The organism is Halorussus sp. AFM4 (assembly GCF_051194995.1).
GTDB lineage: Archaea > Halobacteriota > Halobacteria > Halobacteriales > Haladaptataceae > Halorussus.
The window spans coordinates 1-56,608 of the sequence record NZ_JBNTJT010000001.1; the positions used below are offsets into that span (position 1 = coordinate 1).

At 70.1% G+C, this 56,608-nt stretch carries 50 protein-coding genes and 1 tRNA gene (1 of these 51 cut by a window edge); 26 read left to right on the top strand and 25 right to left on the bottom strand.

The genetic code is table 11. From position 1 onward, the window contains the following. Positions 1-614: 614 nt before the first annotated feature. The 3 genes from ACQUQF_RS00005 to ACQUQF_RS00015 all read right to left on the bottom strand — a co-directional run bounded on the left by ACQUQF_RS00005 (position 615) and on the right by ACQUQF_RS00015 (position 3,714). Entirely contained in the window at positions 615-1,409 is a 795-nt protein-coding gene (locus ACQUQF_RS00005) for a helix-turn-helix transcriptional regulator (RefSeq protein ID WP_435174295.1), read from the bottom strand. Between the two features lie 422 nt (positions 1,410-1,831). Further along, a complete protein-coding gene (locus ACQUQF_RS00010; RefSeq protein ID WP_435174298.1) occupies positions 1,832-2,698 on the bottom strand; it encodes an ABC transporter permease in 867 nt (288 codons plus the stop codon). Next, complete coding sequence (locus tag ACQUQF_RS00015) at positions 2,695-3,714, bottom strand: ABC transporter ATP-binding protein (RefSeq protein ID WP_435174301.1); 1,020 nt, start codon at positions 3,712-3,714, stop codon at positions 2,695-2,697. The genes ACQUQF_RS00010 and ACQUQF_RS00015 overlap by 4 nt, the downstream gene beginning before the upstream one ends. A gap of 485 nt (positions 3,715-4,199) precedes the next feature. Between ACQUQF_RS00015 and ACQUQF_RS00020 the strand changes: the two genes are divergently transcribed. Then, the gene (locus ACQUQF_RS00020; protein WP_435174304.1) at positions 4,200-4,577 is read left to right on the top strand and encodes a DUF7344 domain-containing protein; all 378 of its coding nucleotides are present in this window, start codon (positions 4,200-4,202) and stop codon (positions 4,575-4,577) included. 187 nt (positions 4,578-4,764) lie between these two features. On the opposite strand, the gene ACQUQF_RS00025 is transcribed toward ACQUQF_RS00020, so the two are convergent. The 3 genes from ACQUQF_RS00025 to ACQUQF_RS00035 all read right to left on the bottom strand — a co-directional run bounded on the left by ACQUQF_RS00025 (position 4,765) and on the right by ACQUQF_RS00035 (position 7,459). Beyond that, complete coding sequence (locus ACQUQF_RS00025; protein ID WP_435174307.1) at positions 4,765-5,376, bottom strand: DNA-3-methyladenine glycosylase family protein; 612 nt, start codon at positions 5,374-5,376, stop codon at positions 4,765-4,767. Between the two features lie 156 nt (positions 5,377-5,532). Then, positions 5,533-6,042, bottom strand: coding sequence for a hypothetical protein (locus tag ACQUQF_RS00030; protein WP_435174310.1), 510 nt, complete (start codon positions 6,040-6,042; stop codon positions 5,533-5,535). Positions 6,043-6,115: 73 nt separating this feature from the next. Next, positions 6,116-7,459, bottom strand: coding sequence for a RimK/LysX family protein (locus ACQUQF_RS00035; RefSeq protein WP_435174312.1), 1,344 nt, complete (start codon positions 7,457-7,459; stop codon positions 6,116-6,118). Between the two features lie 166 nt (positions 7,460-7,625). Between ACQUQF_RS00035 and ACQUQF_RS00040 the strand changes: the two genes are divergently transcribed. The 5 genes from ACQUQF_RS00040 to ACQUQF_RS00060 all read left to right on the top strand — a co-directional run bounded on the left by ACQUQF_RS00040 (position 7,626) and on the right by ACQUQF_RS00060 (position 12,566). Continuing rightward, the gene (locus ACQUQF_RS00040) at positions 7,626-8,696 is read left to right on the top strand and encodes a succinylglutamate desuccinylase/aspartoacylase family protein (RefSeq protein WP_435174314.1); all 1,071 of its coding nucleotides are present in this window, start codon (positions 7,626-7,628) and stop codon (positions 8,694-8,696) included. Positions 8,697-8,990: 294 nt separating this feature from the next. Beyond that, a complete protein-coding gene (gene sdhC, locus ACQUQF_RS00045) occupies positions 8,991-9,383 on the top strand; it encodes a succinate dehydrogenase, cytochrome b556 subunit (RefSeq protein ID WP_435174316.1) in 393 nt (130 codons plus the stop codon). A gap of 1 nt (position 9,384) precedes the next feature. Then, complete coding sequence (locus ACQUQF_RS00050) at positions 9,385-9,750, top strand: succinate dehydrogenase (protein ID WP_435174318.1); 366 nt, start codon at positions 9,385-9,387, stop codon at positions 9,748-9,750. Between the two features lie 4 nt (positions 9,751-9,754). Then, positions 9,755-10,648, top strand: coding sequence for a succinate dehydrogenase/fumarate reductase iron-sulfur subunit (locus ACQUQF_RS00055; protein ID WP_435174320.1), 894 nt, complete (start codon positions 9,755-9,757; stop codon positions 10,646-10,648). 28 nt (positions 10,649-10,676) lie between these two features. After that, on the top strand, positions 10,677-12,566 hold the full coding sequence (locus ACQUQF_RS00060) for an FAD-binding protein (protein ID WP_435174322.1): 1,890 nt from the start codon (positions 10,677-10,679) through the stop codon (positions 12,564-12,566). A 135-nt stretch (positions 12,567-12,701) separates the two neighbouring features. Here ACQUQF_RS00060 and ACQUQF_RS00065 read toward each other — a convergent pair whose 3' ends face one another. The 4 genes from ACQUQF_RS00065 to ACQUQF_RS00080 form a co-directional block, all read right to left on the bottom strand. Next, positions 12,702-13,145 carry an RDD family protein gene (locus ACQUQF_RS00065; protein ID WP_435174325.1) on the bottom strand — a complete coding sequence of 148 codons (444 nt, stop codon included), beginning with the start codon at positions 13,143-13,145 and terminating at the stop codon, positions 12,702-12,704. A 103-nt stretch (positions 13,146-13,248) separates the two neighbouring features. Further along, positions 13,249-13,449: a XapX domain-containing protein gene (locus ACQUQF_RS00070; protein WP_435174328.1), complete on the bottom strand. Its 201-nt coding sequence runs from the start codon at positions 13,447-13,449 to the stop codon at positions 13,249-13,251. Between the two features lie 143 nt (positions 13,450-13,592). Then, complete coding sequence (locus tag ACQUQF_RS00075) at positions 13,593-13,769, bottom strand: DUF7556 family protein (protein ID WP_435177570.1); 177 nt, start codon at positions 13,767-13,769, stop codon at positions 13,593-13,595. 143 nt (positions 13,770-13,912) lie between these two features. Beyond that, positions 13,913-16,138, bottom strand: a complete 2,226-nt coding sequence (locus ACQUQF_RS00080) for a PKD domain-containing protein (protein ID WP_435174331.1) — start codon at positions 16,136-16,138, stop codon at positions 13,913-13,915. A 390-nt stretch (positions 16,139-16,528) separates the two neighbouring features. Between ACQUQF_RS00080 and ACQUQF_RS00085 the strand changes: the two genes are divergently transcribed. The 3 genes from ACQUQF_RS00085 to ACQUQF_RS00095 all read left to right on the top strand — a co-directional run bounded on the left by ACQUQF_RS00085 (position 16,529) and on the right by ACQUQF_RS00095 (position 19,899). Next, positions 16,529-17,545 (top strand): DUF1616 domain-containing protein, encoded by a 1,017-nt coding sequence (locus ACQUQF_RS00085; RefSeq protein ID WP_435174334.1) that lies wholly within the window; start codon positions 16,529-16,531, stop codon positions 17,543-17,545. 107 nt (positions 17,546-17,652) lie between these two features. Beyond that, the gene (locus tag ACQUQF_RS00090; protein WP_435174337.1) at positions 17,653-18,246 is read left to right on the top strand and encodes a metal-dependent hydrolase; all 594 of its coding nucleotides are present in this window, start codon (positions 17,653-17,655) and stop codon (positions 18,244-18,246) included. Between the two features lie 234 nt (positions 18,247-18,480). Further along, positions 18,481-19,899 (top strand): hypothetical protein, encoded by a 1,419-nt coding sequence (locus tag ACQUQF_RS00095; protein WP_435174340.1) that lies wholly within the window; start codon positions 18,481-18,483, stop codon positions 19,897-19,899. A gap of 314 nt (positions 19,900-20,213) precedes the next feature. On the opposite strand, the gene ACQUQF_RS00100 is transcribed toward ACQUQF_RS00095, so the two are convergent. Continuing rightward, the gene (locus ACQUQF_RS00100; protein ID WP_435174343.1) at positions 20,214-21,236 is read right to left on the bottom strand and encodes a lipid II:glycine glycyltransferase FemX; all 1,023 of its coding nucleotides are present in this window, start codon (positions 21,234-21,236) and stop codon (positions 20,214-20,216) included. Next, complete coding sequence (locus ACQUQF_RS00105) at positions 21,236-22,870, bottom strand: alkaline phosphatase family protein (protein ID WP_435174347.1); 1,635 nt, start codon at positions 22,868-22,870, stop codon at positions 21,236-21,238. The genes ACQUQF_RS00100 and ACQUQF_RS00105 overlap by 1 nt, the downstream gene beginning before the upstream one ends. A gap of 1,000 nt (positions 22,871-23,870) precedes the next feature. Here ACQUQF_RS00105 and ACQUQF_RS00110 point away from each other — a divergent pair. After that, positions 23,871-24,074: a hypothetical protein gene (locus ACQUQF_RS00110; RefSeq protein ID WP_435174350.1), complete on the top strand. Its 204-nt coding sequence runs from the start codon at positions 23,871-23,873 to the stop codon at positions 24,072-24,074. Then, on the top strand, positions 24,064-24,291 hold the full coding sequence (locus ACQUQF_RS00115) for a hypothetical protein (RefSeq protein WP_435174353.1): 228 nt from the start codon (positions 24,064-24,066) through the stop codon (positions 24,289-24,291). Before ACQUQF_RS00110 ends, ACQUQF_RS00115 begins: the two co-directional genes overlap by 11 nt. Here ACQUQF_RS00115 and glmM read toward each other — a convergent pair. Beyond that, the gene (gene glmM, locus ACQUQF_RS00120) at positions 24,288-25,625 is read right to left on the bottom strand and encodes a phosphoglucosamine mutase (protein WP_435174356.1); all 1,338 of its coding nucleotides are present in this window, start codon (positions 25,623-25,625) and stop codon (positions 24,288-24,290) included. The genes ACQUQF_RS00115 and glmM overlap by 4 nt on opposite strands. Position 25,626: 1 nt before the next feature. After that, positions 25,627-26,187, bottom strand: a complete 561-nt coding sequence (locus ACQUQF_RS00125; protein ID WP_435174359.1) for a DUF7344 domain-containing protein — start codon at positions 26,185-26,187, stop codon at positions 25,627-25,629. A gap of 442 nt (positions 26,188-26,629) precedes the next feature. Between ACQUQF_RS00125 and ACQUQF_RS00130 the strand changes: the two genes are divergently transcribed. The 7 genes from ACQUQF_RS00130 (at position 26,630) to ACQUQF_RS00160 (ending at position 33,997) form a co-directional block, all read left to right on the top strand. Beyond that, the gene (locus ACQUQF_RS00130; RefSeq protein ID WP_435174362.1) at positions 26,630-27,250 is read left to right on the top strand and encodes an acyltransferase; all 621 of its coding nucleotides are present in this window, start codon (positions 26,630-26,632) and stop codon (positions 27,248-27,250) included. Then, a complete protein-coding gene (locus ACQUQF_RS00135) occupies positions 27,247-28,335 on the top strand; it encodes a DegT/DnrJ/EryC1/StrS family aminotransferase (protein ID WP_435174364.1) in 1,089 nt (362 codons plus the stop codon). The genes ACQUQF_RS00130 and ACQUQF_RS00135 overlap by 4 nt, the downstream gene beginning before the upstream one ends. Further along, positions 28,325-29,317 carry a Gfo/Idh/MocA family oxidoreductase gene (locus tag ACQUQF_RS00140; protein WP_435174366.1) on the top strand — a complete coding sequence of 331 codons (993 nt, stop codon included), beginning with the start codon at positions 28,325-28,327 and terminating at the stop codon, positions 29,315-29,317. The genes ACQUQF_RS00135 and ACQUQF_RS00140 overlap by 11 nt, the downstream gene beginning before the upstream one ends. Further along, positions 29,314-30,663 carry a nucleotide sugar dehydrogenase gene (locus ACQUQF_RS00145; RefSeq protein WP_435174368.1) on the top strand — a complete coding sequence of 450 codons (1,350 nt, stop codon included), beginning with the start codon at positions 29,314-29,316 and terminating at the stop codon, positions 30,661-30,663. Before ACQUQF_RS00140 ends, ACQUQF_RS00145 begins: the two co-directional genes overlap by 4 nt. 86 nt (positions 30,664-30,749) lie before the next feature. Next, on the top strand, positions 30,750-31,811 hold the full coding sequence (gene wecB / locus ACQUQF_RS00150; RefSeq protein WP_435174371.1) for a non-hydrolyzing UDP-N-acetylglucosamine 2-epimerase: 1,062 nt from the start codon (positions 30,750-30,752) through the stop codon (positions 31,809-31,811). After that, positions 31,804-32,904, top strand: a complete 1,101-nt coding sequence (locus ACQUQF_RS00155) for a polysaccharide deacetylase family protein (protein WP_435174378.1) — start codon at positions 31,804-31,806, stop codon at positions 32,902-32,904. The genes wecB and ACQUQF_RS00155 overlap by 8 nt, the downstream gene beginning before the upstream one ends. 4 nt (positions 32,905-32,908) lie before the next feature. Then, complete coding sequence (locus ACQUQF_RS00160) at positions 32,909-33,997, top strand: lipid II:glycine glycyltransferase FemX (protein WP_435174381.1); 1,089 nt, start codon at positions 32,909-32,911, stop codon at positions 33,995-33,997. A 168-nt stretch (positions 33,998-34,165) separates the two neighbouring features. Here ACQUQF_RS00160 and ACQUQF_RS00165 read toward each other — a convergent pair whose 3' ends face one another. Next, entirely contained in the window at positions 34,166-34,333 is a 168-nt protein-coding gene (locus ACQUQF_RS00165; RefSeq protein WP_435174384.1) for a DUF7331 family protein, read from the bottom strand. 297 nt (positions 34,334-34,630) lie between these two features. Here ACQUQF_RS00165 and ACQUQF_RS00170 point away from each other — a divergent pair, with 297 nt between their 5' ends. From ACQUQF_RS00170 to ACQUQF_RS00185, 4 genes are all read left to right on the top strand, one after another. After that, positions 34,631-36,433 carry a hypothetical protein gene (locus tag ACQUQF_RS00170; RefSeq protein ID WP_435174386.1) on the top strand — a complete coding sequence of 601 codons (1,803 nt, stop codon included), beginning with the start codon at positions 34,631-34,633 and terminating at the stop codon, positions 36,431-36,433. A 67-nt stretch (positions 36,434-36,500) separates the two neighbouring features. After that, on the top strand, positions 36,501-37,967 hold the full coding sequence (locus ACQUQF_RS00175; protein WP_435174389.1) for an oligosaccharide flippase family protein: 1,467 nt from the start codon (positions 36,501-36,503) through the stop codon (positions 37,965-37,967). A 110-nt stretch (positions 37,968-38,077) separates the two neighbouring features. After that, the gene (locus ACQUQF_RS00180) at positions 38,078-39,088 is read left to right on the top strand and encodes an NAD-dependent epimerase/dehydratase family protein (protein ID WP_435174392.1); all 1,011 of its coding nucleotides are present in this window, start codon (positions 38,078-38,080) and stop codon (positions 39,086-39,088) included. A 144-nt stretch (positions 39,089-39,232) separates the two neighbouring features. Continuing rightward, positions 39,233-40,657 (top strand): S8 family peptidase, encoded by a 1,425-nt coding sequence (locus tag ACQUQF_RS00185; protein WP_435174394.1) that lies wholly within the window; start codon positions 39,233-39,235, stop codon positions 40,655-40,657. 102 nt (positions 40,658-40,759) lie between these two features. On the opposite strand, the gene ACQUQF_RS00190 is transcribed toward ACQUQF_RS00185, so the two are convergent. From ACQUQF_RS00190 to ACQUQF_RS00215, 6 genes are all read right to left on the bottom strand, one after another. After that, the gene (locus ACQUQF_RS00190) at positions 40,760-41,629 is read right to left on the bottom strand and encodes a CheF family chemotaxis protein (protein ID WP_435174397.1); all 870 of its coding nucleotides are present in this window, start codon (positions 41,627-41,629) and stop codon (positions 40,760-40,762) included. 123 nt (positions 41,630-41,752) lie between these two features. After that, positions 41,753-43,714, bottom strand: a complete 1,962-nt coding sequence (locus tag ACQUQF_RS00195; protein WP_435174400.1) for a methyl-accepting chemotaxis protein — start codon at positions 43,712-43,714, stop codon at positions 41,753-41,755. 164 nt (positions 43,715-43,878) lie between these two features. Continuing rightward, positions 43,879-45,099 carry a HEAT repeat domain-containing protein gene (locus ACQUQF_RS00200; RefSeq protein ID WP_435174403.1) on the bottom strand — a complete coding sequence of 407 codons (1,221 nt, stop codon included), beginning with the start codon at positions 45,097-45,099 and terminating at the stop codon, positions 43,879-43,881. An 85-nt stretch (positions 45,100-45,184) separates the two neighbouring features. Then, on the bottom strand, positions 45,185-45,817 hold the full coding sequence (locus tag ACQUQF_RS00205) for an archaellin/type IV pilin N-terminal domain-containing protein (protein ID WP_435174406.1): 633 nt from the start codon (positions 45,815-45,817) through the stop codon (positions 45,185-45,187). A 192-nt stretch (positions 45,818-46,009) separates the two neighbouring features. Continuing rightward, on the bottom strand, positions 46,010-46,291 hold the full coding sequence (locus ACQUQF_RS00210) for a DUF7521 family protein (protein WP_435174408.1): 282 nt from the start codon (positions 46,289-46,291) through the stop codon (positions 46,010-46,012). A gap of 103 nt (positions 46,292-46,394) precedes the next feature. Continuing rightward, positions 46,395-46,733: an ArsR/SmtB family transcription factor gene (locus ACQUQF_RS00215; protein WP_435174411.1), complete on the bottom strand. Its 339-nt coding sequence runs from the start codon at positions 46,731-46,733 to the stop codon at positions 46,395-46,397. A 111-nt stretch (positions 46,734-46,844) separates the two neighbouring features. Between ACQUQF_RS00215 and ACQUQF_RS00220 the strand changes: the two genes are divergently transcribed. Further along, positions 46,845-47,255: a chemotaxis protein CheW gene (locus ACQUQF_RS00220; protein ID WP_435174413.1), complete on the top strand. Its 411-nt coding sequence runs from the start codon at positions 46,845-46,847 to the stop codon at positions 47,253-47,255. A 43-nt stretch (positions 47,256-47,298) separates the two neighbouring features. Here the strand turns inward: ACQUQF_RS00220 and glmU are convergent, their stop codons facing one another. Next, a complete protein-coding gene (gene glmU, locus ACQUQF_RS00225; protein ID WP_435177572.1) occupies positions 47,299-48,480 on the bottom strand; it encodes a bifunctional sugar-1-phosphate nucleotidylyltransferase/acetyltransferase in 1,182 nt (393 codons plus the stop codon). 452 nt (positions 48,481-48,932) lie between these two features. On the opposite strand from glmU, the gene glmS reads away from it, so the two are divergent. Together glmS and ACQUQF_RS00235 are read left to right on the top strand one after the other, a co-directional pair. After that, positions 48,933-50,756, top strand: coding sequence for a glutamine--fructose-6-phosphate transaminase (isomerizing) (gene glmS, locus ACQUQF_RS00230; RefSeq protein WP_435174415.1), 1,824 nt, complete (start codon positions 48,933-48,935; stop codon positions 50,754-50,756). A 78-nt stretch (positions 50,757-50,834) separates the two neighbouring features. After that, positions 50,835-51,782: a polysaccharide deacetylase family protein gene (locus tag ACQUQF_RS00235; RefSeq protein ID WP_435174417.1), complete on the top strand. Its 948-nt coding sequence runs from the start codon at positions 50,835-50,837 to the stop codon at positions 51,780-51,782. A gap of 342 nt (positions 51,783-52,124) precedes the next feature. On the opposite strand, the gene ACQUQF_RS00240 is transcribed toward ACQUQF_RS00235, so the two are convergent. From ACQUQF_RS00240 to ACQUQF_RS00250, 3 genes are all read right to left on the bottom strand, one after another. Further along, positions 52,125-52,210: transfer RNA gene (locus ACQUQF_RS00240), tRNA-OTHER, on the bottom strand. Between the two features lie 79 nt (positions 52,211-52,289). Continuing rightward, positions 52,290-54,539: a PAS domain-containing protein gene (locus tag ACQUQF_RS00245; protein WP_435174419.1), complete on the bottom strand. Its 2,250-nt coding sequence runs from the start codon at positions 54,537-54,539 to the stop codon at positions 52,290-52,292. Between the two features lie 99 nt (positions 54,540-54,638). After that, on the bottom strand, positions 54,639-55,493 hold the full coding sequence (locus ACQUQF_RS00250) for a CheF family chemotaxis protein (protein WP_435174422.1): 855 nt from the start codon (positions 55,491-55,493) through the stop codon (positions 54,639-54,641). Between the two features lie 150 nt (positions 55,494-55,643). Here ACQUQF_RS00250 and ACQUQF_RS00255 point away from each other — a divergent pair, with 150 nt between their 5' ends. Beyond that, positions 55,644-56,608, top strand: partial view of a lysylphosphatidylglycerol synthase transmembrane domain-containing protein gene (locus ACQUQF_RS00255; protein ID WP_435174425.1) — the 5' portion only. It continues 64 nt past the right edge of the window; 965 of the gene's 1,029 nt are visible here — the first part of the coding sequence; it begins with the start codon at positions 55,644-55,646; its stop codon lies off the right edge, out of view.

Consider the following 56,608-nt stretch of genomic DNA (forward strand, 5'->3'; position numbering starts at 1 on the left):
TAGCAATGGCCTCCGGCAGGATCAACCGGAATGGTTGCCGAGCTCCGAAGAGCTCGGTGGGTCTCTGGCGGAAGCAATTGAATGCTATGGTTCCGTAGATTCGACGACACTGGTCGTGTGACCGACCGAGTATCACCGAACTACCAGGGCTAACATCAGATCCCATCGTGTACGGCGGACCGCAGGGGTGGAATCCTCATTTCCTTCGGACCTGGACGTATGCTTCGACCGGGTATAAACCCATCGAAGCCGTCCGGCCCGAGACAGCGGGACGAATCGAACGTCCCGCCGCCACATCGCTTCGGATTCCTTGGTAGGGCACAGCCCTACTTAAGGATTCGGAATCCGGGACGCCCCCGCGTTCGCCGTCGAACCCGGGGACGCCGCGTCCATCATCACGAATGCCCCGGACTGATTTAAGCCCGTCGAATCGCACCCGCAGTGCGGTGCGTTTGCACGCGGCGACCCCGACGCCGTCCCACAGTAAGTGGGCGTTACTCGCGGGCGTACGCGTACCTGACGAAGACTGAAAGACGAGAGAGGCCAGAACGTCGTCGCGGTCACCGACGACCGGCGAGCGTTGCTGGCCAGGGAGTGGAATCCGACTCAAGCGCCTACTCTGACGGAGGCGAGTCGAGGTGGTCGGCCGGGTCGATCCCGGTCGTCCAGTACCGCTCGAACAGCCACCGGCTCCACTCCCTCGCCTCGTCGGACTCCGCGATCACTTCGGTCCGCGAGTCGTAGGAGCCGTCGAGCCGCGGCAGTGACAGCAGCGCGCAGTCGTCGGTCACGGTCAGCGCGAACGAGACCGGTCGGACGCGGACGTCGACCGTCTCGGGCATCTCCTCGTAGCCGTCCTCGGCGTCGGCCAGTTGGTCGATCACGGCCGTACCCAGGACCAGGCGGGCCGACGTGTCGCCGCCCGACCGGAGCGCCGCCACGTACTCGTCGTGGTAGATGGGCGCGACGATGTCGATCGTGTCGGCCGACTCGATGCGGCTCCGGACCTCCCGGACCACGCGGTTCGGGTCGGTGTCGGTCGCGCGGACGACGTCGGCGTCCGCGAGCGCCGACAGCGAGGTCCGGAAGAGCCTGGGCAGCGCGGTCGCGTCGTGGGTCCGCCAGTACTCGGAGTCGGTCCGGAGCACCGATTCGGTCCGCCGCTGCTCGTCGATGACCTCGCTGACGATCCTGCCCGTCCCGGTCGGCTCCCACCGATCGCTCCGGACCTTGCGGATCAGTTCGCAGTCCTCGAGCTCGGCGAGCGCGCCGTAGACCGCCGACTCGCTGGCCGGCACGCGGTCGAGAATCGCGGCCGTCGACCCCGTCCCCCCGGTCACCGCCGCCAGCACCTCCGTTCGGGCGGCCGACCCGGTGACGAACTCGACGACGCGGTCGTCGTCGCTCATACGCGTACAACCGCACCGTTCCCTTGTTACCTTTGCTACATTCCCGGTCTACTGCACCCGTCCTGGATTTCCTCATCTAAAGTAGAGAAATCTACTGTCAGTGGAGAGTTCCGACGCTCGAGTATTTTCACACGAGAGGCTTAGCGCAGATATATGTGCAAGCAGCGCGTGGAGGGGAACGTGGCCCTCCAGCGGTCACCCCGTCCCCGCCCGCCACCCGAACGGATCCCCGTTGTCGCGTGCTGCAGCGGACACGGGACGCAGTTTTTGCGGTCGATCGCGACCGGACCCCGTCCGGCGTCGCCGGTTCTCCCGTCGCGTTTGTTCGAACCACCCGTGCCGTTCGTGAAGTTCCGTGGGTAGAGACGGACTCGTGAAGTTCCGGGGCACGGACGAACGGTGACCGGCGAGACCGCCGGCCGTCAGTAGTCGCCGAGGACCCCCAGCCGTCGGGCCCGCCGGGTCGCGAACTCGAAGACGGCGTAGCCAAGCACCACGTACCCGACCGCGGTGCCGACGAGGACCGCGAGGTCGGCCGGCGGGAACTCCCAGAGGCGGGTCCCGTCGACCATCGCCCGCTGGAGCATGGAACTGCCCAGCGCCAGCGGCAGGAACTTCGTCCAGCCGAGGTCGAACGCCGGCGCGGAGATGAGTATCACGAACCCGAACTGGAGCAGGTTGAGCCAGCTCCCGATGCGCTTGTACAGCACCGTGACGCCGCCGGCCGCGAACCCTAGCCCCAGCACCGAGGCGACGCTGAGGACGGCGACCGGCACGACCGTCAGGACGTCGACGCTGAGCGTCGTCCCGGTGATGACCAGCATGGCCGCCAGGACGACCGCCGAGGTGAGGAACGTCCGGACCACCTTCGCGACGCCCTTGACGAAGGCGACGGGGGCGAACCCGAACGGCGTCATCACGTGGCGCTCGAGCGTGCCCCACTGGACCTCGCTGCCGATGTCGTTCGAGATGGCCGAGTAGGCGCCGACCGAAAGCGTCCAGAGGAAGTAGCCGACGACGATGCCCGCCATCGAGTCGGTCAGCGCCCGGCCGGCCACCATCCGCCCGCCGTAGAACAGCAGGCCGAAGAAGAACAGCGAGACGACGACGCCCCCGACCGCGTTGGCGGGGTAGCGGACGAAGACGAGGTACTCCCGGTAGAGCACGGCCCGCGCGAGCTTGCGGTAGCCCGCCCGACGCGGCTCGTCGGGGTCACCGGACGACCCACCGAGCTGGCCCACCGGCCCGCCGGTCGCGTCCGACGCGTCGACGCGCCGTCCGTCGGTCATCGCCGTCCGCCTCCGGTCAGCTCGACGAACGCCTCCGCCAGGTCGGGTTCGACGGTGTCGACGGCGTCGAGGGACACGTCGCGGGTCCGGAGGGACGCCATCAGCTCGTAGAACCCGTCGCTGTCGGTCGCGACCTCGACGCGGGTGCGCTCGCCGAACCGCTCGACGCCGGTCACGTCGAACCGGTCGCGGACGCCGGCCAGCACCGGTCCGTCGATGTCGGGGCTGGTGATCCAGTACCCCCGGGTGTCGAAGCCCCGCAGGAGGTTCCCCACGGTGTCGTCGGCCACGATCCGGCCCTCGTTCATGATGACGACCCGGTCGCAGATGTCCTCGATGACGTCCATGTCGTGGCTGCTCACGACCACGGTCAGGTTGCGCTCGGCGACGATGCGCCGGAGCTCCCGGCGGAGCGTCAGCGAGCTCTCGACGTCGAGCCCGAGCGTCGGCTCGTCGAGGAAGACCACGTCGGCCCCGCTCGCGAGGACGCTGGCCAGCGACACCTTCTGCTTCATGCCCCGCGAGAGGCTCCGGACCGGGACGTCGGCCTTCTCCGCGAGGTCGAGTTTCTCGAGCAACCGGTCGTGGCGGTCGGCGATCGAGTCCGGGTCGACCCCGCCGATGGTCGCGAAGTACCGGAGGTTCTCCCGGACGGTCAGCCGCCAGTAGTCGTTGCGCGCGCCTTCGAGCATCGCGTCCACGCGGGCGTACGCCGCGCGCGGGCTCTCGTACACGTCGACGCCGTGGATGCGGACGCTCCCCGCGTCGGGCAGCACCATCCCCAGTATCGACTTGATGGTGGTCGTCTTGCCCGCGCCGTTGGGGCCGAGCAGGCCGACGACCGTCCCCGCCTCGACCGCGAACGAGACGTCGTCGACCGCCGTGACCGCGTCGGCGCCGCTGCCGAACTCCTTGCGGAGTCCCTCGACGGCGATCGCGGGCGGCGCCGCGTCGGAGTCCCCGGCGGCCGTCTCGACCGGCCGCTCGCGCTGCTCCCGGTTCTGCCGGAGCGTCATTACCGACGGTAGGCGCCTGAAGAGTAAAAGCCCAGTCCCGCGGCGACCGCACGACGTACTCGCACGGCTACTCGCGAAGTGGAGTGTCGCCCGGAACACTAACCTCCAGCGTCATCCCGAGGCGGCGCGCCGCGTCTGCTGGCAAACCCTCGTGCCGGGCGGTCACGTTGGGGCGTGACTGACCGCTGGTCTGTCGCGTACCCGGGTTCTCCGCGCTGTCATCGCTCCCGAGGCGGGACCGCTCGGGCGGGGACTTGAGGTACGCAGGTGGTAATTGGCGCTCGCGGGGATTAAGGGTTTCCGACCGGTGGTGACTGTCTCGCGCGACGCGTGCGCGTAACGCAGTCAGCGAATGTCGTAACCGCGAATTACCGCCGTTACCAGTAGATTCACTCCCGGTAAAACCTCGCGTATCGTACCGTTGTAACACCCCCTAATCGTTTAGGTGCCGTGCTTTTTGTCCCGGAGTCACCAGTAAGCAGTGTATGATGAACTCGAACGCTCCGGACGTGTCCGACGGTCGCCCCGGGAGCGGACACGGCGTCTCTCCCGCCCTGGACGCCGCGCTCGACCTCCTCTCGAACCGGCGACGGCGGTACGTCCTCTACCATCTCCGGAACCGAGACGGTGCCGCCACGCTCGAAGAGCTCGCCGAGCGCGTCGCCGAGTGGGAGAGCGAGGGCGACGAGCCGACCGACGAGGACCGCGTCCTGGCCGACCTCTACCACAGCCAGCTCCCCCGCCTCGCCGACGCCGGTGCGGTCGCCTTCGACGAGGAGGAGGGCTACGTCACGCTCGACGGCGGCGACGCGCCGCTCGTGGAGTACCTCGACATCGCCGCCCGCGAGGAGAACGTCGCCTGAGCCCGGGCGCCTCCGTCGTTCGGTCCCGTCGGTCCGCGTACCGACTGCCGGCCTCGCCCGGTCGGCGGCGCCGTCTTGCGGCGTTCGGGGTGGAACCGGGGGTTCTCCGCGTTTCGGCCCTCCTGGCGATTCTCTATTACGCTCGCGAACCGCGTTCCGAGACGTCGGCCCGACGTCGCGTCGGGCGCTACAGGCCCGTGACCTCGCCGACGCTCTCGGTGATGTCCTCGTCGGCCCGCCAGAGGTAGAGGCTCGCGTAGCTCCGGTACGGCGCCCACCGCTCGGCCGCCTCGACCATCTCGGCCCGGGTCAGGTCGGCGTCGAACAGCGCCTCCATCCCCTTCCGGATGCCCAGGTCGCCCACCGGGAAGACGTCCGGGCGACCGAGCGAGAACATCAGCTGCATGTTCGCGGTCCACTCCCCCACGCCGGTGATGGCCGTGAGCTCCGCGACCACCTTCTCGTCGGTCATGTCCGCGAAGTACGCCCGCGAGTAGCCCTCCTCGAGGAACGCCTCGGCCACGTTCCGGACGTACTCGGTCTTCTGCCGGGAGAGCCCGGCGTCCCGCAGCACCTGGGGGTCGGCCGCGAGGATCCCCTCGGGGGTCACCTCGACCGCCTCGAACAGCCGCTCGCGGGTCGCCGCCGCCGACGCCATCGACACCTGCTGGCGCAGGATGGAGACGACGAACCGCCGGAAGAAGTCGTCGGCGGGTTCGATGGTCAGCGGCCCGTACTCCTCGACCAGCGGGCCGAGGTAGGCGTCCGTCCGCAGTTCGGCGATCGCTTCGTCGGTCATCGGCGGCGACGTAGGGGGCCCAGCCGGATTAGCCTGCGGTTTCCCGTCGGCAGAGGAGGTGTGGCCACCCGGGAACGGGTCGCGTAACGTCCCGTTGCCAGCCGAATCCGGGATTTCGTGTCGCCTCCGGGACCCTCCGGCGCGGGCGCGACGAGGTCACTCGGCGACGACGGCGTAGAACGACTCGGCGATCCGCGGGAACAGCGCCACCGAGACCGCGCCGACGAGGAGGGCGAGGACGACCGCCGCGACCGGCGACCAGGCCGCGGCGAGCGCGCGTCCGCCGTATGCCGCCAGTGCGAGCGTGGCGTTGTAATAGACGACTCGGAGCGCGACCAGCCAGGGCGTCACCGCCACCCAGCCGGGCGCGTCGGTGGCCGGCGGCGCGACCCACCCGCCGCGGACGAGCGCGGCGCCCGCGACCATCGTCAGCCACGCGACCAGCGCGAACGCCTTGAGCCCGAACCACGCGGTACCCTCGCCCACGAGCAGCGCGTACAGCACCGGGATGCTCGGGACCGAGACGTCGGCGAAGGCGTAGGTCACGTCGTCGAGGAACACGCCCACGCCGTCCTTCTCCTCCACCCGGCCCTCTCCCCAGCCGGACCACGACTGCCGGCGCCGGCTCGTCGCCGCGCGGGTCTGTCTGGCGGGACGGTCGCTCATGGCTGCCGGGAGCACGACGGCCACCGGCAAAAAGATACGGTTGGATATCCTACCGGTCTGCCGGGGTCGGCCGCTACTCCTCTTCCTCCTCGGTCTCCTCCTCGTCGTCCACGCGCTTCTGGACGTTGACCTGGTAGTGCTTCAGGATGTCGCGGCCGAGCAGCACCGGGTAGTCCATGTGGCTCCGGTCCTCGATGCTCGCGGTGACCGTGTGGCGGTTCCCGCCGACGCCGACCACCACGTCGACGACCGGTCGCGACCGGCTCGACTTGCTGCTGCCGGACTTGACCTTCGCGATGCTCTTGATGGGGCCGGCCCCGATCTCGGCCGCCAGCTTGGTGTCGATGCTGGTCCGGGTCGCGCCGGTGTCGGACTTGGCGACCACCGTCTCCGAGCCGCTGGTGCCGCTCAGGATGACCTCCTCGGTGTACCCGATGACGATGGGCTCGCTCGCGCCGGTCTCCTTCGGGCGGGGCTTGCAGGCGGGCACCGAGTCGTCGAGCGAGACGGTCAGGTCCTCGACGACTCCCTCGTCGACGGTGCCGCCGGCGCGCTCGATGGCAAGCTGGGCGATGTACGGCGCGGCGCTCCGGCCGGTCGCCTTGAACAGGCCCTTGAAGCCGGCGGTGGGGTTGACCTCCAGGACGTACCACCCGTCGTGGCCCTCGATGAGGTCGACGCCCGCGTAGTCGAGGCCGATTATCTCGGCGGCGTCGCGGGCGATGTTGGCCACCTCCCTGGGAAGCTTGTCGGTCGCGTCCTCGACGTCGCCGCCCAGCGCCACGTTGGTCCGCCAGTCGTTCTCGGGCGCGTACCGGTTCATCGCGCCGACGATGCGGTCGCCGACCACGTACACCCGGAGGTCGCGGTGCTCGCCCTCGTCGCGCTCGATCAGCTCCTGGAGGAACGCCTGGCGGTCGCCGACCCGAGGGTTGACCAGCTCGTCCGGGCCGACCTTCCACGTGCCGCCGCCGTGGGTCCCGATGGCGGTCTTGTACACCGCCTCCTCGCCGAAGTCGCCCCGACCGTCGTTGAGCCGGTCGTTCGACAGCGCCAGCAGCGCGTCGGGCACCTGGATGCCCGCGTCGGCGAGTGCGGTCGCGGTCGAGAACTTGTGGATGGCGGTCATGACCGAGCTCGGGTCGTTGAGCACCGGCAGCACCGAGTCGTAGGTCTTGGCCAGCCCGAGCGCCTCCGAGGGCTGCTCGGTGTTCGAGAGCAGCAGCCGGTTCGCCACGATGTCCACGTCGGGTTCGAGGTTGACCTCCCCGTCCCGCACCCCGATCGCCGTGTTCTCCTCCCGGAGCCAGAAGGGCTCGTGCCCCAGGTCCTCGATCGCGTTCAGAATCGCCTTGGTCTCCTTGCTGTTGTGGAGACTGAGAACCCCGACCCGCGCCGTTGACCCGTCTGCAGTCATTGTACTTCCTCGTACGTCGTCGTTCCTTAAAAAATGAGATACTGCGCGCCAGTTGGAGGTCTGACGGGTCGTCCGCTGCGCCGACCGTCGACCTCCAGCGTCGCGATCTCCGGCGCCGGTCGCCGTCTGCCGCGTCTTTATGTACGGTCGGGTCCGAGTGGGTGGCATGACCGGTTCGGACGGAGACCCGGACGCGTTCACCTACAACGGTGGCATCGTCGAACCGGGCGAGACCCAGAACATCCGGTACGGCATCAGCGAGACGTACCTGGGCGACCCGGTCCGCATCCCGGTCACCATCGTCAACGGGGCCGAGCCCGGACCGACGGTGTTCCTCTCGGCGGCCGCCCACGGCGACGAGCTCAACGGCATCGAGGTGGTCCGGGAGGTCGCCCACGAGTGGAACCACGACGACCTCTGCGGCACGCTGGTCTGTCTGCCGGTGCTCAACGTGCCGGGGTTCCTGGCCCAGGAGCGGTACCTCCCCATCTACGACCGCGACCTCAACCGGTCGTTCCCGGGTCGGGAGGGGTCGACCAGCGCCAAGCGGATGGCCTACCAGATCTTCCGCAACTTCGTCTCGCCGTGCGACATCGGGCTGGACTTCCACACGTCGACCCGGGGCCGGACCAACATGCTCCACGTCCGGGCCGACATGGCCGACCCAGAGGTGGCCCGCCTCGCCAAGGCGTTCGGCTCGAACGTCGTCATCTCCTCGGAGGGACCAACCGGCACGCTCCGCCGGGAAGCGACCGACTTCGGCATCCCCACCATCACCATCGAGATGGGCGAGGCCCACCGGTTCCAGCGGGAGTTCATCGACCGCGGCCTCGAGGGCGTCGAGAGCGTCCTCGCGGAGTACGGCGTCCACAATACGGGGTCGGTGAAGTGGCCCGGATGGCGGACCATCATCGACGACGACAAGGAGAAGACATGGATCCGGGCCGACGCGGGCGGCCTGGTCGACATGCACCACGAGCGCGGGTCGCTGGTCTACGAGGGCGACACCATCTGCACCATCACCAATCCGTTCAAGACCGACAGCGAGCCCGTCGAGGCCCCCTTCACCGGGCTGCTGGTCGGCGTGCTGGAGAACCCGGTCGTCTACCCGGGCAACCCGCTGTGCCACATGGTCGAGCTGTCGGCGAAGACCCGGCGGGCCTTCAAGCGCGACCGCGCGCGCAACGAGACCGTCGAGACCACGACGCCGCCGCCCGCGAATCCGAGCGCGCGGTGACGTCCTGTACCGGACGACGACCGCGTCACTGCGGACTCGCCGACGATCGCATTGCCGCTCCGTCCGACCCCGCCGTTCTCTCCTCGCGTTCGCGAGTCGACCCCCGCTTCACCGAGTGATTGCTCCCGTCGCTGTCAGTTCTCGCGACGCCCGAGTCCGCGAGACGTCGCCACGGTCGACCGGTGACCGTCGCGCGATACGTCAGCCGGAAAACGAGTGGCGGTGCGGCCGTGACAGTCGGCAGTAGGTAGAAACTTCTATTTGCCCACAGTCCACAGTCCCGAACGGACAAGTATGAGTCAATCGTACAATCGAGGCCTCATCGAAGACTTCGGCCGGTGGCGGGAGTTCACGGCCGGGATGTGGGCCTGGATATTCCACAAGTTCACCGGGTGGGTACTCATCGGCTACCTGTTCACGCACATCGCCGTGCTGAGTACCTTCATCTCCGGCTCGAACGCGTACACCGACACGATCCAGGGGCTCGAGAGCCTGCTCGTCGTCCGGGTCATGGAGGTCGGCCTGCTGGCGGTGGCCGTCTTCCACATCCTGAACGGGGTCCGGCTGCTGTTCGTCGACCTGGGTCTCGGCCTCGAACAGCAGGACAAGAGCTTCTACGCGTCGCTGGTCGTGACCGGCGTCATCGTGCTGGCGTCCATCCCGACGTTCCTGGAGGGGGCGTTCTGAGATGGCCGAGCGCTACTCCTCGTTCCGGAGCGGGAGCGCCTCGTGGTTCCTCCAGCGGGTGACGGCGGCGTTCCTCGTCGTGGTCCTGGCGTTCCACTTCTTCCTGCTCCACTTCGTCAACCACGCCTCAGAGGTGACGTTCGCCGGCACGACCGCCCGGATGGAGCAGTGGGGCTACCTCGTCACGATGGTGCTGTTCCTGCTGACCGCGACGTTCCACGGCGTCAACGGCGTCTACGCCGCGCTGCTGAACCAGGGACTGACGGGCACCAAGAAGACCGCGGTGAAGGGCGTCCTCGCGATCGCCGGCCTCGCGCTGGCGGGTCAGGGCGTCTACCTCGCACTCGTGATGTCGGGAGTGATGTAACAACATGAGCACGCAACTACCAGAGGAAGACCGAGGGAGAACCGAGAGCGCAGAGCACGAGGCCGAGTCGTCGGTCGAGCAGGAGGGCGCCTCCAAGGGCGACCGCCGCCGGGCCGACCGCGACGCCCGGCGCGAGCAGTCGGTGTCGGGCGCGCCCGCCGAGGTCGAGGGCGACACCTTCCGGCTGAAGGTGTTCCGCTACGACCCGGAGGTCGAGGGCAAGATGGAGCCGCGGTTCGACGACTTCGCCGTCCCCCGCGAGAAGGGGATGACGGTGCTCGACGCGCTCATCTACGCCCGCGACCGCTACGACACCACGCTGACGTTCCGGCACTCCTGCCGGCAGGCGGTCTGCGGCTCCGACGCGCTGTTCATCAACGGCCGCCAGCGGCTCGGCTGCCAGACCCAGATCTCGGACCTCGAGGAGCCGGTCCGGGTCGAGCCGCTGCCCCACCAGGACGTGGTCAAGGACCTCGTCGTGGACATGGAGCACTTCTACGACCAGATGCACGCGGTCGAGCCGTTCTTCCAGCCCGAGGAGGAGCCCGACGGCGACCTCGAGGAGTACCGCCAGACCCGCGAGAACCGCGAGAAGATCAAGATGTCCACGCGGTGCATCTGGTGCGGCGCCTGCATGTCCTCCTGTAACATCGCGGCCGGGGACAACCAGTACCTCGGGCCGGCGGCCATCAACAAGGCCTACCGGTTCGCGATGGACGAGCGCGAGGGCGAGAACGTCAAGGAGCACCGGCTCAACGTGATGGACCAGGAGCACGGCGTCTGGCGGTGCCAGACCCAGTTCTCCTGCACCAACGTCTGTCCGAAGGACATCCCGCTGACCGAGCACATCCAGGAACTCAAGCGAGAGGCGGTCAAGCAGAACCTCAAGTTCTGGTAGCTCGAACAACAAACACAGAATCACAACCATGCACGAACACGACGTTCTGGTAATCGGCGGCGGCGGCGCCGGCCTCCGGGCGGCCATCGCGGCCCACGAGGAGGGCGCGGACGTGGCCATCGTCACGAAGCTCCACCCCGTGCGGAGCCACACCGGCGCGGCCGAGGGCGGCATCAACGCGGCGCTCCGCGAGGGCGACGACTGGGAGCTCCACGCCTACGACACGATGAAGGGGTCGGACTACCTCGGCGACGCCCCCGCCATCGAGACGCTGGCGCAGGACAGCCCCGAGGAGACCATCCAGCTCGAGAACTGGGGGATGCCGTTCTCCCGCGAGGACGACGGCCGGGTCTCCCAGCGCCCGTTCGGGGGGCTATCCTTCGCCCGGACGACCTACGCCGGCGCCGAGACCGGCCACCACATGCTCCACACGATGTACGAGCAGGTGGTCAAGCGCGGCATCCAGGTGTACGACGAGTGGTACGTCACCGACCTCGCGGTCACCGACCACGACGACCCCGAGGACCGCGAGTGCCACGGCGTGGTCGGCTACGACATCAAGACCGGCCAGATCGAGGGCTTCAAGGCGCGCAACGGCGTCATCCTCGCGACCGGCGGCCTCGGTCAGGTGTTCGACCACACCACCAACGCGGTGGCCAACACCGGCGACGGCGCCGCGATGGCGTACCGGGCGGGCGTCCCGCTGGAGGACATGGAGTTCGTCCAGTTCCACCCGACCACGCTCCCCTCGACCGGCGTCCTCATCTCCGAGGGCGTCCGCGGGGAGGGCGGCATCCTCTACAACGCCGAGGGCGAGCGGTTCATGTTCGAGTACGGCTACGCCAACAACGACGGGGAGCTCGCCTCCCGCGACGTGGTCTCGCGGGCCGAGCTCACCGAGATCAACGCGGGCCGCGGCGTCGACGACGAGTACGTCTACCTCGACATGCGCCACCTCGGCGAGGAGCGCATCACCGACCGGCTCGAGAACATCCTCCACCTCGCCCGCGACTTCGAGGGCGTCGACGGGCTGGAGGAGCCGATGCCGGTCAAGCCCGGCCAGCACTACGAGATGGGGGGAATCGAGACCGACGAGAACGGCCAGACCTGCATCGACGGCCTGTACGCCGCGGGCGAGTGCGCCTGCGTGTCGGTCCACGGCTCGAACCGCCTCGGGGGCAACGCGCTGCCCGAGCTCATCGTCTTCGGCGCCCGGGCCGGGCGCCACGCCGCGGGCACCGACCTCGGCGAGCCCGAGATCACGACCGGCCGGACCGACGACAGCGAGCCCGAGGAGGACCTCGACACGCCGGTCGAACCCGGCGCGGTCTCCGCGAGCGACGAGGACGTCGCCGCGGACGGCGGTGAGCGAACCGACGGTTCGCGATCCTCGTCAGACGTTGCGTCTGACGGCGGGGCCGCCGCCGTCGAGCCCGACGAGACGGTCCGGCGGGCCGTCGAGCGCGAGCGCACCCGGGTCGACCGCCTGATGGAGAAGGACGAGGGCGTCCAGCACGCCGAGCTCCGCGCGGAGCTCCAGGAGTCGATGACCGAGAACGTCAACGTGTTCCGGAACGAGGAGGGACTCAAGCGGGCGCTCGAGGACATCCGGCGAGTCCGGGAGGCCTACCAGGACGTGTACGTCAACGACCCCTCGCGGACGTTCAACACCGACCTCATCCACACCATCGAGACCCGCAACCTCATCGACCTCGCGGAGGCCATCGCGCTGGGCGCGCTGGCCCGCGACGAGTTCCGCGGCGCCCACTGGCGCCAGGAGCACCAGGAGCGCAAGGACGACGAGTGGCTCAAGCACACGATGCTGTCGTGGAACGACGGGAACCCCGAGCTCTGGTACAAGCCGGTCATCCTCGAAGGCGAGAACAAGACCTACGAGCCCAAGGAGCGCTCGTACTGAGCGCGACCCCGTTTTCACTGCGACCCCAGTTCTGACCTGGACCGCGTCTCCGCTTCGCGTTCTGCTACGGCGACCGCTTCGTCGACTGCGTCGCCCGTTTTACCGACGGAACTCGCTCCCGGCCGGAGCCGGCGGTCACGCCCGCACGACGTACGTGCCGGCGACGCCGTCGAAGACCCGCTGGTTCCGTTCGCTCGTCGCGATCGCGGCCAGCGCCACCGCGCTGGTGAGCCAGCTGAACAGGACGACCGCGGGGAGGTTGCGCACGAGCACCTGGCCGACCGAGGGGTCGTCGCCGCGCCGGTCGACGACCCTGATGCCGGCCAGCCGCTTGCCGACGGTCTGGCCGTTCCAGAACCCTTCGAGGAGACCGCCGTAGAGCGGGAGGGTCAGGAAACCGAGTCCGACCAGGCCGCGGACCGCCGCCTCCCCCTCGGGACGTACCAGGGACCCGAGGGCCACGGCCACGCCGACGACCTGGACGAACTGGAGCACCAGGTCGACGAACTGGGCGCCGATGCGGGCGCCGACCACGTCCGTCGCGTGTCGGTCGGGACGACCGGAGGTGTCGGAGGGCATCAGGGCACCAGTCGGAGCAACCAGATATAAATCTTATCGTTTCACCTGTCGAACATAAACTGCCGCAGTCTGGCCGGTCCACTTTGCGCACCTGTCCGGACTTCTACCCCGCCAGTCCGAGTATCGACAGCAGGTCGACGCCGGCGTCGAGGTACTCGACCGTCCGATAGACGACGTAGATGCCGACGATGCCGACGATGCCGGGGAGTTGCGGCGGTGCGGGGAGCGGGACGCCGAGGAAGGTGAACAGCGCGCCCGTGACGAACCCCGTCAGCAGCGCGAGGAGGGTGAGCGTGAGGTCCATGCCTGCCGGCTTGCGCCCGGACTCAAAAGCAGTTTCCGATTTACGGTACCGCCTCCGGATCGCAGTTGCGCTCCGGTGGCTGGTCGGGAGTACCGGTACACCGCGAGAAGCGGGCCGGTCGCCGGTTCAGTCCGCCCGGCGACTCAGCGCCACTGCGAGAGGGTTCGGGACTCCGCGAACGGCATCGCGATGTACGCTTCGTCGTTCGAGACGTCCGCGATGACGGTCGTGCGCTCGTCGCCGCTGTCGTCGACCGCGAACATGACTTCTCCGTCTTCGAACGTTTCGTCGAGATCGGTGGTGGGGATGGTCCAACTCAGGGTAGATCACCGTCGTTCGGTCTGGCGTATCCAGTTTTAGCCGCGGTATCCCCTTTAGTATACACCACCCTCCCGTTCGTAACGGGAGGTTACCGGCCCGATACCGGCGGTAAAACGTTTGCAACGGAACCGTACCGACGGTCTCACTCCCTGACGCGACCGGCGAGCAGCGCGGCCGCGAGCAGGGCGATCAGCGTCGCGCCGAGGCCGAAGCCGGGGACGCCGCCGTCGGCGTCGGCGGTGTCGGTCGTCGTCCCGCCACCGTCGCTCTGCTCGTCGACCGCGTCCACCTCGACGCGGACCTCCTTCGTCACCGCGGCGCCGTACTCGTCCTCGACGACCACGGTGACGGTCTCGGTCCCCGCCGAGCCGAAGCTGTGCTCGACCGACCGGCCGGTGACGTTGCCGGCGTCGAACACCCACGTCACGGTCGTCTCGCCGACCGCGTCGCTCACGTTCGCCGAGAACGTGGCCGCCTTCCCGACCGTCGCGCCGTCGGGGGTCCGGACCTCGACCGCGGGCCGGTCGTTGACCACGAGCGTCGTGGTCGCGGTGTCCGTCAGGCCGGCCGCGTCGGTGACGGTCAGGTTCACCGCGCGCTCGCCCGGCTCGTCGAAGCGGAACGCGGCGGTCTCGCCGGTCGCCGACCGGTCGCCGACCGACCACTCGTAGCTCGCCAGCGACCCGTTCTCGGCCACCGAGCTCCCGGCCGACAGCTCGGCCGAGTCGCCGGCCATCACGACCGTCTCGCCGTCGATGCTCGCGGTCGGCGCCGCCACCGCGGTCACGGCCAGCGTCGCGGCGCCCCGCGTCTCGGCCGCGAGGACCGCGGTCCCGTTCGACCGCCGGACCACCTCGGTCCGCAGCACCGACCAGCCCTTATCCGTCCGCTCGGCGACCCGGACGTCCGAGAGGTCGGCCCCGACGGCGTCGGTCTGCACCGCGAACTCGACGGTCGCCGACCGGTTCGCGGCCACGGCCGACCCGTCCAGCGAGACCGCGTAGAGGGGGTCGCCCGGCGGCGAGAGCGCCGACAGGTCGGTTCGCTCGGCGACCGCGACCACGCCGGAGACGTTCGCGTCGGCGAGCGTGACCGCCCGGACCGGCGAGTCGCCGAGCCGGACCGTCGTCCCGGAGGCGTTCGCGTCGGCGTCCTCGACGGCCGCGACCGCGGGGCCGCCGACCCGGACGACCCACCCGTCGCGGTTGTCGCCGTAGCTGGTCGACTCGCCGATCGCGAGGTAGCCGCCGCCGTGGCCCTCGACGACCGGCCAGAACTTGTCCCAGTAGTTGGCGCCGTATGTCCGCTGCCAGTCGCTTCGGCCCGCGGCGTCGGTCTTGACGACCCAGCCGTCCGCGCCAGCGTCGCCGGCGACGTGCTTCGTGCCCGAGACGACGTAGCCGCCGTCGGGGTCGTCGTGGATGCCGAAGAAGGCGTCGGCCTTGTCGGTGCCGTAGGTCCGCTCCCACCGCTTTTCCCCGTCGGCGCCGATCTTGAGCACCCAGCCGTCCTCCTCGCCCGCGCCCTCGCTGGCGGTCCGGCCGGCGAGCACGAACCCGCCGTCTGCGGCCGCGGTGGCGTCGTGGACCCGGTCGAGCTCGCCGCCGCCGTAGGTCTGGGCCCACTCCAGGTCGCCGCCGGCGTCGGCCCGCATCACCCACGCGTCGGCGGGGTCCGCGCTGCTGCCCTTCGTGGTGCCGGTCAGCAGCAGGTCGCCGCCGTCGGTGACGAACACCGAGTTGACGTACTCGTCGGAGCCCGACCGGAGCGTGTCGTAGGTCTCGCTCCAGACCTGCGTCCCGTCGGGGTTCAGCTCCATCAGCCACCCCTCGGCGGTGCCGCCGGCGTCCTGCCAGCCCCCGGCGTACACCGTTCCGTTCGAACGCGTCAGCGACCACAGCTCCGAGGGGCCCTCGCCGCCGTAGGTCCGCTCCCACCGCTTCTCGCCGTCGGGGCCGAGCTTCATCACCCAGCCCGTCCAGGGGTCGTCGGGGCTCGCCGACTCCATGCCGGCGACCAGGTAGCCGTCGCCGGTCCGAATCACGTCGAAGATGCGGTCGGTCCCCGGCCCGCCGTAGGTCCGCTCCCACTCGGTCCGGCCGGTCCGGTCGAGCATCGCGACGTAGCCGTCGTGCTTCCCGTCGTCGGCCTCGCTGTTCGACCAGCCGACGACCAGGTACCCGCCCTCGACCTTCAGCCCGGTCGCCAGCTTGTCGTCCGCGTCGCCGCCGACCGTCTTCGCCCAGCGCTCGGGCGGGCCGGAGGCGTTGCCGGCGCCGTCGGGGGCACCGGCCGCCGCCGCTGCGCCGCCCAGCGGGGCCACCGCGACCAGGACCGCGAGCAGTGCGGCCGTGACCGTCCGTTTCACGTTCCGTCCCTCCGTTCGAGCGTCGCCGCGTTGTCGTTCCAGAACATCGTATCCAACCGTCCCACCGGATTATTCTACCGTTGAATCCTCGTCGCCGGGCGCGCACGGCCCGGGCGAACGTTACCGAGTACGTGTCGCCGGTCGGCCCTTTGTTATGTGTCGCCTGAACCGACCGTACGTCGCTCCTGACGGCGTCTGGGGCGGATCTGACGATCGCGAGACGAGGGCGACGAGACCGGGTCGGACGCGGGCGCCCGGCGATTAACCTCCCGTTGTATCCGGACAGCCGGGTGATAACAAAGTGGCAATCGTGCGTTCCCCGGACGTAATGAGCCGTCGAACTGCCATCGGAACGCGCCGTCCGACCGTCGCCGCCGCACCGACCGACGCATGAGTCACGAAACGCCAGACGGGACGCTGGTCGACCGGCTCGCGCGGCCGGCGCTCCCGCTCGACCTGCTCGCGGTGGTCTGCTACGCCGTCGTCTCGCTCCTGCTGCTGTCCCAGCCCGGCGTCTACGGCACGCCGCTCGGCGTCGCCGTGGGCCTCCCGCTGGTGCTGTTCGCGCCCGGGTACGCGCTGGTGTCGCTGCTGTTCCCCGGCGCGACGCCGGACGACGCCGCGTCCGGTCGGACGCTGACGGAGGTCCGCCAGCACGGGCTGGTCGGGACCGAGCGGGCGGCGCTCGGCTTCGGCGTCAGCGTGGCCGCGATCCCGATCCTCGGGGTCGCAATCGCGGCCTCGCCGTGGAGCCTGACGCCGGCGACCGTCCTGCTGTCGGTCGCGGGGCTGTCGACCGGGCTGGCGGTGCTGGCCGCGGTCCGGCGACTCCGCCGACCAGCCGACCGGCGGTTCGCCCTCCCGGTCCGGTCGTGGTTCGACCGCGCGCGCCGCGCGCTGTCGACCGGGTCGCCGCTCGACCGGGCGCTCAACGTCGGGCTCGCGATCGCCGTGGTCGCGGCGTTCGCCGCGGTCGGCTACGCGGTGGCCGCGCCGGGCGACAGCCAGCACTTCACCAGCGTCGCGCTGCTCTCCCAGGACGACACCGGCGAACTGGTCGCGGAGGACTACCCGCGGAACTTCACCCGCGGCGAGAGCCGCCCGCTGGTGGTCCAGCTGACCAACCACGAGGGCCGACGGACGAGCTACTCGGTGGTGGTCGAGCTCCAGCGCGTCGAGCAGGCGGCCGACGGCGGGCCGAAGGTGCTGGAGGACCGGAAGCTGGCGACGTTCACGCCGACCGTGGGGGCGGGCGAGCGCTGGCGGACCACCCACGAGGTGACGCCGACGATGACCGGCGAGGACCTCCGGCTGGTCTACCTCGTCTACAAGGGCGAGCCGCCGGCGAACCCCTCGGCCGACAACGCCTACCGTCACGTCCACGTCTGGGTGGACGTGACGGCGTGATCGACCCCCGGAGGACCACGGACGCGGGACTCATCGGAGGACACCAAACGATTCACATGTCCCAGAACTACGAGACGACGTGTACACGGGGGGATCGCTAACCGACCATGTGGCCCTGGGAACACCTCGCCGTCGGCTACCTCTGCTACTCGCTGCTGGTCCACCTGTTCGGGCGGCGCGCCCCCCGCGCGTGGCCGGTCGTCGCGCTCGCGGTGGGCACGCAGTTTCCGGACCTGGTCGACAAGCCGCTGGCGTGGACGTTCGGCGTCCTGCCCTCCGGCCACTCGCTGGCCCACTCGCTGTTCGCCGCGGTACCGGTCGCCGCGCTCGCGGTGACGGTCGCCTGGGGGCTGGGCAGGACCGGGGTGGGCGTCGCGTTCGCCTTCGGCTACCTCAGCCACCTCCCCGGCGACGTGTTCTACCCGGTACTGATCGGCGGGGAGGCCGACTACGGGTTCCTGTTCTGGCCGGTCGTCCCGGTCGAGGGCGCCGAGACCGGTGTCGGGTTCCTCGAGATGTTCCGGTCGCTGTTCGCCCGGTACCTGACCGAGCTAGCGCAGGGCGAGGTGTCGCTGTACCTCGCGGTCGAGCTGGGCCTGCTGGCGTCGGTGGCGCTGCTGTGGCTCTACGACGGGGCGCCGCCGCTGCGGTCGGTCTGGTCGCGGCTGCGACTGGGCCGGCCGGCCGAGAAACCGCGCTGACGGCGCCCGCCGCGACGGCCGGTACGGTCGGCCGAACGGACCACGCAGAGCAGCCCGCGGTGCCGCAGGGCGGTCCGCACGGGCCGGGACCACGGAGCGCACCCTGCAGGGTTCGGAACTACGGACCGTATCCCGCACGGTCCGGCACTACGGACCGCCTACCGCGATTACAGCGACCGCGTGGGCCGCAGCAGGACGACCATAACAATAGTATCGGCAGACGGACATAACCGCGTGACCGACGACGAGAGCTGTCTGACGCGGCGCGCCGCCCTCAGGGCCGCCGGGGCGACCATCGCGGCCGGGGCGCTCGCGGGGTGCGGCGGTCGCGATCCGGAGACCACCACCCGCGGGACGACCGCGGGCGAGACCCCGACCGCCGAACCGACGACCGGATCGACGACGACCGCGTCGGAGACGACGACGCGCTCGACGAACGACCTGGTCGACCCGACCGACTACGGCACGGTCGTGAACGTCGCGGAGGCCGGCGCCGACGCGTCCGGCGAGGAACCGATCAACCCGGTGGTCGACGAGCACGTCGGCGACGACACCCTGCTGTACTTCCCGTCCGGCCGGTACCGCCTCGACGGCTGGCGGGTGACCGACTACAGCAACCTGGCGGTCGTGGGCGACGACGCCGCCCTGGTCGCGCCGCCCGACGTGAACTACTGGCTGATGTGGGGCGACCTCGAGGACCTGCTGTTCGCCGGGTTCACCATCGACTGCCGCGGCAAGAACGTCGCGCCCATCGCCCACGTCGGGGTGGCGGGCGGCGACAACGTGGTCCGGGACGTGACCGTCCGGGGCCACCGCCACGCCCCCAAGACCGCCTTCGAGGTGGAGGTCACCGACCCGGAGGGCTCGCTGCTGTTCGACAGGCTCTCGCTGCCCGACGGGTCGACGACCGGCCACTCGGTGTACGTCTTCGAGGACAGCGTCGGCGAGCTGACGTTCAAGGACTGCCGCATCGAGCACTGGAAGGAGGGGCTGTACGCCGCCTACCACCAGGGCCCGCTGCGGATCGTCGGCGGCTACTACGCCAACAACGGCATCGAGCAGGTCCGGGTCGGCGGCGGCACCGCGGGCGCGGTCGTGAAGGACGTGACCGTCCGGGTCGACAACCCGCGCCAGGCCCAGAACAAGCCCAACATGCGGGGCATCTGGGCCGAGGAGGGCGCCCACGTCCGGATCGAGAACTGCGACATCGCCCTCACCGACCTCACGGGCACCTACTCGTCGGGCGGCATCGTGATCGAGAAGCAGTTCGGCGAGGCGGTCGTGGAGAACACCCGCGTCCGGACCGACGTCGACGCCTACGCCCTCAGCGTCCGGAAGCCCATCGAGAGCATGAAGGGCCAGACCGTCCCGAGCATGGACCATCTGCCGAAGCGGACCCGGTTCACCGCCAGGAACCTCCGGATCGAGGGGACCGCGGCGTCGGGCACCGCGATCCGGGTCAACGAGCGGGACGACTGCACCTTCGAGAACCTCTGCGTCCAGCACCCGGAGGGCGACCGCGACGGGCTGCTCGTCGAGGAGGCCGACGGGTGCTCGGTCACCGACGCGACCATCGACGTGAGCGGCGAGGCCGTGGTCACCGAGGAGGCGACGGTGGCGACCGAGCGACTCCGCAGGAACGGCTCGTGCTGATCACGGTCTGCGCGAACCGGTGAGCGCTTCTCGCGACGAGCACGCCCCGACAGGGACGTCTGTCACCGTTCGGGGTCGAGCGACCCTCCGCCCAGACGAGCGCGGGCGCCGACCGGACTGTCGAACTGGCGACCGGAAATCGGACGAGAGAAGGGTGGACGGGCGGGCGAGAGAAGAGTCGACGGGCGGGCGAGAGAAGGACGGACGGGCGAGCGAGGGAAGAGTGGACGGGCAAACGAGAGAAGGGCAGACGGGCGGGACGCAGTCCGAGCGCCCCCAGCGACTCGGAGGAGTAGTCGCGGTCCGCGGTCGGTTCAGCGCAGCTTCTGGTAGACGCTCGACAGCGCGTTGGTGACCCGGGTCCCCTGCTGGAGCGTGTAGTGGGACCGCAGCTCCGGGCCGAACTTGGCCTTGTAGCCGCAGAGCCGCTCCTCGTTGGCGCCGACCAGGTCGTAGCGCTCGACGCCGCGGTCCATCGCGTCGGTCATGATGGCCCAGTCGACCAGGTCGTTGACCGGGAGGTCCCGGTCGTGCTTGGCGCCGCCCTGCCACCGGTAGACCGTGTCGCCGAACTCCAGCGCGATCATCCCGCCCGCGATCTCGCCGTCGATCTCGCAGGCGTAGGGCCGGACCGCGCCGTCGGGCAGTCGCTCGTAGAGGTCGGTCACGAACTCGGGGGTCACCCCGTAGCTCTCGTCCTGCTCGTCGTGGCGCGACCGGACCTGCGAGATGATCGCGGCGATCTCGTCGGGGCCGCCCTCGTACACCCGGTAGTCGCCGTCGGTCCGGATGTTGTTGCGGGCGTCGCTGGAGAACGACATCAGCACGTCCTCCTCGCCGGGCGTGAGGTCGACCGAGTAGGTGTGACGCACCTGGACGTCGAAGTCGGCCCACTCGAAGGGCCGGACGTCGCGGTAGTCCGGGACGGGCCGGACCTGCGTGAACTTGGGGTTGAGCCGGCGGTCGATCCAGTCGAGACACCCCCGGACGAACCGCTTGTTCCGGCGCTCGCGCTTGCGGCGCTTGAGCTTCCGGTGGTTCAGCAGCGCCGGCCCGAGGTACGACACCCACAGGCCCGGCGCCGGCGAGAACGCCATCGTCATCCCGCCCTTGCGCGTCTCGAACACCGGGAAGACGCCGACCGGCTCCTGGCCCTTGTACCCCACCAGCGGGTGGACCGTCGCGTCGGCGTGGTCGGCCTGCACCTCGAGCGACTCCCGGTAGTGGAAGACCCCCGCCTGCGGGGACCGCTCGACCAGGTCGTTCCAGTCGTGGTGGTCGAACTCCGTCGCGCGTCCGATGCTGATGCCGTCGTTTTCGATGATTGTCACGCTCATTATTCGAGATACCCGAGGTCCGCGAGCCGCGCCTCGACGTCGCCGTCGTCGGTCGCGACCGCTCCGCCCGCGTCGAACGCGGGGTACGATTCCGTGCCGACCGCCCCGACCGCCGGGAGCACCGACCCGTCCATCCGGTCGGCCGCCGGGACGCCCATCGTCGCCAGCACCGTCGGGGCGACGTCGAAGAGGTGGGCGTCCGAGAGGTCGGCGGTCGGGTCGACGCCGGCGCCCGAGATCGCCACGATGCCGTCGCGCTTGTGGTTGTACGGCTCGCTCGGCGGGGCGAACCGCCCGTCGCCCACGCGGGTCGAGAGGAACTCGTCGTACTCGCGGGGCACCGTGATCACGTCCGGGGCCTCCTCGACGTAGGGCCCGGAGAACACCTCCTCGCGCCGGGCGACCCGCTCGAACACCGGCTCGCCGTCGGGGGTCTCGACGTCCGAGAGCAGGTCTACCAGGTCGTCGCAGAGCCGGTCGTACCGGCTCCGGGGCACGACGCCGTCGGGCTCCCGGCCTTCGAGGTTCACCCGGACGCCGAGCTCGATGCGGTCGCGCATGTAGGCCCGGGAGGCCGGGAAGTCGACCTGCTCGGAGCCCGCGCGGGCCACGTCGGTCGGGACGCGCTCGGCCACGAACTCCGCGAGGCCGACCGCGTCGAGCGCGGCCCGGATGCGCTGGCTGGTGACGCCGACGCTCGCCAGGCCGGCCACGGCGCGTTCGAGCAGCGCCGGATCGTCGTCGGCCTCGCGCTTCCCCGACTCGCCGTCCCGGAGCTGGTTGGCGGCGATGGTCGACCAGGTGGGCATCCCCTCGCCCTCGGTCGTGGTCTCGACCAGTCCGCGGTCCCGCAGCAGCTCGTTGGGCCGGAACTCGTGGCCGGTGTACTCGCCCATCCCGTGGTCGCTGGCGACGACCACGACGTCGGGGTCGCACTGCTCGAGGATCTCGCCGACCTGGCGGTCGACCGCCTCGTAGACGGTCCGGACCGTCTCGTCGTCGCCGGGGAACTCGTGGAAGACGGTATCGGTCTGCTGGAACTGGACGAAGCCGAACTCGGGGTCGAACCGGTCGGCGAGGTAGCGGAACGCCTCGCCGCGCATCGCGACGAGCCGCTCGTACCACTCGACCTTCTCGGCGCCGTCGGCGTCGCGGGGCGCGTACACGCGGTAGTCGCCGAGCTCCTCGCGGACGTCGTCGAGCAGTCCGTCGGGGTGGCAGTCGGGGTCCTCGGGCGCGGTGTACCCGGGGATCAGCCCGCCGTCGAACTCCCGGGGCGGGTGGGTCACCGGCGCGTTGACCACGACGCTGGACTTGCCGCGGTCGTCGAGCAGCTCCCAGAGGGTCCGCTCGCGGACGCGGCTCGCGTTCACCACGTCCCAGTCGTAGCCGTCGAACGCGAGGAATCCGAACACGCCGTGCTTGCCGGGGTTGACGCCGGTGTACAGCGACGGCCACGCGCTTGGGGTCCACGGCGGAACCTGGGACTCCAGCGGGCCGGCCGCGCCGGTCTCGAACAGCGACTCCAGGTTGGGAACCGCGCCGTTCTCGAAGAGAGGTTCGAGGACCGACCGACACCCCGCGTCTAACCCGACCAAGAGGGTCTCCATGCTGGTCTGCGGGCGGTCAGCCATGTACCGGTTACAACCGGTCGTTCGGCCTTTGTTATGGGCCGTCTGTCACGAAGAAAATACGTCCTACGGCCGGTACGGCGGGGTAATCTCACCTTACCGGCGGCGTATCGTCCGGTTCGACCGTTCCGTTCCGACCGTTTCATCGGCGGCCAATAGACTTAAATAAGTAATGCTGCATTGAATCGAAGTCGGCACCTTTATGAATAGGCAGTCTCGCATTGAGAATTGCATGGCACGCGACGAGGCGGCGCGCCGACGCGGGCTCCGACGGCGGTCGGGCCGGCGGTCCGGCGGGCCCCTCGGCGGACGCGGCGGTCGCGCCGGCAGGCGAACGTGGCAGTTGCGCGACCCCGCCCGTCCCGGTCCCCGACCTGACGCCCTCCCCGTCGACCCACCCGGCTCTCCACCCGGCACGCGGACGACCTCCCCCACGAGCCCTCGACGCGGACGGTCCACTCTCCGCTGACACCCCCACTCCGACCGCCCCCGCACTCCCCACCACGCTGGTCTCCCTCCCCACATCCCGCCCCCAAATCTCGCTCATCCCCTTCGCCGCCTCCCCATCTCCCCTCCCGCGCACTTCCCCCTCTCCTCACCTCTCCCTTTCTCCTCCGCCTCTCCTCCGCACCTTTCTCTCTGTGTTCTCTACCCCACCCGCCTCCCCTCTCTCCCCGTCCGCCCTCTCCCTCCCTCTCCACCTCGCCCGATCTGTTCCCGCGTCCGCCGGTCTCCCACTCGATCCCCGTCACACGGCGCTCCGCCTTCGACCCTCGTCCTCTCGACACGCACTTCTCGACCCGCATCGGCCGCGGAAACGTGTGATTACCGCCGAACGTTCGCGCAGGTTGACTTATGTGCCTCGGACGCGTTACCGCGGATACGGGAGGGACAGCGCCCGCGGTCGGCCCCGGGCCGCGCGAGTGGCCTTCATAAATTAGTAGCCAGGCATTGAACGAAAGTCGGTAGCTTTTTCAGGTGGTAATGGGGCATTGAACACTGCATGGCACGCGACGAGACGGCACGCGACTCCGAATCCGAAACGCCCCTCCCCGGCCCGCGCTCCCGCCGCGGGCGGGCCGGACCGAGGGCGACGACGGTCGCCGGGGCCGAGGCGGTCGGCGACGACACCGACGCGGTCCCCGCGGACGGACCGTCGGAACGCCCCGGCGGCCGCGGCGCGCCGGAGGTGGCCGATGGCCACTGAGAACGCGCGGGACGCCGGCGAGCGCTGGCGGGAGGTCCCCCGCGACCCCGAGCCGTCGGACCTGGGCTACGAGATGGACGACTGGGAGGTCATCCGGGCCCGGAAGGACGACCGGGGCCACCTGATGTTCCTGCCCGAGAACGAGGAGATGCTGCGCGACGAGGCGTTCATCGTGGCCGACGCCTGTTCGGTCTGCGACGTGGTCGACCGGATCTAGACTTCTCTCTCCGACCGGGCGTCCTCGACCAGCGACCGGGCCTCCGCGAACAGGTCGTCGGTCCGGGACTCGCTCCTGGCCTCCGCCGTGACCCGCACCAGCGGCTGGGTCCCGCTGGCCCGCACCAGGAACCAGCCATCGTCGGTCTCCGCCCGCACCCCGTCGAGGGTCGTCACGTCGTCGTACGCGTCGCTGACCCGCTCGCGGACGCGCTCGACGACCGCCCCCTTCCGGTCGGTCTCGACGTTGCCCCGCCGGAGCGGGTAGCGCTCGACCTCGCCCAGCCGGGCGTCCAGCGACCCCGTCCGGGAGACCAGCCCCGCGAGCCGACACGCCGCCAGCGGGCCGTCGGGACACAGCGTCTCGTCGGGCCAGATCCACGCCCCGCTGGGCTCGCCGCCGAAGGCGACGCCCGGGTCGGTCGCGCGCTCGGCCACGTACACGTCGCCCACGCGCGTGCGCGAGACCGACACGCCGTGGGCCGCGAGCAGGTCGTCGACCGCGAGGCTGGTGTCGACCGGCACCGCCACCTCGTCGCCGGCGCCGGCGGCCTCCCGGGCGAACAGCGCGAGCAGCAGGTCGCCGGCCACGAACTCGCCGCGCCCGGTGACCGCCCGCATCCGGTCGGCGTCGCCGTCGTGGGCGATGCCGAGGTCGGCGTCGAACCCGGCGTCCCCGCCCGCGACGAACTCCGCGAGCGCCCGGCAGTTCTCGGCGGTCGGCTCGCTCGGCCGGGCCGGGAACGTCCCGTCGGCCCGCTCGTTGAGCGTCTGGACGTCGTGGCCGAGCCGGCGGAGCGCCTCGGCGGTGACCTGACCGACGCCGTTGCCCACGTCCACCACGACCGAGAGGTTCCCCGGCGCGGCCGCGCGGGTCAGCGCCTCGGCGTGGCGCTCGGTCGCGCCGTCCCACGCCGTCACCTCGCCGAGCCCGTCCCATGCGGCCAGGTCGTAGTCGTCTTCGCGCACGCGCGCGGCGATCGACTCGCGCTGGCGCTCGTCGAACGCCTGTCCCGACGGGTTCCAGAGCTTCAGCCCGTTGTCGGGCGCGGGGTTGTGGCTGGCGGTCACCACCAGCCCGGCGTCGGCGTCCCGCCAGCCGACGCTCCGGGCCACGGTGGGGGTCGCGGCCTCGCCGAGCCGGACGACGTCGGCGCCGCACTCCCGGAGGCCGGCGACCGCGGCGTCGGCCAGCATCCGACCGCTCTCCCGGGCGTCGCGGCCGACCACAACCCTGTCGTACCCCTCGCTGGCGAGCGCGCGGCCCACCGAGAGCGCCAGGTCGCAGGTCACTTCGTCGCCGACGCGTCCGCGGACGCCGCTGGTACCGAACATGCTAGTTCTCCTGTCCGTTCGCGCGGTGGAGTTCGGGCGGCGTGCCGACGTCGCCGCCGCGCCTGTACGACACGTAGTGGACGACCGCCGAGACCCCGAACACCACGAGGATGGCGGTCGCCAGGACGAGGCCGGGGATGGCCCCGAACGGGGGGATCTGGAGCCACACCGCCGCGACCAGCAGCGAGCTGACCGCGACCAGCCCGAGGTAGTACCGGTCCCACGCGAACTCGTCGCGGGAGACGTCGCCCAGGTAGAGGTCGAGGTCCGACGCCCGCTCGCCGAGCCGGATGACGCCGGCGTCGCGGTCGTACTCGACGATGTCCGCCTCGTCGAGCTTCGGGAGATGGGTCTGGTAGAGCGAGATGTACACGCGCTTGCGCTGCTCGGTCGAGAGGGCCGAGGGCGTGGTCTCGTTCTCCCACGCCGCGACCTGCTCGGTCAGGTCCGAGAGTTCGGACTCGCCGCCCTCCTGGCGGAGGTAGTAGAGCGCGTACCGACGCCGCGGGCTCTTCAGGACCTCGAACACCTCGTCCTGAGAGAGCTGGTCAGCGCGAGACATGCTCCCGGGGGAGTCGGCAGGTCGTCGGAGGCGATGCGCGTTCGGAGCCACCGGGTCGGGAGGATGTCCGCAGGTGAGACCGCCGCATACTCCCGATATTACCGCGTTGGCACTTTGTTACCCAGTTGCTGTTCGGGGGTAACCCGACGGTACGACGGCGCTCGACGCCGATACGGTCGAAGTAACGCCGCGGAACGGGTCGCCGAGCCGGTAGGTTCGCTCAGCAACGGTGCCCGCAGAAATCCGGCGGTAGAGGCCCGATAGGTCGCGTCTACCGCGGTTCAAGGCCCTATATAACAAAGAGGAACACAGGTCATTGCCTCGATAACGCCCGGCCTCCGTCCGGCGGTACGGTCGGGCAACCCGATCGAAACGACTATGATTCAGTTACCGACGCCAACCGAGACGCAGCCGCTCCGCTCACCGACGGAGGTGACCCCCAGTGGCTAGCGCCGACGCCCGGTCCGAGCGCGGCGACCGGCTCGCCCCCGAACTCGGCGACGACTGCGAGGTCGCCCCCGACGCCACGGTCGGCCACCGCCACCGCGAGGACGCCGCGCCGCCCGTGCTGGGCGACCGCGCGACCGTCCGCTCGGGCAGCATCGTCTACGCCGACGTCGAGATCGGCGACGACTTCACCACCGGACACAACGTGCTCGTGCGCGAGGACACCGCCATCGGCGACGACGTGGTGCTGGGCACCGACGCCGTCGTCGACGGGACGACCACCATCGGCTCGCACGTCAGCGTCCAGACCGGGGTGTACGTCCCGACGAACACCACCATCGGCAGCGAGGTGTTCCTCGGGCCGCGCGCGGTGCTGACCAACGACCCCTACCCAATCCGGGAGGACGTGGACCTCGAGGGCCCCACGCTCGAGGACCACGTGTCGGTCGGCGCGAACGCCACCCTGCTGCCCGGCGTGACCGTCGGCGAGGGGTCGTTCGTCGCGGCCGGCGCGGTCGTGACCGACGACGTCCCGCCCGGGACGCTGGCGGTGGGCGCGCCAGCCGAGCACCGGGAGCTGCCCGACGAGCTGGCGGGAGGGAACCGCATCGAATGAGCGACGTTCCCATCGCCGACCCCGAGCTGGGCGAGCGCGAGATCGCCCGGGTCCGGGAGGTCATGGAGTCGGGCCGCATCGCCGACGGCCCCGAGGTCCGGGAGTTCGAGCGGGAGTTCGCGGCGTTCTGCGGCGCCGACCGCGCGATCGCGACGAGCAACGGGACGACCGCGCTGCACGCCGCCCTCGAGGCGCTCGGAATCGGCCCGGGCGACAAGGTGGTGACGACGCCGTACTCGTTCGTCGCCAGCGCGAACGCCGTCCGGCTCGCGGGCGCCGAGCCCGTGTTCGCCGACGTCGACCCGGAGACGTTCAACCTCGACCCCGACGCGGTCGAGGCGGTCGTCCGCGACGACGAGGACGTCGCCGCGGTCATGCCGGTCCACCTCTACGGGCTGCCGGCCGACATGGACCGGCTGCTCGACGTCGCCGACGACTACGGGCTGGCCGTCCTCGAGGACGCCTGCCAGGCCCACGGCGCGGAGTTCCGCGGCCGGCGCGTCGGCTCGCTGGGCGACGCCGCCTGCTTCTCGATGTACCCGACCAAGAACATGACCACGGGCGAGGGCGGGATGATCACCACCGACCGGGCGGACGTGGCCGAGAAGGCCGAGAGCTTCGTCAACCACGGTCGGCCGCCCGAGGGCGGCTACGAGCACGTCCGGCTGGGCCACAACTTCCGGATGACCTCGATCGCGGCCGCCATCGGCCGGGTCCAGCTCGACCGGCTGCCCGACTACAACGCGGCCCGGCGGTCGAACGCGGCCTACCTCACCGACGCGCTGGCCGACGCCGACGTGGTCACCCCGACCGAGCCCGACGACCGCCGACACGTCTACCACCAGTACACCGTGCTGGCCGACGACCGCGACGGGCTGGCCGACCACCTCGAGTCGGCGGGCGTGGGCACCGGCGTCTACTACCCGACGCCCATCCACGAGCAGCCCGCCTACGACGGCGTGGCCCACGACGCCCCGGCGGCCGAGCGGGCCGCCGACCGGGCGCTGTCGCTGCCGGTCCACCCGAACGTCTCCGAACAGGACCTCCGAACCATCGCCTCCACCATCCGAGAGTATGAACGCTGAACACCCCGACGCGACGAACGCCGCCGTCATCGGCGTCGGCAACATGGGTCGCCACCACGCGCGAGTGTACGGCGAGCTGCCAGACGTGAACCTGGTCGGCGTCTACGACGCCGACGGGGAGCGCGCCCGGGAGGTCGCCGCCGACAACGGGACCGCCGCGATGGAGATGGACGCGCTGCTGGAGGCCGCCGACGTGGCCTCCGTGGTGGTGCCGACCCAGTTCCACGCCGACATCGCGCGCGACTGCATCGACAGCGGCGTCGACGTGCTGGTCGAGAAGCCGTTCGTCGACGACCTCCAGGTCGGCCGGGAGCTGCTCGACCGGGCCGACGAGGCCGGCGTCACGATACAGGTCGGCCACGTCGAGCGGTTCAACCCCGCGGTCCGGGCGCTGGCCGACATCGTGGCCGACCTCGACGTCATCGCCGTCGAGGCCCACCGGCTCGGCCCGCCGCCCGAGGGCCGCGGGGTCGACGAGAGCGCGGTGCTGGACCTGATGATCCACGACGTCGACGTCGTGCTGGCGATGCTGGGCGAGACCCCCGAGAACGTCGCCGCCAGGGGCGTCAAGAACAACCAGTACGCCACCGCAACGCTGGAGTTCGGCGACGGGACGGTCGCCTCGCTCACCGCGAGCCGAGTGACCCAGCAGCGGGTCCGGACCCTCTCGATCACCGCCGAGGACTGCCGGGTCAACGTCGACTACATCGATCGGTCGGTCGAGATCCACCGCCACTCGCTGCCCGAGTACATCGAGGACAACGGCGACGTGCGCTACCGCCACGAGAGCATCGTCGAGCGCCCGACCGTCGAGACCGGCGAGCCGCTCAAGAACGAGCTCGGGTCGTTCGTCACCGCGGCCACCACCGACGCCGAGCCGGTGGTCTCGGGCGAGGACGGCCTCCGGGTGCTCGAGGTGGTCCAGCGCATCGACGATGCGGCGGCCGACGACCGACCCGAACCCGAGGTGACCGCCCGGTGAGCCTGCGGGAGGCGGTCCGGCTGTACGGTAGCGACGCCGCCGAGGCCGACCAGCGCGAGGCGTTCCTGTCGGGCCGGGTCCCGGTCGCGGTGTACGGGCTCGGCAAGATGGGACTGCCGCTGGCCGCGGTGTACGCCGACGTCTCGGGCAACGTCGTCGGCGCCGACGTCGACCCCGAGGTCGTCGAGGCGGTCAACGCCGGCGAGTGCCACGTCAAGCGCGAGCCCGGTCTGGCGGAGCTCGTGGCCGAGACGGTCGCCGACGGTGCGCTCGAAGCCACCGCCGACCCGGCGGCCGCGGCCGACCGGGCCGCGGTCCACGTCGTCATCGTGCCGACGCCCATCACCGACGATCACGAGGCCGACCTCTCCATCCTGAAGTCGGTCGCCGAGGACGTCGGCGCGGGGCTCGACCGCGGCGACCTGGTGGTCGTCGAGTGCACGGTTCCCCCGCGGACCTGCTCGGACCTGCTGGAGCCCATGCTGGCGGAGGCGGCGGGCCACGACGAGTTCGGCCTGGCGTTCTGCCCCGAGCGGACCGCCAGCGGCCGGGCGCTGAAGGACATCCGGGGCGCCTACCCAAAGGTGGTCGGCGGCGTCGACGACGAGAGCACCCGGGTCGCCGAGCTGGTGTACGGCGAGATCACCGACAACGAGGTGCTTGCGGTCTCGGACGCCACCACCGCGGAGGCGGTCAAGGTGTTCGAGGGGCTGTACCGCGACGTCAACATCGCGCTGGCCAACGAGCTGGCGACCCTGACCGACGAGCTGGGCGTCGACGTCAACGAGGCCATCGAGACGGCCAACACCCAGCCGTTCTGCGAGCTCCACACGCCCGGCCCGGGCGTGGGCGGCCACTGCATCCCCTACTACCCGTACTTCGTCATCAACGGGTTCGACACCGACTCGCCGCTGCTGGAGACCGCCCGCGAGGTCAACGACGCGATGCCCGCGTTCACGGTCGAGACGCTGACCCGGGAGCTCGACGCCGCGGGGACCGACCCCGCCGACGCCACCGTGGCGGTCCTGGGGCTGACCTACCGGCCCGGCGTCGAGGAGACCCGCGCGACGCCGGCCGGCCCCATCGCCGAGCGGCTCTCCGAGCTGGGCGCCGAGGTGCTCGCGGTCGACCCCATGCTCGACGACGCCGACGGGTTCGCGGCCGAGATGGTCTCGCAGGACGAGCTGTACGACCGCGACCTCGACGGGGCCGTGCTGGTGACGCCCCACGAGGAGTTCGACGAGATCGAGTGGGACCGGTTCGACCCGCTGGCGGTCGTCGACGGCCGCCAGAGCCTCGACCTCGACGAGACCGACCACAGAGTGTACACCATCGGGAGCGGATAAGCAATGCCGACTGCAATCAACGCGACGGACGAGCGTAGCGCGACGGACGGGAGCACCGAATCGGCCGACCGCCGGGAGGGACCGCGATGAAGGTCCTGACCGTGGTCGGCGCGCGACCCCAGTTCGTGAAGGCCGCCGCGGTCTCCCGCGAGCTCCGCCGGGACCACGAGGAGGTGCTGGTCCACACCGGCCAGCACTACGACGAGGAGATGTCGGACGTGTTCTTCGACGAGCTGGGGATTCCGGAGCCCGACGACAACCTCGGCGTGGGCTCGGACAGCCACGGCGCCCAGACCGCCGAGATGATCGCCGGGCTCGAGGAGCTGATGGAGGCCGAGCGGCCCGACTCGGTGCTGGTCTACGGCGACACCAACTCCACGCTCGCGGCGGCGGTGGCGGCCTCGAAGACGGACGCCGACCTCGCCCACGTCGAGGCCGGCCTCCGGAGCTTCAACCGCGAGATGCCCGAGGAGGTCAACCGGGTGCTGACCGACCACGCCGCCGACCTGCTGTTCGCGCCGTCTCGGCGCGCGGTCGAGAACCTCCGCGAGGAGTCGGTGCCGGGCGAGATTCACAACACCGGCGACGTGATGTACGACGCCGTACTGTGGGCCCGCGACCGGGCGGCCGAGCACTCCAGCGTGCTGGAGGAGTTCGGCGTCGAGCCCGGCGAGTACGTGCTGGCGACGGTCCACCGCGCGGGCAACACCGACGACCCCGAGCGGCTGGCGGCCATCCTCGACGCGCTGGCCGCCGACCCCCGGGAGGTCGTGCTGCCAGCCCACCCGCGGACGGTCGAGTGCATGAAGGACTACGGGCTGTACGAAGACGCGAAAGAGCGGCTCACGCTGACCGACCCCGCGGGCTACCTCGACTTCGTCCGGCTCCAGGACCGCGCCGACGTGGTGGCGACCGACTCGGGCGGCGTCCAGAAGGAGGCGTTCTTCCTCGACACGCCGGTCGTGACCATGCGCGAGGAGACCGAGTGGCGCGAGACGGTCGAGGCCGGCTGGAACACCCTGACCGGCGCCGACGGGGAGGCCATCCGCCGGGCGCTCGCGACCGCCGACCCGCCGGACGCCAAGCCGCGCCCCTACGGCGACGGCAACGCGGCGGCCGAGATCACCCGGCTGCTGGACGATGAGTGACCGATCCGCTTCTGCTACTGCCGACGGTGACGGCGGCCGTCTCGGCGCCCCCGGCGGCGACCGTCGCGCCGACCCCGAGATCGCCGGCTCGCCGCCGGCGGTCGCCGACGCCGAGTTCGCGCTGCTGCTGACCCACGACGTCGACCGCCCGTACAAGACGATCCAGTCGGTCTACCACGCCATAGAGCGGCGCGACCCCCGGCAGCTGAAGGGGCTGCTGCCCGGCGTCAACCCGTGGTGGCAGTTCGACGACATCACGGATCTGGAGGACTCGCTGGGCGTCCGGTCGGCGTTCTACTTCCTGCGCGAGCAGCACATCCTCGAACGGTCCCCCTCGGACTGGCTCGACCCCTTCTACTGGGTCGAGCACCTGGGACGGTACGACGTCGAGACGCCCGAGATGGTCGAGCTGCTCGACCGGCTCGACGCGGGCGGCTGGGAGGTCGGGCTGCACGGCTCGTACGACTCCTACGACGACCCGGTCCGGCTCCGGATGGAGAAGACCCGGCTTGAGGCCGCGCTGGGCGACGACGTGGTCGGCGGTCGCCAGCACCACCTCAACCGCGGCCCGCGGACCTGGGCCCACCACCGGGCGGTCGGGCTGCGGTACGACGCCAGCCCGGGGTCGAGCGAGACGGTCGGCTTCGACCACGGCCACCTGCCGCTCCGGCCCTTCGACGACGAGTTCGTGGTGTTCCCGCTGACGGTGATGGAGTGTGCCCTCCCCGACCCCGGCGAGGACTTCGCCGCGGCGTGGGCCGAGTGCGAGCGCCTGCTCGCGGAGGCCGCCGACGAGGGCGCGGTGATGTCGGCGCTGTGGCACCCCCGGCTGTTCACCGAGGCCGACTTCCCGGGCTACCGCCGGCTCTACCGCCGGCTGATCGAGCGGGCGCTGGAGATGGGGGCGTGGGTCGGCCCGCCGGCCGACTACTACGACCTGATGGACCACCCGGGGACCGGCGACGGCGACCGGTCGACAGAGAGCGCCGGAGAGGCGTCCGGGTCCGCCGACCCGGAGCCCGGCCACAGGCGCGGCGTACGCCGGCCGCAGGCGGAGGATAACAAAGTGAGAACCGGAGCCAACACCGAGTAACAGGATGAGAGTCGAGCAACTCGAACTCGAAGAGTGGGAGTCGGCACTACCGAGCGACGGATTCGAGGCGTTCCACCTGCCCGAGGCCCTCGAGGTGCTGGACCGGCACGCCGACGCCGAGCTACAGCTGTTCGGCGGGTTCAAGGGCCAGCAGCCCATCGCGCTCCTGCCCGTCTTCGTCCAGCGCAGGTCGGTCGGCACCGCGGTCACCTCGCCGCCGCCCAGCATGGGCGTCCCCCGGCTCGGGCCGATCCTGATGCCGACCAGCCCGAAGCGCCGCAAGCAGGAGAAGGTCAACAACGAGTTCACCGAGACGGTGCTCCAGCAGGTCGGCACGGACCTCGGCCTCGACCGCCGGCTCGCGGCGGCGGGCGTCGAGTCGCCGATGGCCGACCGCGTCCTCGACACGCTCGACGTCGACTCCCGGCTCACGCTGTTCCGGATGGAGTGCAACGCGGCCTACGGCGACCCCCGGCCGTACGCGTGGGGCAACCTCCAGGTCGAGCCCAACTTCACCTACTTCCTCGACGTCGAGGGCCGCAGCGCCGAGGAGGTCCGCAAGTCGTTCTCGAAGAGCCTCCGGCGGGACATCCGAGACGCCGAGGAGCTCGACGTGACCGTCGAGACCGAAGGGGTGGAGGGCGCCCGCGCGGTGTACCGGGCGACCCAGCGCCGCTACGCCGAGCAGGACGAACCGTTCTCGCTGACGTGGTCGTACGTCCGGGACCTGTTCGAGGCGCTGGCCGACGACGACCGGGCGCGGGCCTACGTCGCCCGCGACGGCGACGGCGAGTACCTCTCGGGCATCACCGTCCTCTACTCGAACGACCACGCCTACTTCTGGCAGGGCGGCGCGAAGGCGATCTACGAGGGCACCGCGGTCAACAGCCTCATCCACTGGCGGCTCATCGAGGACCTGATCGAGGACCCGCCGGTCGAGTCGGTCACCAAGTACGATCTGATGGGCGCCAACACCGAGCGGCTCTGCCGGTACAAGGCCAAGTTCGGCGCCGACCTGGTGCCCTACTACGTCGTGGAGTCGCCCGGCGCGGCGATGAACGTCGCCAAGCGGGCGTACAAGCTGGTCCAGTAGGGGCCCGGCGCGGACTGACGGCTCGTCGGCTCCCGGCGGACGTCTCGTACTCGGAGAAGAACTGCTTCTCTCGCGGCCCGGCGGTCGGGCCGAAGTCGCATCGCGGTGCGGTGGAACGCGCAGTGGTGCACCGCGTGACGATGCACCGTCCCGCGATCTCGGGGCGGACTACGCCATCTCGGCGACGTCGACCGCCGCGTCGGACTTGAGCCACGCGGCGCTGTTCTCGGTGTCGTAGACGATCGTGTCGCCGGCGCCGTCGCCGACCGCGGCGTAGCGTTCGGTCTCGAACTCCTCGTCGTCGCGCGCGTTCGCGCTGTCGTAGCGTTCGGTCATTGTCGGTGTCCACTTGCGGAGGGTAAGTGGATTTCTATCGGTTAGTTGGCGCCGTACCCTGATAAGGGTTGGCAAACTCTCAGGGAGTGCCGCGAACAGAAAGAAACGACCGCTGGTCGGGAACCGGCCCCGGACCGGACAGTCGGCCGGCGACTCGTCCGGCGGGCGGCCCACCGGATCGGGAACCCGCCGGCCCGTTTTCGGGGCCTACGGTAGCGCAGGCGGCCCATAACAAAGCCCCGAGGCGGGGACTGCTGGAAGTAACGACGCGTCCGGACGGGCGCGGTCTGGATACACATGGATACGGACACGCACACCTCCCAGCGTCTGGAGAAAGGCGCTCTCATCGTCGGTTTCGCGGCGCTCGCCGCGGCGGTGCTCGTCGCGCGCGGATCGTCGCCGGAGACGTACGAGCTCTCCATCTACGCCGGGACGCCCCCGGCGTACTGGGCCGGGACGGGGGTCGCGCTGCTGGTCGGGATCTTCGTCGGGCTGTACGGCGACGGCATCGAGCGGCGGCTCGCCCTCGCGCTCGCCGGCGTCGCCGGGTTCGGGGTGGCCTCGCTCCCGGTGCTCCGGTCGTACTACTTCTTCGGCGCGGGCGACGCGCTGACCCACCTCGGGTGGGCCAAGGACATCGCCGCCGGCCGGATGTCGGTGCTGGACTTCCTCTACCCCGGCACCCACACCATCGCGGTCGTGATCGCCGACGCGACCGGGATGGAGCTCCACCGCGCGATGCTGGTGATGGTCGCGACGTTCTTCGCGGTGTTCCTGCTGTTCGTCCCGCTGGCGACGTGGACCGTCACCCGCGACCGGCAGGCGACCGCGCTGGCGGCGCTGTCGGGGGTGCTGTTCCTGCCGATCAACAACATCAGCGTCTTCGACATGCCCCACCCGACCACGCAGGCCATCCTGTTCCTGCCGCTGGTGCTGTACCTGGCGGCCCGGTACCTGCTCCGGGCCGACCGCGAGCGGCTGGTCGTCGGCACCCCGACCGGGGCGCTGCTGGGGATCGCCTCGGTCGCGGTCGTGCTGGTCCACCCCCAGCAGGCCGCGAACGTGCTCGTCGTCTACGCCTCGATCCTGGGCCTCCAGCTGCTGGCCCGGTTCGTCGGCACCGCCGAGGTCGACCACAGCACGTTCGCGCTCCAGACGGCGTTCCTGGCCGTGGTGTTCGCGCTCTGGGCGCCCCGCCACGAACGGGCGACCGGCGCCACCTCGGCGCTGCTGAACATGCTGACCAGCGGCCTCCAGGTCGCGGGCGAGACCACCCAGGCCGCGGGGTCGGTGTCGGCGGTCGGCGGCTCCATCGCGGTGCTGTTCGTCAAGCTGTTCGGCGTGAGCGTCGTGTTCTGCGCACTCGCCGGCCTGGTGGTGCTCGGCGGCGTCCTCGACCGGTTCGACGACCCGCCGGACCTCAACCCGTTCGCCCGGTACCTCGGGGTCGCGCTGGTCCCGCTGTTCGGGCTGTTCTTCGCCTACTTCGTGGTGAGCTACGAGAAGCTCCACTTCCGCCAGCTCGGGTTCATCATGGTGCCGGTGACCGTCCTGGGCGCGGTCGCGCTCGCCCGCGGGATCGACGCGCTCTCGGCCCGGTTCTCGCCGGGGAGCGCCCGGGCGGTGGTCGGCGTCGCGCTCGCGGTCATGCTGGCGGCGTCGCTGGTCACCGTCTACGGCTCGCCGTACATGTACCAGAGCTCCAGCCACGTCACCGAGGCCCAGATGAGCGGGTACGACGCCGCGGTCGAGCACGTCGGCTCGGGCACGTTCGTCGGCATCCGGGGCACCGGCATACGGTGGACCGACGGGGTGCTGGGCTACAACGAGAGCCGGCGGCGCGAACTGGCCGGCGGCAGCCTCTACATGAACGAGACGCACCCGGCGTACGGGGAGAACTTCACCGGGAGCTACGTCGCCCGCCACTACCAGGGCCACTACCTCGCGTTCACCGACCGGTCGCGCGCGATCGACGTCCAGGTGTACGACGGCTTCCGGTTCGACAGGCGGGGGTTCCGGTCGCTCGACGCCGCGCCCGGGCTGAACCGGGTCCAGTCGAACGGCGGGTTCCAGATGTACCGGATAAACCGGACGGCCTGACCTGGACTGCACCGATGGTCATCGAATCGTTCTCACGTCGACGCGGACGCCACCTCGACTCCCGACCATGGATCTGAAACGCTTCGCGCGGTCGTTCAAGGCGATGCTGAGCGCGCGGGCCCTCCACATGGCCGCCAGCGGCGTGCTGATGGTCGTGCTCGCCCGCGTCCTGCTCACCAAGGAGCAGTACGGCCTGCTCGGGTCGGCGCTGGCGGTGATGGGCGTCGTCCAGCTGTTCTCCGACCTCGGCTTCGCCAAGGCGGGCGCGCGCTACATCACGGAGTACCGCGAGACGAAACCCAGGCAGGTGCCCCACGTCCTCCGGACCGCGGTCGGCTTCCGGCTCGCGACGGTCCTCGTCGTCGGCGGGCTGTTCGCGCTGCTGGCCCCGTGGGTCGCCGGCGCGGTGGGCCAGCCCGAGATCGGGCCGCTGCTCGCGCTCGGTGCGGGCTACGTCGCGGTCCACTCCTTCTTCACCTTCTCGCAGGTGATGTTCCAGGGGTACAACCAGATAACGTACAGCGCGGCCATCCGGGCCATCGGGTCGGTCGGCCGGCTCCTGCTCGCAGTGGCGTTCGTCGTCACGGTGGGCGGCGCGGTCGGCGCGCTCGCCGGCTACATCGCGGGCTACGGCGTGGGCGCGCTCGTCGGCATCGGGCTGCTCTACGCCAGGTGCTACCGGGACGCCGACCGCGACGAGGCCCCGGAGGACGGGCTGGTCGGTCGGGTCGTCCGGTACAGCGTCCCGCTGACCGCGACCCGGGGCGCCAACATCCTCGACAAGCGCGTCGACACCATCCTGGTCGGCTACTTCATGAACCCGGTCGCGGTGGGCTACTACTACCTCTCGAAGCAGATCGTCGGGTTCGTCCACTCCCCGGCGGCGTCGCTGGGGTTCACGCTCTCGCCGGCCTACGGCGAGCACAAGGCCGAGGGCGAGACCGACCACGCCGCCAGCATCTACGAGACGACGCTGAAGTACATCCTGCTGCTGTACGTCCCGGCGGCCGCCGGCATGGTCATCGTGGCCGAGCCCGCGCTCCGGCTGATCTTCGGCCGCGAGTGGGTCGACGCCGCGCCCGTGCTCCAGGTGTTCGCGGGCTACGTCGTGCTCCAGGCCGTCTCGTACGTCACCGGCGACGCGCTCGACTTCCTCGGCCGGGCCCGCGAGCGGGCGCTCGCCAAGGGCGGCGGGTCGGTCGCCAACTTCCTGCTCAACCTGCTCATGATCCCGGCGTACGGCGTGGCCGGCGCGGCCGCCGCGACGGTCGTCACGCACGCCGGCGTGCTGGCGGTCACCCTCCGTGTCATCCACGCCGAGCTCGACCTGTCTGTCGGCGAGCTGGTCCGGCACCTCCTCGCGGTGGTCGCGGTCACGGGCGCGATGTCGGTGGCCGTGATCGCGGTGCTCGCCCACGTCGGCGGCGCGGTCGCGCTCGTCGGCGCGATACTCGCCGGCGTGGCGGTCTGGGCCGGCCTCTCGGTCGTGAGCGGACTGCTCGACGTCCAGCGCGTCAGAACCGTCCTCGCCTGAACCGCGACACCCCATCCCATGCGACGAACGACATCTGCATTCGCGGTCCGAACCGCAGTCGAGTCGCCGAGACGCCCAGCTATTTGGCCCGCCGCGTCGAGGGTCGACCCATGAACGACGATCCGGAGTCCGACCGTCGAGCCGACGGCGACGACCCGTCCGACGACCCGACCCCCGACGTCGACGGCTTCGACCGAGCGCCGGAGGTCGCCGGCCGGACCGTGCTGATAACCGGCGGGGCCGGCTTCGTCGGCAGCCACCTGGCCGAGGCGCTGGTCGGGGACAACGAGGTGCGCGTGCTCGACGACCTCTCTGGCGGCGCCCGCGAGCACGTCCCCGAGGGCGCGGAGCTCGTCGAAGGCGACGTCTGCGACGGGGAGACGGTCGCCGAGGCGATGGCCGGCGCCGACCTGGTGTTCCACGAGGCCGCGCTGGTGTCGGTCGAGGAGTCGGTGGCCGACCCGCCGCGAAGCAACCGGATCAACGCGGCCGCGACCGTGAACCTGCTGGAGCGGGCCCGCGAGGAGGACGCCCGGGTGGTGCTGGCGTCGTCGGCCGCGGTGTACGGCCACCCCGAGTCGGTGCCGGTCGCCGAGGGCGACGCCAAGGAGCCGACCTCGCCGTACGGCATCGACAAGCTGACGCTGGACCACTACGCCCGGCGGTACCGCGACCTCTACGGGCTGGAGACGGTCCCCCTGCGGTACTTCAACGTCTACGGGCCCCGCCAGAACCCCGAGTACAGCGCGGTCGTCAACGTCTTCTTCCGGCAGGCCGCCGACGGCGGCCCGCTGACCGTCGAGGGCGACGGCGAGCAGACCCGGGACTTCGTCCACGTCAGCGACGTGGTCCAGGCGAACCTGCTGGCCGCGACCACCGACCGAGTCGGCGAGCCGTTCAACGTCGGCACCGGCCGGAGCGTCACGGTCAACGAGCTCGCCGAGACGGTGGTCGAGGTGACCGGCTCGGACGCCGAGATCACCCACGTCGACCCGCGGGCCGGCGACATCCGCCACAGCGAGGCCGACGTCTCGAAGGCCCGCGAGGAGCTCGGCTACGAGCCGACCGTCTCGCTCCGAGAGGGGCTCCGGGGACTGGCCGAGGCGAAGGGGCTCCGGTAACTCGCGTCTGCGTCCCTCGAACTCCCGTCCGGACTCGTTCGGTACGGCCAGGCCGACACTCCCACGAGCAACGCGGAAAGTCGCCCCTACTTACATTATCAAACGCAAATATATTTAGTGCAGGAGAATGTTGTTTGAGTAGTCATGTCAAGACACAGTAGGCGGACGTTCCTCCGGGCGGTCGGGGGCGCCGTCGGCAGTGCAGCGCTCGCGAGCGGGACGGGCGTCGCAGCGGGAAGCGGCGGAACGGGCGAGCGGTTCCTCGTCGACCTGCGGGAGGTCTCGCGGAGCGAGGTACCCGACGCCGTCGAGATCCTCCACGACATCGCCGAGATAGATCTGCTCGCGGCCCGCGGCGACCCGGACGACGTCCCCGGGTCGGCGTCCACGACCCCGGACGTCACCGTCTACCGGGACGACCGGGCCCGCGACCCCGGGCCGGCCAGGGAGCGCGCGGGGAAGGGCCCCGGACGCAACGGCCCCGCGTGGGACAGCGGCGAGCCGACCTACACGGAGCTCCAGTGGGACAAGCGCGACCAGCGCGTCGGCGATCTGACCGAGAATCCGGGCGACGGCCGGACCGTCCAGGACACCGCGACCGGCGAGGGGACCCGGGTCGCGGTCATCGACAGCGGCGTCTACGACGGCCACCCCGACCTCGCCGACGTCGTGAACGACGACCTGTCGGCGAACTTCACGACCGACCCGTACGACTTCCGGCCGAACGGCGCGGGCGACCACGGGACCCACGTCGCGGGCATCGTCGCCGCGACGAACGCCGACGGCGAGGGCGTGCTCGGCACCGCGCCCGGGACCGAGATCGTGGCCCATCGCGTGTTCTCCGGGGTCGAGGGCGCCACCGGCGACGTGCTAGCGGCCATCGTCGACGCCGCCAACAAGGGATGTGACGCCGCGAACATCAGCCTGGGCTATCCGCCCGCGACGCCCGAAACCGACTGGGTACCCCTCGTCGCGGCGGCGTACCGGCGCACCGCGGAGTACGCGCGGTCGAAGGACATGGTCATCGTCAACTCCGCCGGCAACGCCGGCATCGACATGACGCCAGACGACGTCGTCAGCCTTCCGACGGAGGTCGAGGGCATCTTCGGCGTGTCGGCGACCGGTCCGATCGGCTACCTCTGGGACGACAAACAGCCGAGCCGGGAGGACAAGGCGCTGAAGAAGCTGGAGACGGAGCCGACCCACCCCGCGGTGTACACGAACTACGGCACGGGCGTCGACGTGAGCGCCGCGGGCGGCAACTACGACCCCGAGGCGTACCGCGACGACGTCCCGGGCTGGTACTACGACCTGGTGTTCTCGACCGTCGTCGAGCGGGACGACGACGGGGATCCGGTCCCCGGCTACGGCTGGAAGGCCGGCACGTCGATGGCGGCCCCGCAGGTGACCGGCGCGGTAGCGCTCGTGCGCTCGCTCCGGCCGGACGCCGGCGCCGAGGACGTCGAGTCGCTGCTCCGGGAGACGGCCCGGGACGCCCCCGGCGGCGAACCGTACCACGGCGCGGGGCACCTCGACCTCCGGCGACTGGTCAAGCGCGCTCGGAAGTGAGGCGGCGGCCCGCGACCCTCCGCCGACGGACTCACCGACGTCGGGGCGAAACGGTACCTGACGACAGGAGAGAACGAGTGCGAACCCCAGACCGTCGAGCCGTCACTTCTCGTTAATCGACTCGCTGGCGATGTTGCGCCCGCGGGTCTTCAGGCTCACCTCGCGGCGCTTGCGGACCTCCTCGAGCACGTCGACCTCGATGAGCCGCTCGAAGATGCGCTCGACCTCGTCGACGTCCATCCCGAGGAAGTCCGGGATCTCGAACGACGAGACCCCCGAGTACAGCGCCATCAGGACCTCCTTCTCGGTCTCGTCGAGCTCGACGCCGCCCTCGTTCTTGCGCTCGCCCTTCCGGAACAGCGACTCCAGCAGGGTGGCCCGTCGGGTCTGGCCGGAGACGTACGTCTGGATGCTGGTGTCGCCCTGGGTGTGCTCGACCTCGAGCACCGTGCGCTGCTCGCCCTTGACCGTCCGGGTGGCGCGCTCGACCGACCCGATGTCGTCGAGCTCGATGCCGACGAACGTGCCGCTGGCGATGGCCACGTTGACCATCCCCTCGGTCACCTTGACGCGGGCCTTCTCCCACTCGGTGTCCTGGACCACGCCCCCTTCGACCGCGGGGTGCTTGGTCAGGATCATCTTCTGGTTCAGCAGGGCGCCGTAGACGGCGGTCTCGAACTCCTCGATGTCCATGTTCGTCCCGAGGAGGACGACGTTGTTCTCGAACTCGACGCTCAGGTAGTCCGAGACCGCCGCGACCGCCTGGTTGACGTCGTAGCGGCCCTTGATGCCGTTCACCTTGGACAGCGGGATCGACCGCTTGCCCTGGTTGCCGGCCAGCACCAGCCGCTTGTTCGAAAGCAGGATGCGGCCGCTGGTCCAGTCGGGGTCGTTGAGCTTGCGGCCGTTCTTCACGACCTGCAGGAACTTCCCCTGTGTGTCGGTTATCTTGTGCTCGCCTTCCTTGCTCATGAGTCGTGTCCGCGTTCTCGGCGCGCTCGCTCGCGTCGACCAGCCGTCGCCCTGCGGGCCGTCGGCGGGAGGAGTCGGCGTCCGTCGGAGTTCGGTGCGGTCATGGCGGGGATGTCCGTGGCGTCAGGTCCGGCTCCGCATGTCGTCGACGCGGGCCGAGAGCTCCTCGATGGCCTCGGTCTGGGCCCGGGTCGCCGACACGATGTCGTCGGTCGCCGCGTCCACGTCGTCGGTACTGTCGCGGACGTCCTCGACCGTGGCCATCACCTGCTCGATGTTGGCGGCCTGCTCGTCGTTGGCCTCCGCGACCTCGGTCACGCCGCTGGCGGCCTCCTCGACCGCGTCGGCGATCTCCTCGAGCGCCACCAGCGCGTCCTCGATCTCCTGGCCCGCGTGCTTGACCTGCTCGTTGGACTCCTCGACCGCGACCACGGTCTCGTTGGCCTGCGACTGGATCTCCTCGATGCGCTCGGCGATCTCCTCGGTGTGCTCGCGGGTCTCGTTGGCGAGCTGCTTGACCTCGTCGGCGACGACCTCGAAGCCGCTGCCGGCCTCGCCCGCACGCGCCGCCTCGATGTTCGCGTTGAGCGCCAGCAGGTTGGTCTGGTCGGCGACCTCCGCGATGACCTCGACCACGTCCTCGATCTCGTTCATCTGGGACTCGAGCTCGGTCACGGTGTCCACGAGGTCCTCGCTCATCTCGATGACCTCGTCGGTGGCTTCGCGGGCGCCCGTGCTGGACTCGAGACCGCTGTCGGCCGACGCCTTCGCCTGTTCGGCCGCCGACGCCACCTGGTCGGAGCTGGCGGCGACCTCCTGCATGCTCGCCGAGAAGTTCTCCATCTGGGTGGCGACCTCCGACAGCTGCGCGGTCTGTTCGTCGACCTGCTCGTCGATGGCGTGGGCCGATTCGGCCGCGTTCGCCACCGAGTCCTCGAGGTCGTCGGTCTTCTCGCCGACCCGCTCGGTCAGGGACTCGAACTTGTCGGCCAGCTCGTTGACCTGGTCGACGACCTCGAGCAGCGAGTCGTCGACCACGCCGTGTTCGTCGTGGAACGACGCCCGCGCCGACAGGTCGCCCGACCCCATCGCCGCCATGGTCCCGCTGAGCTCCTCGACCAGCGAGGTGACGCCCCGCTGCCGGCGGACGTCCTCGGTCCGGTCGTGGACGGTCTCGACGACCGCGACGACCTCGCCGTCCTCGTACACCGGCAGGGCCGAGAAGTCGATGTGGCGCTCGACGCCGTCCCGGGTTGTCATCGTGCTGCTGTCGCGGTAGAGCGTCCGCTCGGTATCGGCCCGTTCGACGTCGAACTCCCGGTGGGCGGACTCCGGCGCCTCGGACACCTTGTCGGCGAGGGTCTTGGCCCGCCGACCGTCGGGATAGAACGCCTCGCTCGCGTGTTCCAGCCCCACCGCGTCCTCCGCGTCGAAGCCGGTGAGGTCCGCGATGGCCTCGTTCCACGTCACTACCTCGCCGCGCCTGGTGTCGAGGATGAAGACGGGGACGTCGATGCCGTTGAGGAGGTCGTCGTCGTCCAGGTCGAACTCGTCGTCGTCCGGAGCGACCTCACTACTGGTTCCGACCGATCCGGTCGCTCCGTAGGCGTCGAGGCCGGACTGCATGTCGGCCAGCGTCGCCGAGAGCGCCGACTGGAGTTCCTCCTCGGCGCGCTGGAGCTCCTCGACGACCGCCTCGTTGTCGGCGCCGAGCCGGTGTTCGAGCTGTTCGAACGTCTCGGCGACGAGTCGTTCGACGCCGACCTCGTAGGTGCCGGCGAAGGTCGAGGCCGCCACGCCCGCCTCGGCGTGTCGTCCCCCGAGGTCGGCCGCGTCGCCGACCGCGGCCGACGGGTCGTCCAGGACCTGCCCGAGGTGGACCGCCTGGGCCTGCCGGAGGTCGTCGCTCGCCTGACTGTCCCGATACGCCTCGGCGAGCTGCGACCGGGTCACGGTCCCGTCGGCCGAGACCGACACGCTGCCGGTCTGGGTCCCGCCGTCGAACGTCACGCTCCGCTGGCGCTCGGTCCGACTTTCGCCGTCACGTAATCTCGTTAAAATTTTCGTTAGACTGTCCCTGACCATCGTATGCCGGAAAGAGACACCAACCGGATATAAAGTTTTACGCAAATTTCACGCGCGATAACCCCGCCGGACCGTCGTCCGGCGACCGCGCTCCGATCCCGTCCCGTCGCGCTCCGACGGTACGCGATTCCGGTACCGACCGCGCTCTACGTCCGACCGACCCGCTACCCGCGTCCGCCCAGCTTCGAGAGCGCGGAGAACGCTCGCTTGCGGACCTGCTCGTCGTCGGTGCTGTCGATCAGGTCGTCGAGGCGCTGGCGGGACCGCTCGCCGCCGACCTTCCCCAGCGTGAACGCCGCCTTCGCCCGCGCGTCGCTGCTCACCTCCGGGTCGTCGAGCAGGTCGAGCAGCGCGTCCTCGGCCGCCTCGCCGCCGACCTCCGCGATGCTGGTCGCGGCGAACTGCGCGGTCATCCCGTCGTCGTCGTCGAGCACCGACGCCAGCGCCTCGATGGCCGCCTCCCTGTTCCGGTCGCCGGCCACCCTGCCGAGCAGCCACGTCGCGTTCCGGCGCTGGTGGGGCTGGGTCCCCTGGTCGAGGATGTCGACCAGCGAGTCCACCACGCTCCGGTGGTCGGTGGCGCTCAGCTTCTCGACCATCCGCTCGCGCAGCTTGTGGCTCTGCTGGCCCGGCGCGTTCGACAGGAGTTCGATGAGCGAGAACACCGCCGACCGGCGGACGGTCTCGCTCTCGTCGGACAGCAGCGAGATCAGCGCGTCCAGGGGTTTCACGCTCGCGAAGTTCCCCAGCGAGGTGGCCGCGATGCGCCGGACCGTCTCGCTGTCGTCGTCGAGCAGGTCGAGCAGCGCCGAGAGCGACTCCTCGCCGCCGATCCGACCGAGCGAGTCGGCCGCCTCCCGGCGGACTTCGACGCTCTCGTCGCCGAGTCGCTGCCGGAGCGCGGCGACGGCGCGCGGGTCCTCGATGCGGCCGAGCGCGCGGGCGGCCCGCGCGCGGACGCGCTGGTCGGGGTCGTCGAGGCGCCCGACCAGCGCCTTCGTCCCGGCCTTGTTGCCGATGCGGCCGAGCGCGTTGGCCGACGCCATCCGGAGCTCGGGCTGGTCGGCCCCGAGGGTCTCGACCAGCGCCTCCGCGCGCGCCCACTCGGCGCCCTCGGTCGGCACCTCCTCGCCGGTCAGCGCGGCGACCAGCTTCTCGACGGCGTGGCGCTGGTCGAGCGCGTCGATGGCCGCCGCCCGGACGGCCTCGCTCTCGTCGCTCTGGGCGGCCTTCACCAGGGGGTCGAGCACCTCGTAGTCCTCGGCCTCGACCTCGCCGAGGATGTCGGCCGCGCGCCGGCGGACCGGCTCGCTGTTGCTGTTCGTCAGCAGCGAGGTGAGCTGGTCCACGTCCCCCGTCTTCTCCAGTTCGAACAGCGACGTCACGACTGGTCGATTGCAGCGGTCCGATAAAAACGTGGGGGTACTCGACGGAAAATCGAGAGGAAGGTCGGTCAGTTGTCGATTCCGCTTAGACCGTGACGGCGCTCTCCTGGGAGAGCGACTGCGGCACGTTCGCGCGGTAGATGGTGACTGCGCCGTACTGGGTGGTCAGCTTAAGCTCAACTTCCTGACCCTCGCCGAGCTTGCTTCCGCTAATGGCCTCCGCGTTCATGGTGACCTTGAAGCGGTCGTCCTGCTCGTCGAGGACCGGCACGGACTCGGACGGGTCCTTTATAGCCGAGACGTTGAAGTAGGTGCTCTCACCGTACTCTGTGTCTGGATTGTTATCAATATTCCCTGAAGTTGCAGAGAGATTACCCTCAGTAAGCGTTGTAGCGGTGTTCGGACCGATCCACTCGATAGTAGCCGTCGAGAGGTTGATGTCGTCGGAGCCGGAGCCGCGCATCACCGTGAGGTTAATGTAGTCAACCTCTTCGGTGTTCGCGACGTTACCGAACCCACTCACGACCTGCACGCGGTTCGAGACCTGCGCACTGGACTCTTCACCGGTCTGTTCGCTCTTGGTCTGGAGGAAGCCGGCCGTGTTGATGAGCACGCCCGCCGCGATCGCCGCGACCAGCACCATCGCGATGAACACGATCAGCGTGCCGATACCCACTTGACCTCTGTCAGTCAACCGCTCCTTGAATTTCTCTTTCATTTTCTCACGTCCTGTCCGACAGCCAATGTGACATTGACTACGGACTCTACCCGGAACGAAACGAAGCTGCATAATAAATGTAAGGCCGCGATTATCACCTGTGATATTACCTTATCCGACAGGACAACTTTCGTATGATTGCGGGAGGATCGAGTAGAACGGACGAATTTCAATCATTTGTTCAGGCACTGCTCATCCGTCTGCGGCGATGCTGTAGATGACGAACAGGTAGCCGATCGTGGTGATGAGGTAGTTGACCGACAGCAGCATCCGGGTCTGCTCGAACTGGGTCAGGAACGCGCTGACGGTCGTGGCTATCGCCGCGGCGACGATGAGCGCGAAGCCGACCGAGAGGTGGAACATCGCGCGCCGCGACGTTCGGTTGTAGGCGCGGATCGCGATGCCGACCATCGAGAGGCCGGCGGTCGCGAGCGTCAGGCTGAACGCGACGTACAGCAGTTCTATCGTTTGCATGGTCTTCCTGTGCTGAGAGGCCGTCGTCGGCCGGGCGAGGTCGGGTCGGTCGGTGTCGCGGCCAGTCGGTGTCGCGGCCGGTCGGTCCGGGGAGCCGCTCGGGTCACTCCGCCTTGAGGTCGCGCCACACGTCCGCCAGCGAGTTGTCCACGTCCGGACGGTCCTCTGTCGCGACGTCGATGGCCTCGTCCTCGAACGAGATCTCGAGCGCGTCGACGTTGCGGCGGTAGACCTTCGTGCGCCGGCCCTCGTCGGAGAACTCCCGGCCCGAGAGCTCGAGCAGGTCGGCCTCGGTGAGTTCCTCGATCCGCCGGTAGCTGGTCGCTATCGGGATCTCGAGTTCGTCGCTCAGCTCCTGGGCCGACTTGGCCTCGCTCGTGGCCCGGAGTATCTCGGCGTTGTACTTGTTGCCGAGCACCCGAAGGAGTTCCACGGCCTCCATCAGTTACCGCATTTGAAAACGTGGGTTAAAAAGATACCGTAGCCGACCCGTCAGTCTCGGGAGAGTGACTGCGTCGGAACAGTAAAGTGGTCCCCCCGGGACGCAACGGGTATGTCAGAGACAGTCGGCGACGTCCAGGTCCTCGAATTCCGGCTCGAGGACCGCAAGTACTGCATCGACATCGCGCACGTGGACGAGATCGTGGACAAGGAGGAACTGACACCGCTTCCGAATTCCGCGAGACATATAGAGGGAGTGATGGATCTGCGAGGCACCACGACGACCATCGTCAACCCAAAGACGGTGCTCGGCCTCCAGGAGACCGAGACCGGCGAGCGCGTGGTCGTCCTCGAGGGCGACGGCGACGACCACGTCGGGTGGCTCATCGACGCCGTCAACCAGGTCGTCAGCATCGACACCGACGAGGTCGACGAGAGCGTCGAGAGCGGGTCGGTCCGAGGCATCGTCCGGCAGGACGACGACTTCGTGGTCTGGATCAAGCCCGACGAGATCAACGACTGAGTCGAGGCCCGAGGCCCGTGCAGGAGCCCGAAGCGATCTGATTCTACCGGTCGCGCGTGACCGTCTCGCCCGGCGGGACGCCGACGCCCGGCGAGAGCTTTGTGCCGACGTTGAGCGCGACGTTGATGCCCGTCTTCGCCTCGTCGCCGGCCACGACGCCGAACTTCCGGCGGCCGGTCGAGACCCGCTCGCCCTTGACCGTGAACTTCACGGGCCGGTCGTCGTGGCGGAGGTTGGCGACGTTGGTGCCCGCGCCGAAGTTGACGTCCCGACCGAGCACGCTGTCGCCGACGTAGCTCTGGTGGCCCACGGTCGCGCCCGACATGAGCACGCTGTTCTTGACCTCGACGTTGTGGCCGACCTTCGCGTCTTCGTCGACGAGCGTCGCGCCGCGGACGTAGGCGTTCGGTCCGACACTCGCGCCCGAACGGATGAGAGCAGGTCCCTCGACGACTACGCCGGCGTCGACCGTCGCGCCCTCCTCGACGACCACGTCGCCACGGAGGTCGGCGTCCCCGTGGACGTCACCTCGGATTTCTCGATCGAGTTCGGCGAGTTTCCACTCGTTGGCTTCCAGCAGTTCCCAGGGCCGACCCACGTCGAGCCACCGTTCGAGTTCGACCGCCGAGACCTCGAACTCCTGGATGGTTCGGGCAAGCACGTCGGTGATCTCGTGTTCGCCCCGCTCGCTTTCCGGGACGTCGAGCCACTCGCGCGCCGCCGCCGGGAAGACGTAGGCCCCGGTGTTGGCGAGGTCGGTCGGCGGGTCGGCCGGCTTCTCGACGATGTCGGTGACCGCGTCGCCGTCAGTCGATAGCACGCCGTAGTTCGAGGGGTCCTCGACCCGGCGGGCGCCGACCGCGGGACCGCCCTCGAACAGCGCCGCGACGCCCGCAGGGTCGTAGAGGTTGTCGCCGTTGAGCACGGCGAACTCGCCGTCGAGGTGCTCGCGCGCTGCCCGGACCGCGTCGGCGGTCCCGGCCTGGGACTCCTGGACCGCGTACCGAACGGGAATGCCGGCGTACTCCTCGCCGAAGTAGTCCCGGACCGCGTCGGCCTCGTAGCCGACCACGAAGACGAGTTCGTCCGCGCCCGCGCGCACGGCCGCGTCGGCCGCGTGGGCGGCCAGCGGCCGGTCGGCGGCGGGCAGCATCGGTTTGGGGAGCGAGTCGGAGAGCGGTCGAATCCTCGTCCCCTCGCCGGCGGCGAGGACGACCGCCTGAATGCTCTCGGCTGTCATCGTGGGAACGACTCGCGGCGGAGACTTTGTTACCACGTCCTTGCGGGCGGGTAAGTGTGAGGTACCGGACCGGTGCCGGCGAATTCTCCCGGATAACGCGGACCCGAAGCCGACGAATCGAACCGGTAGGGACCGTGAAAACCGACCGGCCGGTGGTAATAAGTTCGGCCTACACGCGAGCATCGCTCGACCTGCCGGGCAATCAGCGAGCGTATAACAAAGGGGGCAGGTGGCAATCTGTCGAACAGTACCCGCTTCAGTACGATGGGGCGGTCGGGACGGTAAATGCGCGATGGACTAACCCGTGCGAACGATAGGCACAGGTTACGCGCCTGACCGCAGGACGCCGTCCCGAACGAACGATCGCACTACGAACCTCTAACCATGATAGCTACCAATCCGATGCCGACTACCGAGACGCCGGAGGTGCGCCGCTGATGTGCGGAATCATCGCCCGAATCGGCGGCGACGACGACGGCGCCGTCGACGAACTGCTCACGGGACTCGAGAACCTCGAGTACCGCGGCTACGACTCGGCCGGGCTGGCCGTCAAGAACGGCGGCGGCCCCGAGGTGTTCAAGCGCGAGGGCGAGATCTCGAACCTGAAGAGCGCGCTCGCGAACGAGGTGCCCGACGGCGGGCTCGGCATCGGCCACACCCGCTGGAGCACCCACGGCCCGCCGACCGACGCCAACGCCCACCCCCACACCGACTGCACGGGCGACGTCGCGGTCGTCCACAACGGCATCATCGAGAACTACGACGAGCTCAAGGCCGGGCTCCGCGCACGCGGTCACGAGTTCGAGAGCGACACCGACACCGAGGTCATCCCCCACCTCGTCGAGGAGGAGCTGGCCGCGGGCGCCGACCCGGAGACCGCGTTCCGGACGACCCTCTCGAAGCTCTCGGGGAGCTACGCCGTGGCGATGATCACCGAGCGCGACCACGCCGTCTACGCCACCCGGCGGGGCTCGCCGCTGGTGCTGGGCGTCGACGACGGCGAGTACTTCCTCGCAAGCGACGTGCCCGCGTTCCTCGACTTCACCGACGACGTCATCTACCTCGACGACGGCGACGTGGTCGTCGTCGAGCCCGACGGCCACCGCATCACGTCCGCGGACGGCGAGACGGTCGAGCGGTCGGTCCAGACGGTCGACTGGGACCCCGAGGACGCCGGCAAGGGCGGCTACGACCACTACATGCTCAAGGAGATCCACGAGCAGCCCGCCGCGCTCCGCCAGACCCTCCGGGGCCGGGCCGACCCCAGCACCGGCGAGATCAGCCTGGAGGACTTCCCGCCGGGCGCCTTCGCGGACGTCGACCGGGTCCAGTTCGTCGCCTGCGGGACGAGCTACCACGCCGGCCTGGTCGGCGCGCAGTACCTCTCGAACGGCGGTGTGCCGGCCCAGACGTTCCTCGCCAGCGAGTACGCGACCGCCCAGCCCCCGGTCGACGAGGACACGCTCGTGATCGGGGTGACCCAGAGCGGCGAGACCGCCGACACGCTGTCGGCGCTCCGGCGGGCCAACGCCTCGGGCGCGACCACGCTCGCGGTGACGAACGTGGTCGGGTCGACCGCGGCCCGGGAGTGCGACGACGCGCTGTTCATCCGGGCCGGCCCGGAGATCGGCGTGGCCGCGACCAAGACGTTCTCCTCGCAGGTGGTGTCGCTGGCGCTGCTGAGCGAGCGACTCGTCCGGGACGTGACCGGGTCGCGCAGCGACGACGCCCGCGCGCGACTCGAGGCGCTGTCGGAGCTGCCGGGCCACGTCCAGCAGATACTCGACTACACCAGCGCCCGCCGGGTGGCCGAGGAGTACCGCGACAGCGACGCCTACTTCTTCATCGGCCGGGGGCTGGTCCGGCCGGTCGCGCTGGAGGGCGCGCTGAAGTTCAAGGAGATCTCCTACGAGCACGCCGAGGGGTTCGCCGCCGGGGAGCTCAAGCACGGCCCGCTCGCGCTGGTCACCCCCGACACGCCGGTGTTCGCGGTGTTCACCGGCCGGGACGACGAGAAGACCCTCGGCAACGTCAAGGAGGCCGAGGCCCGGGGCGCGCCCGTGGTCGCGGTCGCCAGCGACGACCAGGAGGCGGTCCACCAGTACGCCGACGAGGTGCTGACCATCCCCGACACCCACCCGGACGTGGCGGGCGTGCTGGCCAACGTCCAGCTCCAGCTGCTGTCGTACCACGCCGCCGACCTGCTCGGCCGGGCCATCGACAAGCCCCGAAACCTGGCCAAGAGCGTGACCGTCGAGTAGAAACCCGGGATTACCGTGCAGAACTCGCCTGAACGGTCGGCCCGATTTACTCGCCGACCCTCCGATAGCCACGATACGATGGGTTCTGTCGTACTCTCCCTCGACGCCGAACTCGCGTGGGGGTTCCACGACTACGAGACGATGCCAGACGACCGGGTCGGGGAGGCCCGCGAGTCGTGGCTCCGACTGCTCGAACTGCTCGACGACTACGACGTCCCGGCGACGTGGGCGGTCGTCGGTCACCTGCTGCTGGACTCCTGCGACGGGGAGCACGCCGACCACCCGGTCGACGACCACTGGTTCGAGCGCGACCCCGGCACGTGGGAGGGCCGGGACGACCGGTGGTACGGCGAACAGCTGGTCGACGCGATCGAGGACGCCGACGCCGACCACGAGGTGGGGAGCCACACCTTCTCGCACGTCGTGATGGACGAGGTCTCCCGGGAGGTCGCGGCGGCCGAGATCCGGGAGTGCGTCGAGCTCGCCGAGCGCCGGGGCGACTCGCTGGACTCGCTGGTGTACCCCCGCAACTACGTGGCCCACCGCGACGTGCTGGCGGCCTACGGCGTCAAGTGCTACCGCGGCAACCAGCCCCGCCGGTGGTACGACCGCGGGCTCGCCGGCTCGGCCGCCAAGCTCCTCGGGTGGCCGACCGGGGCGGTCTCGCCCACGCTGGTCACGCCCGAGAAGGACGAGTACGGACTGGTCAACGTCCCGGCCTCGCTCTACCTGTTCTGCTTCGAGGGCCGGGCCCGGTCGGCGGTCGAGCGCGTGGCCGGCGACCCCATCGTCAGCATGGCCAAGCGCGGCATCGACCGCGCCAGCAGCGAGCAGGGGGTGTTCCACATGTGGCTCCACCCGAACAACCTGACCGAGGAGCGGGACTTCCGGCGGATGGAGGCCATCCTCGAACACCTCGCGGAGGTCCGGGACACCACCCCGCTGTCGGTCCGGACGATGGGCTCGATCGCGGCCGACTTCAAGGACGACGAGCCGCTCCCCCGCGAACCGATCGGTCCTCGGTAGGCCGGGAACCGAGCCGTCCCGTTCCGGATTCGGACGCCTCCTTTCGTCCTCGACTCCGGCCCGTCTCACCACCTCCGTCGCAGCTGTCGCTCGGCGATGAAACGCCTCGCAGGAAAGCGGCGGATGTGGAAGGGGCGGGAGTCGAACTCACGGTCGGAGCAAAGCTCCTCCCTGTTCGCAGGTTCGCGGTGCTCACCTCCGAACGACGAGACGGTCCGGGCGTGCGGCCCTCCGGGCCGTTCCGGGCTGCGACTCGTCTGCTCGACTCCCTTCCGAACCCGATTACGACTCACAGAGTGGCGAGCGCACCGGGCGCTCGCCGTGATGTTCGTCACAAGGATGTGGAAGGGGCGGGAGTCGAACCACGCGAAGCCTGAAAGGCTGCCACCGGGCGGACCGGTGGTGCTCTCCCACTGAGCTACCCTTCCTCGTCCGGACGTCCGGTCGCCAGTGCCTTTGTTATGTCGCTCGTGAACGACCGCAATCGGCGCCTCCGTCTCGCGGGGGTCACTCGTCGGCCTCGCGGGTGTCGACCCGGGAGAACTCGAACCGGGCGCCGCCGTCTGCGCTCTCGGTCGCCTCGACCGACCAGCCGTGGGCGTCGGCGATGGACTCCACGATGGCGAGGCCGAACCCCGTGCCGTCCTCGTCGGTCGTGAACCCGTGGTCGAACACGTCCTCGCGGGCGTCCGGCGGGATTCCGGGCCCGTCGTCGGCCACGTAGAACCCGTTGCGGTCCTCGAGGACGCCGACCGCGACCCGCGACGGCGAGTCGGCGTGCTCGACCGCGTTGCGGAACAGGTTCTCCAGCAGCTCGCGGAACCGGGCCTCGTCGGCCTCGACCACCGCGTCGTCGGGCAGGGTCAGGCTCGCGTCCCCGGTGTCGACCGTCTCCCACGCCTCCCCGGCGGCCGCGGACAGCGCGACCAGCTCGGGGTCGTCGACGACCTGGCCCTGCCGGGCGAGCGTGAGCAGGTTCTCGACCAGCCCGTCCATCCGGTCGAGCGACCGGCCGAGGGGCGCGAGGTGGTCGCTGTCGCACTCCTCGGTCAGCAGCTCGAACCGGCCGAGCGCGACGTTCAGGGGGTTGCGGAGGTCGTGGCTCACCACGCTGGCGAACTCCTCCAGCCGCTCGTTCTGGCGGGCGAGCTGGCGCTCGCGCTCCTTCTGCTCGGTGATGTCGACGTAGATGGCGAACGCCTCCGACTCGGCGCCGCCGGCCGAGGCGGTGTGGAGCAGGAAGTCCCGCTCGCCGTCGCGGGTCATCCGGCTGACCTCCTCGCCCTCGATGCGCTGGCCCCGGCTGACCCGGTCGTTGAGCGACTCCCCCCGGCGCCGGCGGTCCGGCGGCAGGATGTAGTCGTCGACCGAGTCGCCGACGATGGCGTCGCGGTCCCAGCCGAACACGTCCTCGAACGCCGGGTTGACCGACCGGCAGACCGCGTCGAGATCGTCGATCTCGTAGCGGACCACCGCGTTGGGCACGTTCTCGAACAGCGCGGCGAACCGGTCGCGCTCGGCCCGGAGCTCGGTCTCGGTCCGGATCCGGGCCAGGGCCTCCGAGACGTGGGCCGCCAGGAGCTCGGCCAGCTCGCGGTCGTCCGCGTCGAACCCGTCGGGCTCCTTCGAGACCGCCTGGAACACCGCGAAGTCGCCGACCGGGACGGTCAGCGCGGACCGGTACTCGCTCTCGGCGGGGACCACGTCGGTCTCGCGCAGGTCCCGGACCAGCGACGACTCGCCCTCGCGGTACGCCCGGGCGGCGAGGTTGCCCTCGGTCTCGACCGGCGTCTCCTCGTAGTAGCCGTCGGTCGAGAGCACCTTCGAGACCGCCTTCGTGACGAGGACGCCGTCCTCGTGGGCGTCGACGGTCGAGAGGTCGAACTCGAGTATCTCCTCGGCGGCCTCGACGGCGAGGTCGTAGACGGCCTGCTCGGTCTCGCAGGCGACTGCCCGGGCCGCGACGTCGTGGAGCGCCTCGATCTTCCGCTTGGCGTCGCGCAGCTCCGACTCGGCCTCGCGGCGCTCGGTGACGTTCCGGAAGTACACCGACAGGCCGTCCTCGGCGGGGTAGACCCGGACCTCCAGCCACGTTCCGGGCCGGAGCCTCGACTCGGCCTCGACCGTGACCGGCTCCTGGGTCTCGAACGCCTCGCGGTAGGCCCCGAAGAAGGGCCCGCCGCCGTCGGCGTCGAACGCCTCGCGGATGTCCTCGCCGACGAGGTCCTCGGGGTCGCGGCCGAGGAAGTCGGCCGCCCGCTCGTTGACGTAGCGGAACCGCCAGTCGTCGTCGAGGCCGAAGAACGCGTCGGTGATGCGCTCGAAGATGCGCCGGATCTGGCGGTCGGCCCGGGCGGCCTCGCGCTCGGCGCGGTACTGGGCCACCGCGTTCTCGACCCGGTTGGCCAGCACCGCGTACTGGTCGGTGCCCGTCTCCTTCTGGAGGTAGTCGGTGACCCCCGCCGAGATGGCCTCGCTGGCGATCTCCTCGCTGCCCTTCCCGGTGAACAGCACGAACGGCAGGTCGGGGTCGACCGCCCGCACCCGGTCGAGGAACTCCAGCCCGTCGACCACCGGCATCTCGTAGTCGCTGACGACGCAGTCGACCGCGCCGTCGGACACGTGGGCCAGCGCCTCGGTCGGGTCGGTCTCGACGACCGGCTCGATGCGGTCGCTCGCCCGCTCGAGGTACGTCGCGGTCAGGTCCGCGATGGCCGAGTCGTCGTCCACCAGCAGGACGCGGATGGCGTTCCCCATGCGATGGACACCGTTACCGAGTAACGGTATAAAAATCCACAGGTCTCTTGCGGGGAGAGAGGCGGAAGCGGCCCCCGGACCGACGGCTCGCGGGCGAGCTCACGTGTTGACCGTCTCGATGCGGTCGCTGACGAGCAGCTGGCCCTGCGCGGTCAGCGACAGGCCCTTCTGGCCCTCGTCGACCAGCCCCTTCTCCCGGAGGTCGTTGAGCAGCATCGTCACCCGGCTGGAGTCGACCCCGAGCGTCCCGGCGAGGTCGCCGCTCCGGGCGCCCGAGTAGATGGCGACAAGCGCCTCCATCTCGTCCTCGGAGGTGGTCACGTCCTCGACCTCCTTGGCGAGCGCCGAGTACTCCAGCCGGAGGTACCGCCCCAGCAGGTTGAGCTTGCGGTCGCTCTCGAGGGCGAACTCCGAGGTCACCGACTGGCCCTGGTCGGCGTGGCGGACGACCAGCACCGACCCGCCGTCGCGGTCCTCCTTCTGGAAGTACGTGACGTTGGCGAGCTCCACCGTCACCGGGTCGTCGCCGGCGAACTCGACCGCGCCGGGCCGGATCTTGAGCTTCGCCGGCCGGAACGGCGCGTCGGTCACCCGACCGCCGACCCGGGCCGGGTGCTTGACCCTGGCCGCGGTCCCGCTGAGCTGGGCCTTGAACAGGACGGTCTTGAACCGCGAGACCTCCTCGCTGCCGGCCTCCACGACCGCGGTCCTGCGGCGGTCGCCGTCCCGGTACGCGATGGTGATGGTGTCCTGGAAGAACGCCTCCATCTCGGCGGGGACGTGGCCGACGTTGACGTCGAAGATGGCCGAGAGCGGGACGGTGGTCTTCGACCCGTCGGTCGCCAGGACCAGACGCTTCTGGCTGAGGACGATCCGGCCCTTCGCGGGTTCGGGCGAGTCGAACGTGTCGAGGCTGAACCGTGCGACGAAGTCGGCGATGACCTTTTCGGACATGGTTGGCGAGCGACGCCTGCGGTCTCTCTACTCAGCAATTCTCAGTAGGGGTAAATATTTTTTCGGTCCCGGGAGCGCTCGACGTCGGGATTCGACCGCCACGCGGGGAGCCAAGAAGCCTAACTGTCTCTCGCCCGTTTCGTGGTGTAGATGTCGACCGAGACCTCCGGGGAGGTGTTCGACCGGCGCACCACGGTCAAGGTCCTCGCCGGGTTCGCAGTGGCGCTGGTCCTCATGTACTTCTTCGGCCGGGTCATCGGCTGGAACGAGATACTCCGGACGTTCCGGAACGCCGACCTCCGGTGGCTCGGACTGGCCTGCCTCTCGACGGTGGTCTCGCTGGTCGTCTGGGCCAAGTCGTGGGACGTCATCCTCGACACCGTCGACGTCGAGGTCCCGTTCCGGAAGATCGTGGTCACCTACTTCGCGGCCACCTTCGCCGACTACGCGACGCCGTTCGGCAAGGCCGGCGGCGGCCCGTTCATCGCCTACGTCCTGGCGGCCGACACCGAGGCCAACTACCAGGACAGCCTCGCCAGCGTCGTGACCGCCGACCTGCTCAACCTGCTGCCGTTCTTCACGTTCGCCGGGCTCGGCACGCTCGTGCTCCTGATACAGGGCGCGGTGCCCAGGCAGGCCGAGCTCCTGGTCGCGGCCCTCGGTGCGATGGCCATCGTGCTGCCGGCGGTCATCTACGGGTCGTACCGCCGCCGCGACTTCGTCGAGCGACTCGTGATGAAGGCGGTCGGGCCGATCGCCAGGCGCGTGGACCGGATCGACGCCGACAGCATGCGGGAGCGGCTCGACGAGTTCTACGACCTCGTCGACCGGATCACGGACAACCGCCGGCAGCTCGCGCACACGCTGGTGTACGCGTACGTCGGCTGGCTGTTCTTCGCGGCGCCGCTCTGGTTCGCCGGCCGGACGCTGGGCGTCGGCGCACAGATCGACCCCATGCTGGTGCTGTTCGTCGTCCCCGCCAGCTCGCTCGCCGGGGTCGTCCCCACGCCCGGCGGCGTCGGGGGCGTCGAGTTCGCGCTGGTCGGGCTCCTGGTCGCGCTGACCGCGCTCCACGCCGACGTCGCCGCGAGCGTGGCGCTGGTCTACCGCGTGGC

Bases quoted from the DNA above. Each gene is read 5' to 3' on its own strand.
- ACQUQF_RS00005 (WP_435174295.1), bottom strand. From the start codon at position 1,409: ATGAGCGACGACGACCGCGTCGTCGAGTTCGTCACCGGGTCGGCCGCC.
- ACQUQF_RS00010 (WP_435174298.1), bottom strand. From the start codon at position 2,698: ATGACCGACGGACGGCGCGTCGACGCGTCGGACGCGACCGGCGGGCCG.
- ACQUQF_RS00015 (WP_435174301.1), bottom strand. From the start codon at position 3,714: ATGACGCTCCGGCAGAACCGGGAGCAGCGCGAGCGGCCGGTCGAGACG.
- ACQUQF_RS00020 (WP_435174304.1), top strand. From the start codon at position 4,200: ATGATGAACTCGAACGCTCCGGACGTGTCCGACGGTCGCCCCGGGAGC.
- ACQUQF_RS00025 (WP_435174307.1), bottom strand. From the start codon at position 5,376: ATGACCGACGAAGCGATCGCCGAACTGCGGACGGACGCCTACCTCGGC.
- ACQUQF_RS00030 (WP_435174310.1), bottom strand. From the start codon at position 6,042: ATGAGCGACCGTCCCGCCAGACAGACCCGCGCGGCGACGAGCCGGCGC.
- ACQUQF_RS00035 (WP_435174312.1), bottom strand. From the start codon at position 7,459: ATGACTGCAGACGGGTCAACGGCGCGGGTCGGGGTTCTCAGTCTCCAC.
- ACQUQF_RS00040 (WP_435174314.1), top strand. From the start codon at position 7,626: ATGACCGGTTCGGACGGAGACCCGGACGCGTTCACCTACAACGGTGGC.
- sdhC (WP_435174316.1), top strand. From the start codon at position 8,991: ATGAGTCAATCGTACAATCGAGGCCTCATCGAAGACTTCGGCCGGTGG.
- ACQUQF_RS00050 (WP_435174318.1), top strand. From the start codon at position 9,385: ATGGCCGAGCGCTACTCCTCGTTCCGGAGCGGGAGCGCCTCGTGGTTC.
- ACQUQF_RS00055 (WP_435174320.1), top strand. From the start codon at position 9,755: ATGAGCACGCAACTACCAGAGGAAGACCGAGGGAGAACCGAGAGCGCA.
- ACQUQF_RS00060 (WP_435174322.1), top strand. From the start codon at position 10,677: ATGCACGAACACGACGTTCTGGTAATCGGCGGCGGCGGCGCCGGCCTC.
- ACQUQF_RS00065 (WP_435174325.1), bottom strand. From the start codon at position 13,145: ATGCCCTCCGACACCTCCGGTCGTCCCGACCGACACGCGACGGACGTG.
- ACQUQF_RS00070 (WP_435174328.1), bottom strand. From the start codon at position 13,449: ATGGACCTCACGCTCACCCTCCTCGCGCTGCTGACGGGGTTCGTCACG.
- ACQUQF_RS00085 (WP_435174334.1), top strand. From the start codon at position 16,529: ATGAGTCACGAAACGCCAGACGGGACGCTGGTCGACCGGCTCGCGCGG.
- ACQUQF_RS00090 (WP_435174337.1), top strand. From the start codon at position 17,653: ATGTGGCCCTGGGAACACCTCGCCGTCGGCTACCTCTGCTACTCGCTG.
- ACQUQF_RS00100 (WP_435174343.1), bottom strand. From the start codon at position 21,236: ATGAGCGTGACAATCATCGAAAACGACGGCATCAGCATCGGACGCGCG.
- ACQUQF_RS00105 (WP_435174347.1), bottom strand. From the start codon at position 22,870: ATGGCTGACCGCCCGCAGACCAGCATGGAGACCCTCTTGGTCGGGTTA.
- ACQUQF_RS00110 (WP_435174350.1), top strand. From the start codon at position 23,871: ATGGCACGCGACGAGACGGCACGCGACTCCGAATCCGAAACGCCCCTC.
- ACQUQF_RS00115 (WP_435174353.1), top strand. From the start codon at position 24,064: ATGGCCACTGAGAACGCGCGGGACGCCGGCGAGCGCTGGCGGGAGGTC.
- glmM (WP_435174356.1), bottom strand. From the start codon at position 25,625: ATGTTCGGTACCAGCGGCGTCCGCGGACGCGTCGGCGACGAAGTGACC.
- ACQUQF_RS00125 (WP_435174359.1), bottom strand. From the start codon at position 26,187: ATGTCTCGCGCTGACCAGCTCTCTCAGGACGAGGTGTTCGAGGTCCTG.
- ACQUQF_RS00135 (WP_435174364.1), top strand. From the start codon at position 27,247: ATGAGCGACGTTCCCATCGCCGACCCCGAGCTGGGCGAGCGCGAGATC.
- ACQUQF_RS00140 (WP_435174366.1), top strand. From the start codon at position 28,325: ATGAACGCTGAACACCCCGACGCGACGAACGCCGCCGTCATCGGCGTC.
- wecB (WP_435174371.1), top strand. From the start codon at position 30,750: ATGAAGGTCCTGACCGTGGTCGGCGCGCGACCCCAGTTCGTGAAGGCC.
- ACQUQF_RS00155 (WP_435174378.1), top strand. From the start codon at position 31,804: ATGAGTGACCGATCCGCTTCTGCTACTGCCGACGGTGACGGCGGCCGT.
- ACQUQF_RS00160 (WP_435174381.1), top strand. From the start codon at position 32,909: ATGAGAGTCGAGCAACTCGAACTCGAAGAGTGGGAGTCGGCACTACCG.
- ACQUQF_RS00165 (WP_435174384.1), bottom strand. From the start codon at position 34,333: ATGACCGAACGCTACGACAGCGCGAACGCGCGCGACGACGAGGAGTTC.
- ACQUQF_RS00170 (WP_435174386.1), top strand. From the start codon at position 34,631: ATGGATACGGACACGCACACCTCCCAGCGTCTGGAGAAAGGCGCTCTC.
- ACQUQF_RS00175 (WP_435174389.1), top strand. From the start codon at position 36,501: ATGGATCTGAAACGCTTCGCGCGGTCGTTCAAGGCGATGCTGAGCGCG.
- ACQUQF_RS00180 (WP_435174392.1), top strand. From the start codon at position 38,078: ATGAACGACGATCCGGAGTCCGACCGTCGAGCCGACGGCGACGACCCG.
- ACQUQF_RS00185 (WP_435174394.1), top strand. From the start codon at position 39,233: ATGTCAAGACACAGTAGGCGGACGTTCCTCCGGGCGGTCGGGGGCGCC.
- ACQUQF_RS00190 (WP_435174397.1), bottom strand. From the start codon at position 41,629: ATGAGCAAGGAAGGCGAGCACAAGATAACCGACACACAGGGGAAGTTC.
- ACQUQF_RS00195 (WP_435174400.1), bottom strand. From the start codon at position 43,714: ATGGTCAGGGACAGTCTAACGAAAATTTTAACGAGATTACGTGACGGC.
- ACQUQF_RS00205 (WP_435174406.1), bottom strand. From the start codon at position 45,817: ATGAAAGAGAAATTCAAGGAGCGGTTGACTGACAGAGGTCAAGTGGGT.
- ACQUQF_RS00210 (WP_435174408.1), bottom strand. From the start codon at position 46,291: ATGCAAACGATAGAACTGCTGTACGTCGCGTTCAGCCTGACGCTCGCG.
- ACQUQF_RS00215 (WP_435174411.1), bottom strand. From the start codon at position 46,733: ATGGAGGCCGTGGAACTCCTTCGGGTGCTCGGCAACAAGTACAACGCC.
- ACQUQF_RS00220 (WP_435174413.1), top strand. From the start codon at position 46,845: ATGTCAGAGACAGTCGGCGACGTCCAGGTCCTCGAATTCCGGCTCGAG.
- glmS (WP_435174415.1), top strand. From the start codon at position 48,933: ATGTGCGGAATCATCGCCCGAATCGGCGGCGACGACGACGGCGCCGTC.
- ACQUQF_RS00235 (WP_435174417.1), top strand. From the start codon at position 50,835: ATGGGTTCTGTCGTACTCTCCCTCGACGCCGAACTCGCGTGGGGGTTC.
- ACQUQF_RS00245 (WP_435174419.1), bottom strand. From the start codon at position 54,539: ATGGGGAACGCCATCCGCGTCCTGCTGGTGGACGACGACTCGGCCATC.
- ACQUQF_RS00250 (WP_435174422.1), bottom strand. From the start codon at position 55,493: ATGTCCGAAAAGGTCATCGCCGACTTCGTCGCACGGTTCAGCCTCGAC.